The sequence below is a fragment of the Gemmiger gallinarum genome, assembly GCF_014982805.1.
GTDB classification, from domain to species: domain Bacteria; phylum Bacillota; class Clostridia; order Oscillospirales; family Ruminococcaceae; genus Gemmiger; species Gemmiger gallinarum.
On sequence record NZ_JADCKC010000004.1, the window covers coordinates 115,065 to 172,735 of the forward strand.

Below are 57,671 nucleotides of genomic sequence, written 5' to 3' on the forward strand. Positions count from 1 at the left end.
ATGGCGCACATCTCCAAGCTGCGGGAAAAGATCGAGGACGATCCCAAGAACCCGCGGTGCATCATCACCATACGTGGACTGGGGTATAAAATTGAAGGCTGAACCACACCGGGACAGCGGCCTCTTCGGCCTGCTGGTCCGAAACTATCTCTTCTTCACCCTCACCCTGCTGCTCATTGCGGCGGGGATCTATCTGCTGTGGGATGCCCAGCTCAACCGGCTCTTCGACCCCTTTGACTGGGACAGCCTCCTCACCGACGACCGGCTGGCCGCGGGGGACTACGACGCCCTGGCCCGCCGCCTGAAAGGGGCGGACAACGCCTTCTCGGTGCTGGATACGGAGGGGGCGGTGCTCTACCAGTCCGACCCGGAGGTCTGCGTCACCCTGACCCCCGCCGAGCTGGCCTGCGTCTGTCCCTACGACGGCAGCTATTACATCGAGGCCTTTCCCGAGCGGGACGCCGACGGCAACACCCGCTACCGGGTGCTTCGCTATACTCTCGAGGACGGCATGACCGACATCGACGCCGAGCTCTTGCTGGATGAACACTTCCGGGTGCTGGCCGGCAGCCTGGTGCCGGGGCAGACCGCCTACACCGCCCGGCAGTACGCCATCCTCAGCGGGGCCTACCCCGACCACGCCACCCTCTACCGCTATGACTTCACCGCCGACGACGGCAGCGGGCGCATCCTGCTCTTGCAGGTGGCCCTGCCCGACGAGCAGGCCATCTACCAGGCCTCCCAGGATTCCTGGCGGGTGTGGCTGCTGGCCATTCCCCTGTATGTGGCCGCGGCGGGCTTTTTCATCCATCAGATCAGCCGGCGCATCCGCAAGCCTCTTGACCGGCTGCACGCGGCGGTGGTGGCCCAGGCCCAGGGCAAGCAGGTGCGGGTGGGAGACTGCGGCGGCGTGCGGGAGCTGGCCCGCATCGGGGAGAGCTTCGACCGCCTGTCCGACCGTCTGGCCGAGAGCGAGCGGGAACGGGAGCAGCTGGACCGGGAACGCCAGCAGATGATCGCCAACATCTCCCACGACCTCAAGACGCCGGTGACGGTGATCTCAGGCTATGTGGACGCCCTGGCCGACGGCAAGGTCCCCCCGGAGCAGCAGGCCCGGTATCTGGCGGCCATCCGCAGCCGCACCGCTGCCCTGACCCAGCTCATCAACGCCTTTCACGAGTACAGCAAGGTGGAGCACCCCCGCTTTGTGCTCCAGCGGCGGCAGGCGGACCTGTGCGAGTATCTGCGGGAGTATCTGGCCGCCAAGTACGACGAGATCGAGCTGGCGGGCTTCACCCTGCAGGTGGACATTCCCGAAACGCCCTGCCCCTGTTCCCTCGACCCCTTTGAGCTGGGCCGGGCGCTGGACAACCTCATCGGCAACTCCCTGCGCCACAACCGGCTGGGCACCGTGCTGTCGGTGTCTTTGGCTGTGGAGGCAGGCTGGGCCGTGGTGACGGTGGCGGACAACGGCCACGGCATCCCCGCCCACCGGCTGGAGACCATCTTTGAGCCCTTTGTGGTGGGCAGCGACGCCCGCAACCAGGGGGGCAGCGGACTGGGCCTGTCCATCACCCGGCGCATTGTGGAGCTCCACGGGGGGCGCATCGCCGTGACCTCCGCCCCCAGCACCGGCACCGCCTTCACCATCCGGCTGCCCCTGCCCGGCCCCGGCGAAGAAACATCCCCCCAATCCTGAATAGTTTCCCTGCGTTTGAACGGCCGGGGAGAAGGAAAGCGTCCTGTTTTCCTTCTCTCCGGCCTTTTTTCTGCAAACCTTGCGAAATCTTAAGGTTGCCTTGAGGATGGTCAAAGGTTGGGGGTGTAGTCTATCCTTGTCAAACCAAGGAGGTGACCCCCCAGTGCAGGAACAATACCCCCGGACCCGCCCCCTCATTGAGGTGCGGGGCATCCGCAAGGAATACCCTCTGGGCGACGAGACCGTCGTCGCCCTCAAGGGAATCAATCTGAACATCATGCGCGGCGAGATCTGCTGTATCTTCGGCACATCGGGCTCGGGCAAGAGTACCTTTCTCAACCAGCTGGCGGGCATGGAAAAGCCCACCCGGGGCGTCGTCCGCATCGGCGGGGTGCCCGTCTCCCAGCTGGACGAAAACAAACTGGCCGCCTTCCGGCAGCGGCATGTGGGCTTTGTCTTTCAGTCCTACAACCTGCTGCCCCACCTCACCGCCACCGAGAACGTGGCCCTGCCCCTGATGTTTCGGGGGGTGCCCCGCAAGGAGCGGGAGGAAGCCGCCCGCAAAATGCTCTGCCGGGTGGGGCTGCCCCACCGGCTGGACCACTTTCCCCGGCAGATGTCCGGCGGCCAGCAGCAGCGTGTGGGCATTGCCCGGGCCTTCATCGCCCGGCCGGATGTGGTTTTTGCCGACGAGCCCACCGGCAACCTGGACTCCAGGACCACGGTGGAGATCATGGAGATGATCTGCGCCTTTTCCCGCAAGTATCACCAGACCATCATCCTCGTCACCCACGACCCCGAAATGGCCGCCTACGCCGACCGCATCGTCCGCCTCATCGACGGCGAGATCGTCAGCGACGAGGCCCGCCGTTCCTGAAAGGAGAATCCACCATGATCACCCTGTCTGTTTTCTGCAAGCGGGCCGCCGCCCTGGCGCTGGCCCTGCTGCTCACCGGCGCCATCCTGCGCACCGCCGTCTCGGCGGAAGAACCCGACCTTTCCGCTGCCCCGGCGGCGGAAACCATCGCCCCGGAAGCTCTGACCGCCGCCCCGGAGGCTGTTCCCGAAGCCGATCCGGCGCCTCTCAACTTTTTTGCCACCAGCTACACCGTCAGCGCCCCGGGCGGTCAGAACGGCCTGGGCACCCTGCGCCGGGGGGACAAGGCGGACATCGCCGTAGTGCTCAAGGACACCGCCCTCACCACCGACGCCTTCTCCCTGGAGGACTACGATTTCAGCAAGCTCATTGACAGCTTTTCCGCCTGCACCCCCAAGGCGGAGCTGATCTCCTCGGGCAGTGAGCCGGTGAGCGTCAAGGTCACCTGCCCCGGCATCGAGTACAGCGGCACCGGCCAGAGCCTCAAGCTCAGCGCCGCCCGCAAGGGCAGCACCGACGCCCCCCAGACGGTGGAGGTCACCGTCTCCCAGGCGGAGATCTATGTAAAGCCGGACCCCACGCCCACCCCGGCCCCCAAGGAAGTCCCCGCGCCCATGGTGCTCATCACCCGGTCGGCCCAGCCCAAGCCCCTGGCCGCCAATGAGACCGCCGACATTGTGGTCACCTTCCAGAACACCGGCAAGACCATGGTCCAGACCCCCGTGGTCAGCTTTTCCGCCTCGGAAGCCCTGACCATCCTCAACGAGAACTCCACCTTCCTGCTCCCCGACATCGAGCCGGGCAAGAGCGCCTCAGTGACGGTGCGGGTGCAGGCCGCAAAAGAGATCCAGTCCGCCGGGCAGTCGCTGCAGGCCGACCTCAAGTTCAGCTACGACAATGCCGGCACCCTGACCCAGGCCTCCACCTCCGAAAAGCTCAACCTCTCCGCCAGCACCACCGGCGACGGCCAGAAAACCGACGCCGCCACCCCCAACGTGGTCATTCAGGACTTCAGCTACGGGGAGCAGGCCATCTCGGCGGGGGGACACTTCAAGCTGGACTTCCGCTTCCAGAACATGGGACGCCTCAAGATTGAAAATGTGGTGGTCACCGTGGACGGAGGCGAAAACTTCGCCCTGGACGGCGGCACCAGCACCTTCTACTACGACAGCCTGGCCTCCCGGGGGGACCAGCGCCAGAGCGTCCCCCTCATGGCCCTGCCCACCGCCAAGAGCGGCGCCCAGCCGGTGACGGTTTCCTTCAAATACGAGTATGTGGACGGGGGCAAGCGGTCCGCCTCCTCCAGCGAGATCAAGCTGTCGGTGCCGGTGGTGCAGCAGGACCGCTTCCAGATCAGCGCCCCCACCCTGCCCGAGTCCGTCACCGCCGGGGAGGAAGTGGTCCTGACCCTCAACTACGTCAACCGGGGCAAGTCCGATGTCTCCAACGTGGAGGCGGTCATAGAAGGCAGCGGCTTTGACTCCCCCGCCAAAAACCAGTATGTGGGCAACATCACGGCGGGCACCAGCGGGTCGGTGGGCTTTGCCCTCACCCCCAGCGACGCGGGCAAACTGAAAGTGGTGCTCAAGGTCACCTACGAGGACCCCAACCTGGAACAGCAGACCAAGGAGTTCCCGGTGGAGCTCACCGTCGCCGAGATGGCCGAGCCCGACTTTGACCCTGAGCTGGACGGCATGGCGGAGACGGGCGGCACGCCCTCCTTCCCATGGCCGGTGCTGGGCGTCATCCCCGCCGCCGCCATTCTCATCGTACTTGTGGTGGTCCGCAAAAAGCGGGCTGCCAAGGCTGACCCCGCCCCCCAGGCCGACAACGCCGACTGGGACAACTGGGACAATGTATTTTCCGACGACGGCGACGACACGGAGGTGTGAGCCATGAACCATCAGGACCTGCTGCGGGTGTGCATCCAGAACCTGCTGCGGCGCAAGTCCCGCACCTTTCTCACTGTGCTGGGGGTGCTCATCGGATGCTGTTCCATCGTCATCATGGTCTCCCTGGGCATTGGCATGAAGGAATCCCAGGACAAGCTTCTGGCCGAGCTGGGAGATCTCACCATCATCACCGTCACCGCCCCCCAGAAGGGCAAGGGCAAGAAAAAGCTGGACGACGCCCTGGTCAGGCAGATCCGGGGCATGGAGGGGGTGGAGGCCGTCTCCCCCAAGCTGTCCATGGACAACTACACCTTCCGCATCCTTGCGGGGCAGACCAGGCGCTATGTGGCGGACTGGGTCTCCCTGGTGGGGCTGGACACCGCCCAGCTGGAACGCCTGGGCTACAAGCTGGACAAGGGCAGCTATCCCTCGTCGGGGGAGGTAGCACTGGGCCAGTACTTTGCCTACAACTTCCGCGACACCCTGCGCCCCGAAGGCTCCAACACCATCAACCGGTGGGATGCCGGCTTTGACGAGTCCGGCCGCCTGCTCCCTCCGCCCGACGCCTACTTTGACCCCCTCCATGAGCCCCTGACCCTGGAGGTGGAGACCGACAACGGCGCCAAGGTGACCTTTTCCCTCAAGGCCTCCGGGTCGGTCAAAGAGGACAACGCCAAGGGCTACGAGACCTCCGAGGGCATCCTTATGAGCATTGCCGACCTGCGGGCCATCCAGCAGAAGCTGAACGGCAGCACCGGCAAGCCCGCCCCCTATGATTCCCTGGTGGTCAAGGTGACGGATATTTCCCGGGTAGAGCCGGTGGAAAACGCCATCAAGGGCCTGGGCTACACCACCGAATCCATGGAGAGCATCCGCAAGCCCATGGAAAAAGAAGCCCGCCAGAAGCAGATGATGCTGGGCGGGCTGGGGGCCATCTCTCTGTTCGTTGCTGCGCTGGGCATCACCAATACCATGATCATGTCCATTTCGGAGCGCACCAAAGAGATCGGCGTGATGAAATCTCTGGGCTGTTTTGTCTACGATATCCGGGTCATGTTTCTGACCGAGGCCGGAGCCATCGGGCTGGTGGGGGGACTCATCGGCTGCGTCATCAGCTTCTTTATCTCGGTCATGGTCAACCTGGTTGCCATGGGAGAGTTTTCTCCCCTCAACATCCTTCCCGCCATCTTCGGAAGCGAGACGGTCAACCGCGTGTCGGTGATCCCGCCGTGGCTGTACCTTTTCGCCGTCGCCTTCTCGGTGCTCATCGGCCTGGGGTCGGGGTATTACCCGGCCAACAAGGCGGTGCAGATTCCCGCCCTGGAGGCGATCAAGAGCGAGTGACCAGGGGCCCATCCTCACCCCGGTCGTCTCGCCGCTCCCCTTTCTTCCGCCCCGGCATCTTCCCATCCGGATGCCGGGGCGGTTTTGTATTTCCCGGGATGGGCTCCATACAAAAAACACCGCTCTTCTGCCCGGCAGTGCTGCCGGGCGGAGGGCGGTGGACTTTTTATAAGGGTTCAGGCCGGGCGGGTTACAGAATGTCGATGTGCTCGCCGCTGAGGGCCTTGTTCATGCTGCGCACGGCGCAGAACTTGCCGCACATGGAGCAGGTGTCGTCGTGCTCGGGGGAACGGTCGGCCCGGATGGCCTTGGCGGTCTCGGGGTCGAGGGCGCAGGCCCACTGGGCTTCCCAGTCCAGGGCGCGGCGGGCGTCGCCCATTTTATCGTCGATTTCCCGGGCGCCCCGGACACCCTTGGCGATGTCGGCGGCGTGGGCGGCGATCTTGCTGGCGATGATGCCCTGTTTCACGTCATCCAGGTTGGGCAGGGCCAGATGTTCCGCCGGGGTGACATAGCAGAGGAAGGCCGCGCCGTTCATGGCGGCAATGGCACCGCCGATGGCCGCGGTGATGTGGTCGTAGCCGGGGGCGATGTCGGTGACCAGGGGTCCCAGCACATAGAAGGGCGCGCCCTGGCAGATGGTCTGCTGGACCTTCATGTTGGCGGCGATCTGATCCATGGGCACATGGCCGGGGCCTTCCACCATGACCTGAACGTCCTTTTCCCAGGCGCGCTTGGTCAGTTCGCCCAGGCAGACCAGCTCTTCGATCTGGCAGACATCGGTGGCGTCGGCCAGACAGCCGGGACGGCAGGCATCTCCCAGAGAGATGGTCACGTCGTACTCCCGGCAGATGTCCAGGATCTCGTCAAAGTACTCGTAGAAGGGGTTTTCCTGGCCGGTCATGCACATCCAGGCAAAGACCAGGGAACCGCCCCGGGAGACGATGTTCATCTTGCGCTTATGCTTGCGGATCTGATCGATGGTCTTGCGGGTGATGCCGCAGTGCAGCGTCACAAAGTCCACGCCATCCTGGGCGTGCAGACGCACCACATCGATAAAGTCCCTGGCGCTCAGGGTGTCCAGATCCCGCTGGTAGTGGATGACGCTGTCATACACCGGCACCGTGCCGATCATGGCCGGGCATTCCCGGGTGAGCTTCTGGCGGAAAGGCTGGGTGTTGCCGTGGCTGGACAGGTCCATGATGGCCTCGCCGCCCATTTTGACGGCAGCCATGACCTTCTGCATCTCCACGTCGTAGTCCTTGCAGTCCCGGGAGACGCCCAGGTTCACGTTGATCTTGGTGCGCAGCATGGAGCCCACGCCCTCGGGGTCCAGGCAGGTGTGCAGCTTGTTGGCCGGGATGACCACCTTGCCCGAGGCTACCAGGGGCAGCAGCTCCTCCACCGTCATCCGTTCCTTTTTGGCAACGGTCTCCATCTGGGGGGTCGCAATGCCCTTGCGCGCCGCCTCCATCTGGGTGGCATAGTTGCGTTCACTCATGGTTTTGCTCTCCTTTATGTTTGAATTCAGTCTGATTCCCTGGCAAACTCGCCCTGCAGGTCCCAGGCATGGTTCATGGGGCCGCTGCCCTTGCCCAGGTCCAGCATGGCGGACAACGCCCCGGTCAGGTACTCCTTGGCCCGCCCCACCGCCACGGCCAGGGGGTAGCCCTTGGCCAGGTTGGCGGCAATGGCGCTGGACAGGGTGCACCCGGTGCCGTGGGTGTTGGGGTTGTCGATGCGCTTGCCCTCAAACCACTGAAGCCCCGCGTCCCAGCAAAGCAGATCGTTGGCGTCGTTGACCCGGTGGCCGCCTTTCAGCAGCACAGCGCAGCCGTAGCGGTCACGGATGACCTGGGCGGCCGCTTCCATGGCGGCGGGGCTGTCGATGGTGCAGCCGGCCAGCAGCTCGGCTTCCGGGATGTTGGGGGTGGCGACGATGGCCAGGGGCAGAAGCTCCCGGGTCAAGGTCTCCACCGCCTCCGGCCGGATGAGCCGGGCGCCGCTGGTGGCCACCATGACGGGGTCGACGACGATGTTCTCTGCGCCGTAAAAGCGCAGCCTGTCGGCAATGACCGAGATGAGCTCGGGGGAGGAGACCATGCCGATCTTGACGGCATCGGGCCGGATATCGGTAAAGACCGAATCCAGCTGCTGCCGCAGGAAATCGGGGGTGGCCTCCTGGATTGCCTGGACGCCGGTGGTGTTCTGGGCCGTCAGGGCGGTGATGGCGGTCATGGCAAAGACGCCGTTCATCGTCATGGTTTTGAGATCGGCCTGAATCCCGGCGCCTCCGCTGGAATCGCTCCCGGCGATGGATAATGCTGTTTTCATGGAAAAGCCTTCCTTTCCGCGCGGTTCCATCAGAAAACAAAGCCGCAAAATTCTAACTGCAAGACGGCATCTGCCGCGTTATCGGGCTTTGCGTTCTACCAAGGAGCGCTTCAGCCCTCTGCCTTGCAGCGATTTTGCGATGCTTTGCAGTTTTTATAAAACCTTTGTTTTCTTATGTCACTCGCGCCTTCCGCATTGATCTTTTCTATCGCGACAGAGAGTGGTGCCCCCGGTCTGCCGCGCCGAAGTTTTCCACAAGGATGTGGAAAACCTGTCGGTCTGTTATTTCTCCGTGCCGGTCATTCGGTCGGAGAGAGCGCGCAGTTCCCGGCAGGCGGCGGTGATATCCGGTGCCGAGAAGATGGCGGACACGACGGCCACGCCGTCCACCCCGCTGCCGCGCAGCAGCGGGATGTTCTTTGCCCCGATGCCGCCGATGGCGACCACCGGGATATCCACCGCCCTGCAGATGTCCCGCAGGGTGTCAAAGGAGAGCGGTGTCACGTTGTTTTTGGTGCTGGTACCGAAGACGGCCCCCGCCCCCAGATAGTCCGCCCCGCCCGCCTGGGCGCGGAGGGCTTCCTCTACGTTATGGGCCGAGACGCCGACGATCATGGCGTCCCCCACCCGGCGGCGGACTTCCTCCACCGGCATGTCGTCCTGGCCCACATGGACGCCGTCCGCCCCGCAGGCAACGGCAATGTCCAGGTTGTCGTTGATGATGAAAGGCACCCCGTACCGGCGGCAGAGGTCCCGGATGTCCCGGGCCTCAGCCAGAAAGGCGTCGGCATCCAGCTGCTTTTCCCGCAGCTGCACGCAGGTCACGCCCCCCTGCAGGGCGGCCTCCACCTGCTCATACAGCGTCTGCCGGCCCACCCAGGCACGGTCGGTCACGGCGTAGAGCCGCATGGTCTGTTTATCGCACTTCATATCGGGTGCCTTCCTCCAGCTGTTCGGGTGTGAGATGATACACCGCATCGATGATGTAGTTCCGGTAGCTTGCATTGCCGTCCAACGGGCCCAGCCGCCGGTGGGCAAGCTCCCCGCAAAGGCCCATGGCGCAGACCGCCGCGGCTGCCGCCTCCCGCAGATGGCCGGGGTTGGCCGCCGCAAAGGCCGCGGTCAGGCAGGTGAGCTGGCAGCCCGTCCCCGTGACCCGGCCCATCATGGGGTGGCCGTTATAAATGCAATAAGCGGTGCTGCCGTCGGCCACAATGTCGATGTTCCCCGTCACCGCCACCACCGCCCCGGTCCTGGCGGCAAAGGCCTTGACAAAAGCCACCGCGGCAGGGAGCGTCTCCCCGGTGACGGCGTCGCCGGGGTCGGCGTCCACCCCGTGGGTGGCCCCGCTGCCCAGAGCCAGGGTCTTGATCTCCGAGAGATTGCCCCGTATCACGTCAAAGCGGACTTCCCGCAGCAGCTGCAGGGCGGTGACGGTGCGCAGCTTCGACGCCCCCGCCCCCACCGGGTCCAGCACCGCCGGGATGCCCTTGGCATTGGCGGCCCGGCCCGAGGCGATCATGGCGGGGACAGTGTGCTGGTGGAGGGTGCCGATGTTGACGGCCAGTCCCTGACACAGGGCGGTGATCTCGGCGGACTCGCCGGGGTCGTCGGCCATGATGGGGGAAGCCCCGCAGGCCAGCAGCATGTTGGCGCAGTCGTTGGCGGTGACATAGTTGGAGATGGCGTGGATCATCGGCTTTTTCCGGTGAAGGGCCTCAAGACAGGGTGCAAACATACAAAGTTTCCTTTTGTGTATTGGTTATCTTGCCAGTTTTTTCTGCATGGAGCTCAGGGCGCCGGTGCCCTTGAGGGCGTAGACCAGAATGCCCGACAGCACAGCGCCGGTGGCGGTGGAAACGAGGAAGGGCACAATGTAGGCGTAAAACGCAATGTCCGCGGTGCTCTGCCCCATGAGGAAAATGGCCACGGGATAAGCGGACAGGCCGCCCAGCACGGCGGTGCCGAAGACCTCACCCACCAGCGTCAGGGGCAGGTTGCGGGTAAAGCGGTAGGCCAGGCCGCAGAGCAGCGCCCCCACCATACTGCCGGGGAAAGCCATCAGGGTGCCCAGGCCGGTGAGGTTGCGGATCAGGCTGGCGGCAAAGGCCACGCCCACGCCGTAGCCGGGGCCCAGCAAAACGGCGCAGAGGATATTGACCATGTGCTGGATGGGGGCGCACTTGCTGCCGAACATGGGGAAGGAGAACATGCTGCCCACCACGGCGACAGCGCAGAGCAGACCGGCAAGAGCGAGTTTCTGAACATGGGTACGTTTCATTTTAGTTACTTCCTTTCGGTTGGATGTGGCGGGAAAGCGGTGGATGCAGCGCACTTTCCCAAAAAGTTTCGGGTCCCCGGGGCGGCGGACAAGGGCCTGCCGCCCCGGGGGGTACAAAAGTTCGGTCGAGGCTTGCTGGCCTCCTCTCACGCCGGAACACGGCTTCCCATCGCTGCAAACTGCATACAAGACACAGGGCGCTCCCCCTCTGCCCGCCGCGGCACTGCCGCGGAAGTTCCGCTTTCCTCCTCCTTTCCAAAAAGGCACAAAAAACGGGAGGCACCACAAGCGGTGCCTCCCGGAAAAAGCTGATGATTCCACGACTTCCTACGGCGGCATTATCCGCATCAGGTGTAAGGGTCGAAGGTGGTTCCTTCCTCTCAGCCCGTCATCACGAGCTCCCCCGGTTTTCTGTTGTGAACCCATTATAGCCCCTCGTCCCCGCCCCGTCAATCGGTTTTGGGGAACGGAGTCGAAAAATCAGTCCTGGCCGGGGACTTTGGGCAGGCGGGCAAAGCTTTCCGCCAGTTCCTCGTCGGTGGGGATGGTGTCGGTCATCTTGCCGTCGTGGAACTTTTCGTAGGCCACCATGTCGAAGTAGCCGGTGCCCGTCAGGCCGAAGAGGATGGTCTTTTCCTCCCCCGTCTCCTTGCAGCGCAGAGCCTCGTCCATAGCCACCCGGATGGCGTGGCTGCTCTCGGGAGCGGGCAGGATGCCCTCCACCCGGGCGAACTCTTCCGCCGCCTCAAAGACCTTGGTCTGCTCCACGGCCACCGCTTCCATCAGCCCATCGTGGTAGAGCTGGGACAGCACCGAGCTCATGCCGTGGTAGCGCAGGCCGCCCGCATGGTTGGCCGAGGGGATGAAGTTGCTGCCCAGGGTGTACATCTTGGCCAGGGGACAGACCATGCCGGTGTCGCAGAAATCGTAGGCGAACTTTCCCCGGGTGAAGCTGGGGCAGGAGGCAGGCTCCACCGCGATGAAGCGGTAGTCCGCCTCGCCCCGGAGCTTCTGGCCCATGAAGGGGGAGATCAGACCGCCCAGGTTGCTGCCGCCCCCCGCGCAGCCGATGATGATGTCGGGCTTGACGCCGTATTTGTCCAGAGCGGTCTTGGCCTCGAGGCCGATGACGCTCTGGTGCAGCAAGACCTGATTCAGGACGCTGCCCAGCACGTAGCGGTAGCCGGGGGTCCGGGTGGCCTTTTCCACCGCCTCGCTGATGGCGCAGCCCAAAGAACCGGTGGTGCCGGGATGTTCGGCCAGAATGCGGCGGCCCACCTCGGTCTCGGTGGAGGGGGAGGGCGTCACCGACGCGCCGTAGACCCGCATGACCTCCCGGCGGAAGGGCTTCTGCTCATAGGAGCACTTGACCATATAGACCTTGCAGTCCAGACCCAGATAGGCGCAGGCCATGGACAGGGCGGTGCCCCACTGGCCGGCCCCCGTCTCGGTGGTTACGCCCTTGAGGCCCTGCTGCTTGGCGTAGTAGGCCTGGGCGATGGCGCTGTTGAGCTTGTGGCTGCCGGAGGTGTTGTTGCCCTCAAATTTATAGTAGATTCTGGCGGGGGTCTGGAGTTTTTTCTCCAGGCAGTAGGCCCGCACCAGCGGGGAGGGGCGGTACATCTTGTAGAAGTCCCGGATCTCGTCGGGGATGGGAATTTCCCGGGTGGTGTCGTCCAGCTCCTGGCGGATGAGCTCATCACAGAACACGGGGCGCAGATCCTCGTACCCCATGGGCTGGCCGGTGGCCGGGTTGAGCAGCGGGGCAGGCTTGTGTTTCATGTCCGCGCGGACGTTGTACCAGGTGCGGGGCATTTCCTCTTCGGACAGGTAGATCTTGTAAGGGATGTTTGCTGCTGCCATGATTGCGGCTCCTTTCTGTGCGCCGTGCGGGACCAAAACAAAAAGGCCTTTGTCCCACAGGGCATGTGTGAAAAATACCCTTTGGGACAAAAGCCTTGCGACTTCTGCGGTGCCACCCAAATTGACGAGGGGATGCCTCGCCCGCTCTATCGATGTGCCAACACACACCGTTCCCGCTAACGGGGGAAACCCGTCGGGTCCTACTGGGGAAGTCCCGTTCGGCCCGCCCTCGGCAGTCCATTCGGCAGGGTGCTTTCCGCCGCGCTCTCACCTGTCCGCGGCTCTCTTGGGGGAAACGACTCCTGCGTACTCCTCTGCGTCATCGGTTTGTACTTCAACGCTTTATCTCGTTGAATTGCTCTGAGTGTACCGGACTTCACAACTGTTGTCAAGGCCTTCTTTATTTTTCGGCGTTGTGCCCGGTCCGGCGGGGCCTTTTTTGGTGCATCTCACAAAGTTTCCCCGGTTTTGCCGGGCATGCAGCGGCGGATGTTATCCCACGCAGTTGCCCCGCCGGGCCTGCGGTGCTATGATGAAAACAGAAACTTCTTGCAGAAATTTCCTTCGGCGGAAAGGAGTGCACCTGTATGGCATACCCCGACGACCACACCCTGCAGCTCTGGCTGGACGCCCTGCGCGGGCTGAATGTCCGCATCAAAAAGATGTTCGGCTGTTACTGCCTTTACTGCGACGATCAGCCGGTGGGCTGGCTCAGCGGCAGTACCCTTTTTTTGCGGGAGGTGGGACTGACCGATCTGCCCGCCGTCCCGGAGGATAAAATCCAGGAGATCCCCATCCCGCTGGAAGCCTGCGGCCAAAGCTGGCTGCCCCGGGCCGTGCAGGAGACCGCCCGTCGGCGCAAAGCCGGGGGCCGCTGATTTTCCGCCGGGACGTTGCCCGGGGATTTCATCCATGACAGAGAAACGCCGCCCGCCTTTCCCGGACCGGGGCAAAGGCGGACAAGGAGGGTGATCCATCATGTCCTTTCCGGAATTGTTGAACGAAACCTATGAGATCCAGCGCATCATCGGCAAGGGGGGCATGTCGGTGGTGTATCTGGCACGGCACCGGCGGCTGAACTCGCTGTGGGCGGTGAAGGAAGTCCGGCGCATCCAGAACTCCCGCTTCGACTTTCTGGCCGAGGCCAACCTGCTCAAACAGCTCAGCCATCCCATGCTGCCCCGCATTGCGGATATCTTCGACACGCCGGAGGCCGTCTATCTGGTGGAGGAATACGTGGAAGGCCAGGACCTGCGGATGATGGTCCGGGCCAACGGTCCCTTCCCCGAGCCGGTGGTGCGGAACTGGATGCTCCGCCTGTGCGATGTGCTGGACTATCTCCACAACCAGACCCCCGCCATCATTTACCGGGATATGAAGCCGGCCAACATTATGCTGCTGCCCGACGGCTCCCTCAAGCTCATCGACTTCGGCATTGCCCGCACCTACAAAGCCACTTCCCTCTCGGACACCACCATGGCCGGAACCCGGGGCTTTGCCGCGCCGGAACAGTTCAGCGGCCGCCAGACCGACGCCCGCACCGATATCTATTCCCTGGGCGTCACCATCTATTACCTGCTCACCGGCAAAAGCCCTTCCGACCCGCCCTATGAGCTGCTGCCCCTGCGGCAGGTCAATCCTTCCCTGTCGGCGGGGATGGAAGCCATTCTCACCAAATGCACCCAGCCCGAGCCGGAGGACCGCTATCAGGATGTCCGGCGTCTGCGGTTTGCCCTGCAGCAGCCGGCGGCTGCTGCCGCCCCGTCGGCATCTGCCAAAAAGCCGCGCTGGCTCAGGAGGGTGCTGTGCACTGCCGCCGCGCTGCTTCTGGTCGCCGGGGCCGCCGCGGGCGGGGTCTTTCTCTACCGGTATTCCGTTCAGAAACAGAACGATGCCCTTTACAGCGACGGCATGGCCGCCCTCAATGCCGGGGCATATGACACCGCCGTCTCCGATTTTGAGGAACTGTTGGACCGGGACCCCCAGCGGAACGATGCCCTGCTGGGGCTGGGGGATACCTGCCTGGCCCGGGCGGAGGCCGCCGGGGAGGATGCCGACGCCGGCCAGGTCCGCGGCTGGTACGATCAGGCCCGCACCGCCTACGAGACCGCCGGGCAGCAGGGCAGCGCCGAGGCCCAGGCCCGTCTGGATACCTGTGCCGCCTCTCTGGCCGCCTTTGAAAAACACTGCCGCCAGATGGAGCTCATCGCCGCGGCCTATGAGGTGTTTGCCACCGGGGACGGCGACGCCATGGACGCGCTGCTGAGCCAGGAAGACTACCAGACCCTGTTCGACGCCGACGACGAGGACCCCATCGTCTACGGCGACGACCCGGGGTACACCCTGGTGGTCTATCCCTACCACCGGGCCGGCGGCGCCTCCTGCCCGGGTTTTTACTACTACGGGGACTGGCAGAACAATCAGCGGTCCGGCCTGGGCATCTGGTACTATATCGACTCCGGCTCCACCTACCGGTATGTGGGCAGCTGGGCCAACGACCTGCCCAACGGGGAGGGCGTTGTCTATGCGGCAACGCTCAGCGCCCCTGAACAGACTCCCTATGACCCGGTGTACACCCTGTGGGAGCGGAGCACCGGCACCTTTACCGACGGCTATTTTGACGGCGATATTGTGGTGGAAGGGGAAAAGAGCGACGGCTCCACCTATCAGGAGACCACCAAACACGATATGGGCTATCATGTGCGCATCCCCTACGACGAGCTGCCCGCCTACTGCACCGCGCTGTTCAGCCGGGAGGAGATCGAAGCCATTGAGGAGCAGGGGCAGTATGTCTCCTCCACCTATCGGACCGGCGATGGTCAGGTGGTCATTCTTCTGAGCACGCCGGACAAGCGCTGTTCGGTGCTGTTTGCCACCAAAGACCCGCAATGATTTTCTTTTGACAGGCTGAATTTATGGAACTTCTCAATCAAACCTACCGCATCCTGCAGGTTCTGGGGACGGGCGGCATGTCCACCGTCTATCTGGCGGAGCACATCCGCCTGCACACTCTGGTGGCCGTCAAACAGATGGCCCGGCCGCAGCAGCCGGGAGATTCCGGCAGCGAGTACCGCCTGCTCAGCAAGCTGCACCACCCCATGCTGCCCTGCGTCATGGATGCCTTTGCCCAGGGCGGATACCAGTATCTGGTGGAGGAATATGTCCGGGGCCGCACCCTGCAGCAGGTTTTGCAGCAGGAGGGCAAAATTCCGGAATCCTCCGCCCGGACCTGGATGGCCATGCTGTGCGATGTGCTCCAGTATCTGCACAGCCAGACGCCGCCCATTCTCTACCGGGACCTCAAGCCTTCCAACATCATGCTCTGCCCTGACGGCAGCCTCAAGCTGCTGGATTTCGGCATTGCCCGGGAAGCCCGTGAGGAAACTTCCGGCAGCAGTTCCCATGCCGGTTCCTATGGGTACTGCGCCCCCGAGCAGTTCGGCCACGGGGCGGCGGATGCCCGCACCGACATCTACTCGCTGGGCATGACCTTTCACCATCTGCTCACCGGCAAAAGTCCTTTTGACCCGCCCTACCGGACCTGTCCGGTGCGCAGGCTGGACCCCTCCCTGTCGGTGGGCATCGAGTACATCCTGAACAAATGCACCCAGCTCAACCCCGCCAGGCGCTATGCCGACACGGCGGCTCTGCGGTATGATCTGGAGCACATCTATCTGTTTGAAGGCCGTTACCGGGCATACCGGCTGCGCCTTGCGGCCCGCAGACTGCTGGTCTGTGCCCTGCTGGCGGGATCTTTCGCCCTGATGGGCACCGGTCTGCGGCAGATCGTCACCGCCGCCCGCACCCCGCAGGCGGATTTTTATGCCGACGGCCTGGCCCTGATGCAGCAGGAGCAGTACGAGACTGCCATTGAGACCTTTTCCCAGGCGCTGGATGACCCGGGAGAGCACACCGCCGGGGAGATCTATCTGGCCCGTGGGGATGCCTACCGGCAGGCTGCCCTGCAGGAGCCCGACCGTGAAACGGCCCGCACCCTCTTTGAGCAGGCGGAGGCGGACTATGCCAGTGCCGAGGAGCTTTCCCAGGGGCAGGCTGCCGACCGCCGTGCCGCCGTGGAGGAACAGCTCGATGCCTTTGCCGCTGAGGACGAGAGCCTTGCAATCCTGCAGCAGTTCTATGACCTGCTTGAGGCCGGCGATGTGGATACCGTCTTTTCCCTTCTGTCAAAAGACATCTTTTATCGCTGCCTGCAGAACATGCAGGGAGATACCCTGGTGTACTGCCCCGATGATGCGGAAAACGGCATTGCGGTCTACCGCAATGTCTCCCTGCTCTACTACGGCGCCCTGGTGGATGGACAGCGGGAAGGCCACGGCATTTTGCTGGGACTGCTGAAATCGGGCAACGACCTTTACTACCGCTTTGACGGGGAATGGAAGGGCGGCTTTCCCAACGGCTCCGGTACCGTGTGGCTGAAAAACACCACCCGGGATTCCGGTCAGTACGTGGATTCCTTTCAATACTCCGGCAATTTCTCCGACGGCCTGCTGGACGGGCAGATCGACTTTTCCCTGACCTGGGTGGACCGCGACCCCGCCCTGTATTACAGAACCGAAACTACCTATCACTCCACCCCCATCACTGCCGTGGACGGCCTGCTGCAGCCGGTCGCCGACGCCGACCTTCCGGCGTGGTATTCCCCGCCCGCAGACGGTACGGAGGTCCTGGTCGGGTACGACGAGGACCATCACGAGCCCTTCACCTTCGACCCTGCAGTGATGCAGGAAACATTTGGAGTCTATCCCTTTGCAAACGTGCTGGCGCTGGTCTGAACCGCCCCACGGGAAAGGCAAATCAGATGAAAACAGGAATTTTGCTCTTCGGGCTGGGCGTTGCCCTGCTCATCGCCGCCCTCTGTCTGGCGGTGTACTTCCGGCGCCATCCCCTGCCCGACCGCTTTGAGGAGGCGGCCGCGTCTTCCCCCGGCCGGGGAGACGATCGCCCCGCCGCACCGTCCGCCGGTCCCGTCCCGCCCGGCGAGAGAACCGAACTCCTGCCGGAGGAGCCCGCCCCCTGACCCGGCAGGCTTCTCCCCGCATTCCCCTGCGCCGCGGCCTGTTTTTCCCTTTTCCGGCACTTTCCAGCCCGCCTGACGGCGGGCTTTTTGTCTGTCCCGCCCCCTGCTGCCGGGATACTTTTTGGATACAACCTCCTGTTATCATGCTTTCAGCCCGGCCGGCCAGAGCGTTTTTCCTTGCCATCTTTCAGGAGGTGTATCTTGATGAAACTGTATTCCAAATATCCGGCAGCCCTCACCGGAGTGCTCCTGAGTTTTGCCTGTCTGCTCAGCGCCTGCAGTGCTCCCGCCGGGGATTCCGGCGCTTCCGATGCCGGGGCGGTCTCGTCCGGCGGCACCACGTCCCGGGAGGAGTCCGCCTCCCCCGAAAGCGGGGCGGAGCCGGTGGCCGCGGGGTTTGTCACCCTGACCCGGGACCAGTACTCCACCCTGGGGTGCGGCAACGAGCAGGGCTATTATGAGGTCCTTTACGGCGAATCCGGCGGCGCAAACATTTGCTATATCGACTACGCCACCCAGCAGGAGGTCTACCTCTGTGCCGCCCCCAACTGCAGCCACGACCGGGAAGGCTGCACCGCCTGGATCGATCCGGAGGAGGGGAGCTATATCCCGCTGGTGAGCGGGGACCACCTGCTGCTGGTGCACATCACCTACGGCGCGGAAGCCCCCGAACGGGCCATTCCCCACATCGACGAGGCCAACCTGGACGGCAGCGACCGCCGCACGCTGGTGAGCTTTGCCCCCAACGAACGGCTGAAAAGCGTCTTTGCCGCCAACGGCAGCCAGCTGGTCTGCGCCCTGGATGCGGTCAATCCCGACGATCTGGAGGACACCAACGCCACCCTCAAGCTGGTCCTCATCGACCTGGAGACGGGGGAACGGCGGGATTTCTATGAACAGGCGGTACAGATCGGCGGCACCGAGCCCACATTCCTGGGCGTCACCGAGAACGGCTACTGCCTTCTGCGGGAGCAGTTCACCGCCAAGTCGGAAGAGGACTTTCCCGGTCAGGAATGGTCGGACATCCAGCAGGAGATCCAGCGCTCCAACCAGTATACCTGCACCATGATCCCGGTGGGCGGGTCCGGGCCGGCGGGGACTTTCTCCTACAGCGGCCGGGTCTACGATCTCTTGTGCAGCGACGGGCTTTACTATTTTGACTGCGACAGCCGCAAGGTGATGCGGGTCTCGGTGCCCGACGGCAGTACGGAGGAACTGGCCGCCCTGCCCGACGTGGGCGCGGAATCCGCCTATCTGGACGGCAAGCTGGGGGACTGGTTTCTGCTGTCCCAGCGGTATTACGAGACCCGGGAGGATGTCTCCTACCCCGTCGCCAACGACTGCTGCTATGCCCTCAACGTCCAGACGGGGGAGGTGCGGGAGCTGACCATCCGCCAGGAGGTGGGAGCCGACCGCCGCATGGCCACCATGCTGGGGCAGACCGCCCACGACGTGCTGCTCATCACCGACAGCGACGTGCCGGAGACGGCCTATCACTACGGATGCCGCTACGCCCTCATCTCCCGGGAAGATTACCTCAATTCCAACGCCGATGCCCTGCGCCCCATTGCCTTTCTGTTCTGACCGGCAGCGGACGGGGCATCCAGAAAGCGCCCTGCCTGCGGCAGGGCGCTTTGCGTTTGGGCCGGACGCTCTCCTCACCCCGGCCGGGCTGCACCTGTTTTGGGGACAACAGAACGCCAGACATGCCGCAGTATCCTCCGCTGCGGCACTTTTTGTTTTGTCCCTCTCCTCCGCAAAGAGGGGCCGGCTGCCGGCTGGGACAAAAACAGTGCGGGCAGGCACGAAAGGACTTCGTGCCTGCCCGCACGGCAAAGCATTTCAGGCTATGGTTTATTTGGAATAGTCGTAGTCCACCATGGGATCCCAGTCGGGGAACTCGAACTTGGAGGCATCCACGCCGGCCTCGCTCATGGCGCGGTCCCACTCGGTCTGGGTGTTGGCGGAGAAGCTGTCCAGCGCCTCGGCGGTATCGGTGATGGAGCCCGCCATGACGCCCTGCACGATCTGGCCCAGGTTGGGGGTGACTTCGGTGACCTTGCTGTACACTTCGGCAGTCTCGGGGTTGAGAGCCAGAGGATCGGGGCTGAGCTTGCCGGTCTCCATGGCCAGGTTGTAGTACTTGAGCATCATGGGATCGGTCATGGCGCTCTCGTTGACGCCCTCGATGCAGGAGACGAAGCCGCCGTCAGAGACGATCTTGCTCTGGTAGTCGGTGCCGTAGAGCTCGGTCAGGTAGAGAGCCGCAGCTTCGGGATGCTCACAGGTGGCGGAAATGCCCATCCAGGGCTGCGCGCCGGTGTAGGGGTTGCCGCCCTTGGCGCCGTCGTCGGGCACGGGCAGAGCCATGACGTCAAAGTTGAAGTCGGGGTTCTCGGCGCGCCAGGTGGGGATGCACCAGGAGCCCTGGATCAGGAAGCCGGCCTGGCCCTGGGCGAACATAGCACGGGCAGAGGGAGCATCCAGGTTGATGGAGTCGGGATGGATGGAACCGTCGGCAGCCAGCTGGGCGTAAATGTCCAGAGCAGACTTCATGGCATCGCTGGCGAAGGGATTCTTGCCGTCCACCACGCTCATGACGCCGTAGTAGTTGCACTTGGCGCCGGCAATGTTGGCAAAGCTGCGCAGCTCGATCTCCAGACGCTGGGCAGCGCCGCCGCTTTCAATGATGCCGTAGTACTTGCCGTTGCCCTTCTCGGTGATGGTCTTGCAGGCGGCAATGAACTCGGACCAGGTCTGGGGCGGGTTGTCCGGGTCCAGGCCGCACTCCTCAAAGATGTCGCGGTTGTAGTAGACCAGGGAGTTGACGATGTTGGCAGACTCGGGCAGGACGTAGATCTCGCCGTCCAGGGTGGTGACGCCCTCGTTCAGGGAGCCGGGCGTGAAGGAATCGATGAATTCCTGGCTCAGGTAGGAGGTCATGGGCTGGTACCAGCCTTCCGACACGGCGGTGCTCAGCTTGACGCCGCCGGGCAGGCAGAACAGGTCGGGAGCATCGCCGTTCTTGATGGCGGTGGTCAGGGTCTGGGTCAGCTGATCGCCGGACAGCATGGTGTATTCCACCTTGATGTCGGGATGGCGCTCCATGAACTCCTCATTAAAGACCTTGCGGCGTTCCTGGGTGCTGTCGCTGGAGTCCATGATGCGCAGGGTGATGGTCCCGTCGCTGCTGCCGGAAGAACTGTTCTCTCCGGTGGCGGCGGAGCTGCTGCCGTCCGACGTTCCGCAGGCAGCAAGGCCGGCAGCCATAGCGACTGCAAGGCCAAGGCTCAAAAGTTTTTTCATTGTGTTGCCTCCTCTTTGGCATTGGTTATTTTTTTGTATTGCTCAGCTCTTTACAGCACCGGCAATACCGTTTACAAAGTGTTTCTGCATGGCGATAAAGACCAGGATGACGGGCAGCACCGAAATGGTGGCGCCTGCGGCAATACCGGTCCAGTCCACCACATGCTCGCCCTGCAGGGCGTACAGCCCGACGGCCAGGGTGCGCAGACTGGGCTGGCTCAGAGTCAGGACCAGAGGCATCAGGAAGCTGTTCCAGGTCCAGATGAACTGCATGATGACCACGGTAACGATGATGGGTTTGGCCAGAGGGAACATGATGCGGACGTAGGTCTGGAAGAATCCGCAGCCGTCCACGATGGCTGCCTCCTCCATCTCCTTGGGAATGCCCGAGTAGAAGCTGGAGAACAGCATGAGGAACAGGATGTGGCTGCCGCCGCACTCGGCGACGATCAGGCCCAGCAGGTTGTTGGTCAGGTGCATGGCGTTGAGCAGTTCATACACCGGAATGATGGTGAAGGTCAGGGGAATGGTGATGCTGGCCATAAAGACGCCCAGCAGGACTTTTTTGCCCGGGAAGGCGTAGCGGCCCAGGGCATAGCCGGCCGCAGAGGTGCACATCAGCACGATGATGACCGCACACACCGTCACGATGATGGTGTTGAGGAAGTACTGGCTGAAATTGGCGTTGTTCCAGGAGCGGATAAAGTTGTCGAAGGTGGGATGCTGGGGAAGAATGTTGAGGCCGCTGCCCCAGAACTCATCCTGGGTCTTGAAGGAGGCGGTGATCATCCAGATGAAAGGATACATCCAGACGAAGGCGGCAACGATCAGAACAATGTACAGGATTCCTTTGCCCAGCCAGCGGCGGATTTTCATTGGCATAGTTTAATTCCTTCCTTCCGATCAGTCGACGCGATGCTTGGAGATGACGTTCTTGAGAGCGTTTAGGACGACGCCGATGACGATGATGGTGATGCCGAACAGCATGGCGGCGGCGCTGGCGTAACCCAGGCGGGGCATGCCCACCGAGCTCTCATAAGCGGTGCGGTAGACGAAGGTGCCCATAACGTCGGTGGCAAAGTAGGGGCCGCCGCCGGTCATGGTCTGAACAATGTCGAAAACCTTGAGGGAGTTGATGACGGCCAGCAGGGTGATGACCGCGCCGATGGGCAGGATGATGGGCAGCGTGATGAAGCGGAAGACCTGCCGCTTGTTGGCGCCGTCGATCTCGGCCGCCTCGACCACATCCTGGGGCACGCTCTGGAGGGCAGCCAGCCAGTAGATCATGTAGATGCCCACGTCCTTCCAGACGCCGATGAAGGCGACGGTGGGCAGGGCGGTGGCCGCCTGGCCCAGGAAGTTGACCGCCCGGGTGTTGCCCAGCAGGTCGAGCAGCGCATTGATGGCGCCGGTGGGGCTCCAGATGAACTGCATGATGATGCCGACGATGGAGGCGGTAGTGATGACCGGCAGGAAGAACAGGGTACGGAAGGCGCCGCGGAACCGCAGGGTCTTTTCATTGACGATCAGGGCCAGCAGCAGCGAGATGATGATCAGCGGCGGAACCGAAAACACCATGTATTTGAAGCTGTTGGCAAAGGCGTTCCAGAACCACTGGTCCTTAAACAGCTCCGCAAAATTGGCAAGTCCCACAAAGTTCTTTTTGGAACTGATGCCCGACCAGTCCAGTGTGGAATAGTAGATGCTGGACAAAATGGGCCAGGCCTGGAACGCCGCATAAAACAGGGTAGTTGGCAGCACAAACAGCCAGCACCAGAAGAATTGTTTTCTCCTCCGCTTCGCGTACACCGCTGAGCACCTCCATTAATTTGCTTTTGTGAATTAAATGGTTTCAGGCATCTTTTGCCTTTCGTTATGGCAATTATACAGCTACTTGTCCTGTTTGTCCATAATATTTCACAAAAATAAACAAATACGGCGCTTTGGACAAAGAAAAAGTATCGTTTCTGTGCATTTCGTATCCTTTACAGCCTTGTCCAGCCGCGTTATAATGTTTCTGCAGAGTGAACTAATATCAGTTTATTTTCAATAATATATTTCTTTTTATGAATTTATGTGACTGCTGCAGCGGCGCCAGATCATTTCCCGTCCCGCAGCAGTTCCGCATACATATAATAATGTGTAAGGAGAGTTCGCTGTGGTACAGCTACATTTTTCCTGCCCCGGCGGGGACGGTACCCTGGGCTATGCCCGGGATCAGCTTGCCGCCTACCTGACCCGGATGCTGCCCGACACCGATGCCGCCATCCGGGCAGAGCTCACGGTGGCAGCACCCATGCCCCTGCCCCGCGGCCGCTGGGACGCCTTTCTGGACGACTGGTACCGCATCCAGGCCGACCCCGGCAGCATCCGCATCCAGGGCAGCAATCCCCGGGCCGTGCTGCTGGGCGTCTATCGCCTGCTCCATGTTCTGGGCTGCCGCTTTCTCATGCCCGGGACCGATCACGAGACAGTCCCCGTCATTTCCCCGGAGGATCTGTGTGCGGACCTGACCGAGAGCGCTTCCTGCCGTCATCGGGGCGTCTGCATCGAGGGTGCCGACAGCGTGGAAAATGTGCTGGATTTTATCGACTGGCTGCCCAAGATCGGCTGCAACAGCTTTTTTGTTCAACACCTGGAGCCGGAAGCCTTCCTGAAAAACTGGTACGACCACAAATACAATCCCCTGCTCGCCCCCCAGGCTCTGTCCGGGGAGGATTATGCGCGAATGTACCGGGAAATTGACCAAGCCATCGCCCTGCGGGGGCTGCTCCACCATCGGGTGGGCCACGGCTGGACCTGCAAGGCCATCGGCTTTGAGCACGTCTGCGCCCATCTGCCCGCCCCCACCGACGAACAGCGCCCCCTGCTGGCCGAGGTAAACGGCCGCCGGGAATTCTGGCAGGGGGTCCCCTCCAACACCAACCTCTGCTATTCCAATGCCACTGCCGCCGATGCTTTTGTCCGGTCGGTGGTGGAATACGCCGCCCGCCATCCCGAGGTGGATTTCCTCCATGTCTGGCTGGCCGACGAGTACAATAATATCTGTGAGTGCGATACCTGCCGCAAGACCACCCTGTCCGACCAGTACGTGGACCTGCTCAACCGCATCGACGCCCAGCTGACCGGGCGCGGCCTGCGCACCCGCATCGTGTTTCTTCTGTATCAGGAGCTGCTGTGGCCGCCCACGACGGCCCGCCTGAACCATCCCGAGCGGTTCACCCTCATGTTCGCCCCCATCTCCCGTACCTTTGAGAAGTCCTACGCCGACCGCGGTCCCATTCCCGCCATGCCGCCTTTCCGGCGCAACCATATCACCCTGCCCGCCACTGTGGAGGAGAACATCGCCTTTCTGGAAGCCTGGCAGAAGCAGTGCGGCGTGGATGCCTTCGTCTACGACTACCCTCTGGGCCGCGCCCACTACGGTGACCTGGGCTACTGCGCCATTGCCAGAATCATTGCCCGGGACATCCCCGAGCTGCCCGCCCTGAACCTGGACGGCTACATCAGCTGCCAGGAACTGCGGGCTGCCCTGCCCAACGCCCTGCCCGGCTATGTCATGGGCCGGATGCTGTGGGACAACACCCTGACCTATGATGCGCTGCAGGAGGAATATTTCTCCGCCCTGTACGGTTCTCACTGGCAGGAGGCGCGGGACTGCCTGGAGCAGCTTTCCGCCCTGTCCTCCCCCGATTACTTCAACGGCATCGGTCCCCGTGTGGACGCCCGGCTGGCCCGCAGGCTGCACAAAGCCGTGGACGCTGCCCATGCCCTCCATGAAACAGCCGTCCGCCGGGCTGCCGAAACCCGCGGTCTGGCGCAAAATGCCTGGCATTTACTTGACTATCACGCCGGATATTGTAGACTTATATCAGAAGCCCTTGCCGCCCAGGCGGACGGCAGGCAAGCGGAGGCACAGCAGCAATGGCTGACCGTCATGCAATATATCCGGGAACACGAACTCCAATACCAGCCGTATCTGGACGTTTACCGCGTGCTGGAGGTCGCCACCAAATACACCGGATTTGCGCTGGATGTGCCGCGATAGAAAGGATCTGGCATTCATGCGCATGAAGTCATGGGAAACCGAGAAGCAGCTTTCCAACCACGCCCGGGTGCTGCGGTATATCTTCCGCAACCAGCCGGTCTCCCGGTCGGAGATCGGCGAGGACCTGAGCCTGCCCCGGTCCATGGTCACGGGTATTACCACCACCCTGGTGGATCAGGGCATCGTGCGGGAGCTGGGCAAGGCCGAGACCGCCGAGGACGGGGCTCTGGGCCGCCGCCGGCTGCTCATCGGCATTTGTCCCGAGGCCCGGTACGCGGTGGGAGTAGAGATCGCTCTGCGGCATTTCCGCTTCTGCCTGACCGATCTGGCCGGCAATGTCATTGACAGACTGTGCTACGCCCCCGACGCCGAACAGATCGCTCAGGTCAACCGCGCCATCTGTGACGGCGTACACCAGCTGCTGGCCCGCAATCCCGGCCCGGCGGAACAGGTGATCGGCGTGGGCGTCGCCCTGCCCGGGCACCTCAACCTCCAAAGCGGCGGAATGGTTTCTCACTCCACCCTGTGGTCGGGCTTCAATGCCCATGCTCTGGCCCAGGCGCTGGACTGCCGCGTCACCGCCGAGAACAACGTCCGTTCCATGGCCTATGAACGCTATCTTTTTGATATTGAATCCTGTCCCGAAAACTTTGCTTTCCTGCATGTCGGCCCGGGCATCGTCTGCGCCGACTTCAAGGGCGGCGTGCTGAACAGCGGCGGATACATTTCCGGCGAGATCGGCCATACCATCTCCAACCCCGACGGCCAGCGCTGCGAGTGCGGCAAGACCGGCTGCCTGCAGACCTATGCCAGCGAGAGCTGGATCCTGAAAAAAGCCCGGCTCATCCATGCCTCGGCCCCCCGGTCGGCGTTGCGCAGCCTGGCTGCCGACCCCGGCGACATCACCCTGGATACTGTCCTTACCGCCTACAAACTGGGAGATGAGCTGGTCATCCGGGAGATTCGGGACGCCGTGCGGTATCTGGCCATCGCCGCCGCCAACCTTGCCATTATCATGGGTACCGAAAAGCTGTACCTGCACAGCCGCATGTTCCAGAACAGCATCCTGAAAGACGAGCTGAAAGCCAGCATCGAGTCCCAGCTCACCTTTGTGGACAAAAAGGGCTCAGAAAACGTCGAGATCCTGGAATTTCAGCCCGAACGTGCCGCCATCGGCGCCGCCGCCCTGGCCATCGACCGGCTGTTCATCGGCAAATAAGCCTGCTCCGAACCATCTTTCCGCTCCGTCTGGAGGCTCTGTGTTTTCCACCAGTATGGTGTTTCTTCCTTTTGCCGTTTCCAACGCAAACACCCCCGCGGGCTTCTGTCCTGCGGGGGTGTTTGTGTTCGGCAGCTGCCCGGCCCGGCTTTTGGGGGCCGGGCAGCCGGCGGAAATGATCTCTTGCCTGAACGCGCAGAGGGGACCGGCCTTCCGGCCGGTCCCCTCTGTGTGTTATATGGAAGAAGAAGATATCTTTGTAACTGGCGCCCGATTATTCTGTATCCGGCTTTTGCCTGCGGCTGCGCACCAGCATGACGACGCTGCCCGCGGTCAATACCGCCATCACGCCGGTAATGACATACAGAGTCATCTGCCACCAGGGCGTGATGGGCCGCACCGTTGCATTGCCGATATTCATGGCCTGGCTGTGGGTGACGGAATAGGCAATATTCTTGACGGCACGCTGCACGGCATTGACAATGGCCGGGTCATTTTCCAGCCCGTCCAGGGTCGCCATGCCCATGCTGTAGCCATCCCACAGATCCTGTCCGGCCAGAACGCCCAGCCGGTAATCCATGAAGCTGGCCATGACCGAGCAGTCCGTAATGGCTGCGCCGTCCATTCCCCATTCATCCCGCAGAATTCCGGTCATCAGGCCGTGGTGGGCGCCGCTCCAGACAACGCCGATCCGGTTGAAGGAGCTCATGACCCCCATGCCGCCGCCCTTGGCGACGCTTCCCTCAAAGCCTTCCAGGTACAGTTCCCGGATCGCCTGCTCGTTGGACCAGGTGGAGATGCCGTACCGGCCTTCCTCCTGATCGTTCAGGGCGAAGTGCTTGGTAAAGACATAGACGCCGCGGTCCTGAATCGCTGCAACCTCCACAGCGGCGATCTGCCCGGAAAGCCAGCCGTCCTCGGAATAATATTCAAAGTTTCGGCCGCAGTAGGGGGTACGGTGAATGTTGGCGCCGGGGCCGTAGATGCCCGCATAGACGGTGCCGGTATCGGAGGGTGCATGCAGGAAATCCTCACCGATGCACTTGCCGATGTTCTCAATAATCTCCAGGTTGAAGGTGGCGGCCATGACATCTTCGGACGTGTAGGCCATGGCGCTGGACCCGCCCATCAGGCTCTTGGTAAAGCCCTGGGGTCCGTTTTCGTCCAGGGTGCCGGGCAAACCGATGGAGGGCACCGGCTGGGTCAGATGGAAGCCGTTATAGATGACATTGGTCATCTCACTGTAAGGGATCTGTTTGATCAGGTCGGACCATGCGGGGTCATCCGCGTCAGCCTCGGCGAAATCGTTGGCGGACAGATCTCCGGCCACTCCCATTTCCGGCATAGTGGCGTCGGGATAGTACATTTCCTTGTACCGCTCCACCAGAGCGGCGCGGTCCGCCTCGTCATGGGACAGACCGTCCGCCCACATCTGCTCCGTAATGCGCAGTGAAACGGGGCCGGCGGGGAAGGTGCCCTGCCAGTCGCTGCGGGACAGATAGGTGATCTGCTGATCCTCGGCCCCTTCATACTTGTTCAGGTCGGCATTGTCAAACAGATTGGTGATTGCGTTGCCGGTAACGCCGGACACCGCGTAGGTGGTCTTGTCAAAGGTGGGGTTGTTCCACTTGACGGCCAGGCTGGCGTCGCCGGTGCCGCTCATGCGGGCAGCATCGGCGCCCTTGGCAGCCAGAATGTTGTTGACGGCGTTGTGGGCGTCGGTACCCACGGTAAAGTAGTAGTCGCCGTCCTCCAGAATGTAGGTCTTGGCGTTGTTGGCGTCGTAGGAGGTCAGGTCTTCCTTGTCCACCGTGATGGTGTAATGCTCGGTGGCGCCTGCCGCGATCATCTTTTTGTCAAAGCCGCACAGTTCCACGGCGGCTTTTTCCACGCCGTTCTCCATGTCGTACTGGGTATAGGGACTCTGGAAGTAGATCTGCACCGTGTGTTTGCCGTCCACCGAGCCGGTGTTGGTCACATCCACGCCCACTTCAAAGGTATCGCCCCGATCCTCCACCGTAAAGTTGGAGTAGGCAAACGTGGTATAGCTGAGGCCGTAGCCAAAGGGGAAGGCCACATCGGCGGCATAGTCGTAGTCGCCGGCATTGCCGCGGTTGAGCACATAATCCTCGTAGCGGGTCTCGTAGTAGCGATAGCCCACATAAATGCCTTCCTGATAAACAACGTAATCCTCATTGCACTTGACAACGCCGGGATCTGTGTTGTTCTGGGCCGTAGCCACCTCATAATCGGCGCCGTTGGTGTAGTTGAAAGCGCCGAAATTCTGCATGGCGGGGGAGGAATGGTTATCCTTGAGGAAGGTATCCACAATGCGGCCGGAGGGGTTGACGTTGCCGGCCAGAATATCCGCCACACCGTTGATGCCGGTCATGCCCACGTCGCCGATCCACAGCACCGCGTCCACACCATAGCTGTCCAAAAAGTCCAGCTGCAGTGCATTGGAAGAGTTGAGCAGCACCACGATCTTTTTGAAAACGCCCTGTTCTTTCAGCTGCTGCAGGTTGGTGAACATGTCGATTTCTTCCCGGCAAAGACGCAGGTAGTCGCCGTCGGTCATGTAGTCTTCCAGTTCCGGCAGACCGCTGGGCAGGTCGGCGCCCTCGCCGCCGGAGCGGGCCAGCACCACCAGAGCCACGTCGCCGTACTCCGGCCAGGTGTTCTGCAGTTCCTCGGTATATTCAGACCAGGGTACTTCATTGATCCGGTACTGGGACTGGCTGCCGCCGGTGGTGTCGGCGTTGACGCGGGTGTACCCGCAGTTTGCGTAAAAATCCCACTGCTGGGGATTGACGCTGCCCTCGCCGAAGGCTTCCTCCAGGGCGTCTTTCAGGGTGACGGCATCCTCGGCGGAAACCTGACCGGAACCCGTGCCGCCGTACAGCAGGTTATAGCTGGACTGGGAAAAGGTGGTAAACCTGGTGCCCTGTGCCAGCGGCAGGGTGCTGTCATTGTTCACAAGCAGGGTCGCGCCCTCCGCCTCAATGCTCTCGCACAGTTCTTTTTCAAAGGCCACAAGTTCCTCTTCGCTGTCGTAGTTGCTGGTAAAATGCACCGTGGCTTCCGGATCAGGGATGACTTCCTGCGTTTTTGCATTCAGGGCCACGCTGATGACGGAGGAAAACTGACTGGTAATGGGAATTGCCGCAATGCATACCGCCAGCACAACCGCCGTAATCGCTGTAAGCGCGATCCAGGGCTTGCTCGCTTTCTTTTTCATGTGGAATGCTCCTTTCTCTTTTTCACGGCTGCCTGCCGGCGGGGCGGCCGTGCTCTTGCCTTCATTATGGCGGCCTTCCCGTTGTTTTTACAATAGATGGCGCACAACCTTGGCTGTGGACAGCACAACCTTAAATGCACAGCATTTTTCCTCTTCCTTGGCTTGTTTTGTGGATATCACTATATTTTTAAGATAGAAAACGCGGAGGAGGGACATCATGCTCGGGATCGCTATTGTGGAGGATGACCGTGACCATGCTGTGCTGCTGGAATCTTTCATCCGGCAATACGCCGCCGAACGCTGCATCCCGGTATCGGTGCGGCTGTTCCATGACGCGGTGACGTTTTTGGATCAGTATGCGGCAGAATATCAGATCGTGTTTATGGACATCATGATGCCCATGATGGACGGCATGCAGGCGGCCCGTCTGTTGCGGCAGAAGGACGACCTGGTGGTGCTGGTGTTTGTAACCACCATGCGTCAGTATGCCGTCCAGGGGTATGAGGTGGACGCCTGTGATTTTCTGGTCAAGCCGGTCACCTACCCGGAATTTGCTCTGAAATTCACCCGCATTTTGAGCAAGGTTCCCACTCAGGTTCCCGGCAGCGAGGTTTTTCTGAAGACGGAAAACAGCTTTGTCCGCCTGCCCAGCCGGGACATCCTGTATGTGGAAGTCAAGGGCCACCACTGCATCTACCATACCGTCGGCGGAGATTACCGCCGCTATCAGACCATGAAAAGCGCCGAAGCCGCCTTGCCCGCCGACAGCTTTGCCCGCTGCAACAACTATCTGCTGGTCAATCTGGCACACGTGTCCCGCATGGATGGCATGGAGGTATGGGTAGGCACCGTGACTCTGCCGGTAAGCTATCCCCGGCGCAAGGCGTTTGCCGATGCGGTGGCCAGATACATGGAGCGTCAGAACCAATGATCGAGAATATCTATCTGTGGCTGGGTGTCTACACGTTCCAGGCCTACAACCTTATACTGACCTATCTGCAGTGCTTTGTCTGTCTGGCCTTTTTTGCCCGGCGGATGGAGCGCCGCAGTCATTTTGTACTGCGGACGGCAGGCGCTTTGGCGGCAGGCGTTCTGCTTTGTGTCCCCCTGATCGTTCTGTACACCCATCTGAACACTCTGCCGGCACGGGTATTCTGTTATCTGACGGTCAGCCTGCTGAATTTTCTGGCACTGGCTTTCTGCTGGAAGGACAATGTGGAGGAGCTTCTGCTCACCTTCTGTTCCGGCACCGCCGCCTACCAGCTGACAAACAAGCTCTATCCTCTGCTGCAGCTGCTGCGGGGATTTAATGATCTGGAGACCATCTCACTGTTTCACGCCGGTTTTATCCAGTGGTGGGACTGGGCACTCTATTTTGCCTTTTACCTTGCCTGTTACTGGGCCCTGTCACAGATTTTCCGTCCCAGGACCAGGCTGTACCGCAGCCGGCGCACGGCCCGGAGCGTGGGCGTGCTTTCCTGCTTCACCATCCTGGTGGTGAACGTACTGATCTGCATTTCCCGTACCTATGAGGCGGAAAGCCTTGCCCTCAATCTGATCGTGAAAATTTTCTGCATCCTGTTCGGCATTGAGACGCTGTTCGCCTGCACCCACATTTTTTCTCTCAATGAGCGGGATCATCAGATCGATGTGCTGCACCAGCTGTGGCGGCAGGACAAGGCGCAGTTTGAGTCTGTCAAGGCCAACATGGACGTGATCAATATGAAGTGCCATGACCTGAAGCACATCCTGGGCAAAATCGCGGGCAAGCTCACCACCGAGGAAACCGATTCTCTGCGCACGGCCATTGAATTTTACGATTCCAACATCAAGACCGGAAACGAGGTGCTGGACGTGGTCCTGTGTGAAAAGGCCATGGCCTGCCAGCGGGACAGCATCCGTTTTTCCTGCATGGCAGACGGCACCCGGCTGGATTTCCTCACGCCGGTGCAGACGTATACCCTGTTCGGCAATATCATCGACAACGCCATAGAAGCGGTGCGCCGCCTGCCCGACCCGGAACTGCGGGTCATTTCCCTGATATGCCGGGCAGAGGGGACCCGTCTGATGATCGAGGAATCCAACTACTTTACCGGTGACCTGAATTTGAACGGAGATCTGCCGGCAACCGCAAAGGACGATATCTCCCGCCACGGCTACGGTACCCGCAGCATCCAGTACATTGCCCGGCAGTACGGCGGCGATATGCACATTGAGCTGAGCGGCAACATGTTCTTTTTGAAAGTCTGGTTTCCGCTTTCTGCAGCGGTCTCCGCGTCAGGCGGGCAAGCATGCGTTTTTCGCCAGGTCAAAGACGTTCCTTCTTTCCCGGGCCGCATCTGACCTTTCCCCCTCACGGCGACCTCTCCCTGCCCGGGCGCTCCTGACCCTGCTTTCCAGAAGAAACCATCCAAACAAAAAATACCGCAACAGCCGTTGCGGTATTTTTTGTGCAGGCGGAAAAGGCGCCCGGCCTTTCCCCTCTCTTTTATTGGACGTTTTGGTACAGAATCCTTGCTTCCCAGGGCTGCAGAGCGCCGGGGACGGCAGGGCAGTTTTCAATGAGGACCTCCGCGCCGCGCCAGTCCTCAGGCAGTGTCCAGGGCGTGAGCGCCCCGCCAAAGTTGCACACCACCAGCAGCCGCTGTCCCTCCATGGCCCGCTCATAGACAAAGAGGCGGGGATGGTCGGGTTCCAACAGGGTGAAGTCCCCTTCCACAAAAACCGGGTACTGCTTGCGCAGGGCGATGAGCTTCCGGTAGCAGGCAAAGACCGAATTCAGGTCTGCCAGCTCTGCTTCGGCATTGATGACAGTGTGATTGGCGTTGACGGGCAGCCAGGGAGTCCCTGTAGTAAAGCCGGCGTTCTTCCCCGCCGTCCACTGCATGGGAGTCCGGGCATTGTCCCGGCCCTTGGCATAGATGGAGGCCATGATCTCCGTTTCGGGGCAGCCTTCAGCCATACGCTTGCGGTAGAAATTCCGGATCTCCACATCCTGATATTTTTCCATCGGCAGGCGAATATTGGTCATGCCCAGCTCTTCGCCCTGGTAGATGTAGGGCGTGCCCTGCATGCCGTGAAGCATGATGGCCAGCAGCTTGGCGGAGCGTTCCCGGTACGCCCCGTCGTCCCCCCAGCGGGAAACGATGCGGGGCAGGTCGTGGTTGTCCAGAAAGAGGCTGTTCCAGCCGCGGCCGTGGAGCTCCTGCTGCCAGCGGGCAAAGCTTTTTTTCATTTTCACAAAGGGCAGGGGCGCCAGGTCCCATTTTTCCTTGCCGGGCTGCTGGTCCAGACACATCTGCTCGAACTGGAACACCATGGACAGTTCGCTGCCGTCGGGGGCGCTGTACAGCCGGGCCCGGGGGATGTCCGCGCCCCAGGCCTCGCCCACCGTGACCAGACAGCCTTTCTGGAAGGTCTCGGCGCTCAGTTCCCGCAGGAATTCATGAAGCCGCGGGCCGTTGCCGGTGATTTTCCTGTCCGGGTCTTTGGCGATCTGGTCAATGACATCCAGACGGAAGCCTTCCACCCCCTGGTCCATCCACCACAGGATCATGTCGTAAATTTCCCGGCGCAGGGCAGGGTTGTCCCAGTTCAGGTCCGGCTGCTGGGGGGCAAACTGATGGAAGTAATACTGCTCCACCTCCGGCACCCACTCCCAGGCAGGACCGCCGAAGGCCGCCTGCATATCATTGGGCAGTTCCCCGGGGCGGCGGTTCTCAGTTCCAGTATATCCTGTAAAGGCAGAATCGTCCATACCGCCGTGGAAGTCAGAGTACAGTCCATCCGTTTTTTCACCGCTGAGCCCGTGCCAAAGCCCTGCTTTTTCAGCCAGCGGCGCAACTTGCGGCGGGCGGCGGGGATCTTTCAGTAAGTGTCAAAGGCACGGAAATGGTCGATTCGAATGATTTCCAACAGCTTCTGGTTATAGCCGATGCGCTTCACCCAGAACTCAAAGTTCCGGCTCTGCAGCCGGTCCCAGTCATAGATAGGGTTGCCCCACCGCTGACCGGTGGCTCTGAAATCGTCCGGGGGCGCCCCGGCGATGAAGGCAGGGCGGCCGTTCTTGTCCAGCAGGAAGTTGTCCCTGCCGGCCCACACGTCCACCAAGTCCCCCGCACAGGAGGAATAGAGCTGGTAGGGGTGTAGCCCGTGGGGGTCAGGGGCAGAATCTGCCAGATGGTCACCCCGTTTTGGTGCAGCACCAGCGGGCGCGTGAAAAGAATGCTCCCTGCGGAGCATTTTTAGCGCCCCGTCCCCGTGAGGCAAACGCGAGCGCTTGCGTGGCGCATGAGCACGCCCCGAAGGGGATGGTGTATAAAAAATACCGCAACATTCGTTGCGGTATTTTTTATGCACCATTCCCATCCAAAAACGAACTAAGTACTTCTTCCAGAGATACCGGGCGTCCGCCCTCCTGGTAGTTGAAATTCACCACGATGCGGTCATCGAACAGATAGATGGAGTTGACAAAGCAATCGATGACCTTTTCCTGAAAGGCAATATCCGCCGGGTCGCCGTGGCGGAACTGATCGAACCAGAACAGAATCTGTTCCCGTGTGATGGGCGGCTTCTCGATCTGCTCCTGCAGGATGCTGGTTTCCAGCGCTTCACGCTGCTGTTCCAGTTCCTCCATCCGTACCTTGGTGGAGGGTGTCAGGATGCCCCGGGCGTTCAGCGATTCGATGATGCTGCGGATGCTCTCCCCCGCCGCATACCGCCGGAAGGCCTCCTGCACCACCGGTGCGGTGGCCGGGTCGATCTGGTAGTGATGCTCGCTGTCGATACGGTAGCCCAGCGGCACCGGGCCGCCGTTGAACTTGGCCTTGAGTGCATTTTCCTTGTGACCACGGCTGACCTTCTCGGCCAGCTCTGCAGAATAGTATTCGGCCATACCTTCCAAAAGACTTTCCAGCATGATGCCCTCCGGCGTGTTGGAGATGGGTTCTGTCACCGACACCACATGTACCCGGTTGTTTTTGAGGATGCGCTTATAATGGGCCGAGTCGTACCGGTTGCGGGAAAAGCGGTCCAGCTTCCACACCAGCACCGCCTCAAAGGTGTGGGTGGCGCTGTCGTGGATCATCTGCTGGAACTGCGGGCGGCTGTCAGTCTTGGCGGACAGTGCCCTATCGATGTAGGTCCGCACCACGGTGATGCCGTTCTGGTCGGCATATTCCTTGCATTCCCGCAGCTGTCCCTCGATGGATTCTTCCCGCTGGTTGTCGCTGCTGTAGCGGGCATAGATCACGGCATTCATGGCGTGCACCTCCTTACTTGTGCTTCTCCTCTTCTCCCATATTGAGAATCATCTGTTTCAGCCGCCGGTTCAGCTCGCTGCCCGGCGTGAAGCAGGCTTCCACGAACTCGCTCCAATCCGGTTTGCGCTGCACCACCCCCTGTGCTCCCTCCGGCGTAACGCAGACATACCGCCCGCGAGGGTCCTCGCACAGACCGAAGATATAGTCGAGCGATACATTAAAATAGGTGGCATACCAGACCAGGATACGGTAAGGTGCTGCCGCCCGGTCGGTTTCGTACCGGTTGATGGCGGCCTGGTTGGTGCCGGCCAGCGCCGCCAGCTGGGCCTGGGTCAGCCCCGCGTCCTTGCGCAGCACGCGCAGACGGGTGCCTACGGATACATCCATGGAAAGACCTCCTGCAAGATTCGTTAATTCAAGTATAATCGAATTAGCAGTTTTCTTCAGGTCTTTCTTCTGGTCCTTTCACAGTTCACCTGTCAGAAAAAATGTCATGAGAGATGTCTGTCTCCCATGACATTTTGCATATTGACGGCTCTTTACCGTTTTCGTTTCCGGCACCACGCCATTACAGCAAACGGCAGGCAAATGAATCCTACCAGAAACGGGATCACCAGCAAAGGTCCGGGCGACCAGATCCGGAAACCAAACCAGTGATACAGGTTCTGCCGGAAGATATCCTCCGCCCCTCCCACAAAGGGCAACAGCCGCAGGTATTGCTGCACCGACCAGGGCAGATACTGATTGAGGATCTGCGGTCCCCAGGTGATCAGCAACGCGACGATCAGTGCTGCCGTGGTTCCCGGCAACAGCGCCGACATCAGCAAGGCAATCCCGGCAAAGCCCAACACAGAGCAGAACAGGTACGCCAGTTCATAGCATTCCGCCTGGAGCATATTCATCGGTGCAGTGGTCAGCATCTTGATCAGCTGAATGGGCAGATCCCAGCCCTCAAATCCCAGCCAGACAGCCTGAACCGCCACCATAACCGCTGCAAACACCGCAAAGATTTCCACCGCAAACGCCAGACCAGACAGGAGCTTTGCCCCGGCCAGTCCAGCTTTTCCATGCAGGGATGTCACCTGCAGCGTATCCATGCCCCGCCGCCTTTCCCCGGCGAACACAGATGTCAGGGCCAGAGCCAGAACCACGGGCAAGACCATCTGCCCAAAGCCCCCGATTCCGTTGCCCAAAATGGCAGACCAGCCTGCAGCCCAGCCGTATGCCATGGGCTTGTCCACCTGGCTGTCCATATCCAGGAAGAATTGCCGATCCGCCGGGTCTGAAAACTGGTTTTCCAGGTAATATTCCAGTTTTTCCTCCCGACGCTCATACAGACCGGTCAAGCGGGCCGGGTCCACATAGTAGATGGTAAGTGTGGGATAGGGTTGGGTCTGATCCTCCACCTCCGGCCACAGAAACGACACCAATGTTCCCTGCAGAAAGCTGAAATCCGCCAAAGCACCGTCAAACTCCGGGTTTTCCGCCAGGATTTGCTGATAGGTACGCACCATATCCTGTGCTGCTTCATCGGTGAGAGTTTGCCACTGGGCGGCATATTGCTGACTCTTGCGAATGTTCGCATACCCATCGATCTGGTGACTTCCATCTGCCCGCATGGTGCCGAAATTGATGCACTGCATGGCCCATACCTGCAGCCCCAGCGTCAGCAGCAGCATTCCACAGACTGCCAGTCTGGTCAGCCCGGAGCGCCACAGTTTCTTATGTTCCTGCCAGAACAGGCTCATGGATTGTCGCCTCCTTCCTCCTCCGGGAAGTACAACAGATACAGATCTTCCAACGTGGGGATACAGGGCCTTGCCGCCGGGGCAGGCTTTGCATCCGCCAGAATCCGCAGCGTCACGCTGTTCCCGTCATAGCGCAGATTTGCCACTGTCATCCGTGCCTGCCAGGTCTCAGACTCCCGGGATGGCACAGTCAGTTCCCACACGCGTCCGTTTGCCTGCTGCAGCAGCTCCGAAACTGTCCCCTGGGTTTGAAAGCATCCGTCTTTCATCAGGAACACCTTGTGCGCAATCGCTTCCAGGTCAGAAACAATGTGGGTGGAAAGCAGCACAATTTTTTGCTGCGCATACCCTTCCAGAATGTTGCGGAAGTGGACTCGCTCCTTGGGGTCCAACCCTGCGGTGGGCTCGTCCAGGATCAGAATATCCGGGTCATTGAGCAATGCCTGAGCGATGCCCAACCGGCGGCGCATTCCGCCGGAAAAGGTCCGGATCTTTTTATTCCCAGCCTCCTGCAGACGAACCATATGCAGCAGTTCCTGAATCTTGGGCATGGCCTGGGAGCGGGTCATCCCTTTCAGCACAGCCATATACAGAAGGAAATCACGGGCACTGTACTGCGGATATCCGACAAAATCCTGGGGTAGATAACCCAGTTTATCCCGGTATACCGCCCCCAGTGCGTCAATGGGAATTCCATCCAGGCGTACCTGTCCGGCAGTGGGCTTCAAGACGCCGCAGATCATCCGCAAAAGGGTTGTTTTTCCCGCCCCGTTGGCGCCCAACAGACCATAAATACCGGGTTCCAACACAGCCGTGACCCCTGCCACCGCCGTGTTTCCTCCGAACTCCTTGCACAGATTTTCAAGCAGCAATTCCACCGATGATGCCCTCCTTTCGTTGTTGGAACAGAGAAATCAGTTCTCTGACAAAAAATCCGCCGAATACCAGGAATGCAAGAATCCAGCCGCCCAACGCAGACGTTTCATACAGTTGGGGCGCCGCAAGATGAATCATCAGCAGTCCCGCCGCCGTGACGGAACATACCGCGATACAGATCGTCCCATTGCTCCGCGGACAGCGTCGAAGTACGGTCAAGGCAACCATCGCACAAAACAAAAAAGGAACCAGCAGATAGAAAAATAACGGCAGCAAGGCTTTTCCCGTCTGTGACCTTCCCAACACCAGTGCCGACGTCAGAATCACAAGGTCTGCGGCCGCGGCCAGAATCAGCTTGGCAAGTGCCAGTTCCGCACGGGACACACAGGTGGATGCTTCCAGTTCATCCATGTCGTAGCACTGACCAGCAAACAGGACCGGCAGACACACTGCCACCAGAAGCGGCCCCAGCAGCGGCAGCCAGGACAAAAGGTCTTTTTGTCCGGCCGCTGCCAGGAAAAACAGCACAGAAGCGGCCCCCTGTGCCGCCCACATGGGCACCCCGGTAAAGCGCCATACCTGTGAGAGGAAGGTCCAGAACCCAGTACGCTGCCGCACCGGATTCTCCTGTAAGAGCGCGGCACACTTTTGTTTGGTTTCTGCCATACGAGAGGGCTGGGGCCCCTGGCACAGCAGGCGATGCAACTCAGAAGAATTCACAGTTTTCCCTCCCTTAAAGTTTTCAATGCTTTCCGTACACGGCTCTGCACGGTGCGCAATGGCTGGCCCGTCACGGCTGCGATCTCGCGGTATTTCAGTCCCTCCCCATACCGGAGCAATACCGCTTCCCGCTGTTCCGGGGGCAGATTTGCCAACAGCCGCTTTGCCATATCACGGGTTTCGACATCTTCGAAAGGCATCGATGTATCAGCCATGTCCTCCGGCAACGGTTCCGTTTTTCTTTGTCTGGCAGCATCCACACACAGACAATAGGCGATGCGATACAGATAGGCACGGAACTGCCCTTGTTCCCGGTAGCTTCCTATGGTGCGGAATAGGTGCAAAAAGACTTCCTGGGTCAGGTCCTCCGCCGTCTGTGTACAAGGGGTATGGCGGGCGCAATATCGCAGAATTGCCGTATAATATTGCTCAATCAAGGTATCCGCCGCCGTGCGGTCTCCGGCCTGAATGCGCTGTATCAACTGCGCGTCCCGCATACGCATCCCCCCTGTCCTTGTAAAATGTGCTTCATTTATGATAACGAGGAATCTCCCCAAAATGATTAGGCTATCCCCCCGCCTTGGCGGGGGCTTTTTCTTGCCCCCGGGGACGGGGTTCGCCATACAAAAAGCAGCAGCCTCACGCACCGGAAGCGTGAGGCTGCTGTTTTATGCCGCTACGGGATGTAAGGGAGAATGCAATGTCAGGCGATCATCAGTCGTCCCAATCGTCGTCATCGTCGTCATCGTCGTCATCGTCATCATTGTCGTCGTGGTCATCATCATCGTCGAAATCATCGTCGTAATCGTCGTAAATGTCGTCATCGTAGAGATCGTCGTGGCCGTCGTCGTAGAGATCATCGTCATAAATGTCATCGTCGTAGAGGTCGTCGTGGTCGTCATCATAGATGTCATCGTCATAGATGTCATCGTCGTAGAGGTCGTCGTGGTCGTCATCATAGATGTCATCGTCATAGACGTCATCGTCGTAGAGGTCATCATGATCCACGCCGTCCACGTCCATCTCGGTGACCTTGCCAGTCACGGCGTCCACCTCATACTCGTACTCCACGCCGTCCAGCATGAACGCCACTTCATAGTCGCCGTCGTCCAGGTCGTATTCCCGCTCCACAAACTGCAGGTCGTCCCGGCCCAGCTGCGCGGCCAGCAGGTCCTCGGCTGCCTGGGCGTTGATGTAATCCTTGCCCGGGTGGGTGTCGTCCAGATCGTCCTCATCCAGCGCCACGGTGCGGCTGCCGATCTGTTCCGCTTCCACGGTGGCGCGGGCGGCGTCGGCCAGGTTGTTCATGAACTCCTCATCAGGGATGGAAGACCCGTGTTCCAGGCGCAGGACGATGTTCTTTTCCTGGCCCGCGATGGTCTTCTCAAAATATCCGTCCTGGTTGATGCGGCTGACCAGCTCGCTCACCACGCCGGTGCAAGGCTTGCCTTCGTAGCCGGTATACCCTTCCAGCACGGCGCTGCCGTCCCCGTTCAGGGCGTTCAGGGCCAGCACCTGTCCGGCATCGTCATATTCCATCTCGATCTCGGGGTTCACGCTCAGCAGCACCGTACCGGCCGGGGTCCCGGCGGCTGCCGCCTGGGGCGCGGCGGAACCGGCGGACACAGTGGACGCAGCAGGTGCGGTGGACGCGGCGGTGTTTCCGCAGGCAGTCAGGGAGAAAACAGCGGTCAGGGCCAGAGAGGTCAGGGCAAGCATCGTGGTCTTTTTCATTTGGGTCATCTCCTTGTTTTGTTTTTGTATCTCTGTGGGAAGGATACGGAACCGGATGCGTAAAACCGGGGTCTTCCGGATTTTTTTCTTTTTCTGCTGTTCAGGTCCGTTTCCTTATCGCTTACACCTGAAGATTACGCAGTCCCGATCCTGAAAACGGGGTCCGCTCCAAATTTTTTTCAAAAAATTTTTCTGCGCCCCTTTTCCCTGCCGCCGGGATCAGTCATCGTCCCCGCCGTCGTCATCATCGTCGTCCCAATCGTCATCCCCATCATCGTCGTCGTCCCAATCGTCGTCCCAGTCGTCATCGTCATCCCAGTCATCCTGCGGGACTGGGGTGGGCACCGGGGTGGGTGCAGGCGTCGGGCTGGGTGTGGGAACGGGCGTGGGGGTGGGTGTCGGGGTCGGCGTAGGAGTCGGCGTGGGCGTCGGCGTCGGCGTGGGCGCGGGTTCCGGGTCCGGTTCACCCAGATGGATCACAATGGTCTGGGCATACTTGCTTTCCAGGGTGTCTTTCACGCTGTTTTCAGTGTCTGTTTTCCAGGTGTCATCTCCGCCCTCAACGGACAGGGATACCTCCCCGCCTTCCTCCAGAAATCCCAGGTCGAAAGCCCGGTCCACCAGGTCTTCGGCCACTTCGCTGCCCTTTCGGCCGGCAAAATCATATCCCTCGATCAGGTCGGCGCCATCGCTGTTCAGGCCTTCCAGCGCCAGTACCCGGTCGGTGCGGCTCAGGGTCATTTCCACCTGGGGGTTAATGGCCATCTGCAAGGTGCCGTAGGCGGTATAGTTGGGCTGGTAATAGCCGAAGAACACCAGGCAGGCGCAGGCTGCTGCCCCGGCCAGGCCGCCGATAGCGGCGAAGTTTACCGGCAGAATGCGGAGACTGCGCAGCAAAACGGGCTGTTCCACCTGCTGGCCCACGGAATACCCAAGGTTGGCCGCCTTGAGAAACCGCCCTTGCTCGTCCAGCAGGACGGCATAGGCAGGATGAAGTTCCATAACCAGATATTTCATACCTTGTCCCCTCCTTTCTCCGGGGATTTGCGGGGCGCCATCTGGCACAGATGCCCCCGGATGATCTCATAACCGTTGGTAAAGGCCAGAAGGATCGCCACCAGATACCGGCGGTGACGCTCGATGGTCTTTTTGTCCACACCGCTGCCGGCTGTCAGTTCTGCCACCGGCAGGCGGCGAGTCTGCACCAGGCGTTCCAGCAGGTCCGGCGCCGTGCGGGCATAGGCCAGGACCCGGCGGCAGGCATCCAGGGTGCGGTCCTGCTTGGGGCAGTTGTCCGCCACGTCGGAAAAAGAAATGCCGAATTCCGCCAGCTGGGCGCCGAACTCCTCGATTTCCCGGCGGCTGGCCAGCCGAAGTTCACTAGCTTCCACCGGATTCTCCTTTTCGGGCAGAGTCTGCTCCAGATCCCGGTCGTCCGTGCCGGAAGGCGCCTGCAAGGACACATGGCCCCGGTGACGGCGTTCCGCCCGGTACTGGTCGATCAGCCGGTTGCGGATGGCACGGGCCGCATAGGGCACAAAGGCGCCGCGGCTCCGCTCATAGCTCAGGATGGCTTCGTAAAATGCCAGCAAGGCCACGCTCAGGGCATCTTCGTGGCCTGCTTCAATGGCAGCGTGGGTAAATTTGACCGTTTCGCTGCGCACAAAGGGCAGATATTGCTGCACAAGGGCATCGGCAGCCGCCGGGTCGGTCTTGGCAGCATAGACCAATTGCACGATATCATGTTCGGTGCGTACCATGATGATTCCTCTCTCCCCCTTTACAGCAGAATACGCAGCAGACCGCGTCAAAACGGGGGCATTTTAAAAATAATTCATCTTATTTTATCAGTGCGGCGGCGGGCCTATCTACCATCGCATCATCAAATCTATGTAAAATCCATGCAAAATTTCTGCACTGGGACAGAGGAGCCTCTCGCTTTCGCCGCCAGCCTCCCACGTTTTGAAACAAATAAGCAAATACTATGCGAGGTGAACGCAAACGTTTGCGCAACGCATGCGGCTTCCCCGAAGGGGGTGATGTAGCCCCTCTTTCCGGCTAATCAGGCACCACAGGGACCCGCGCTCTATCTTGTGCCCGCCGGAGCAGGCGGCGGGCACGAGCTGTTCTCGTCCCCGTCTGCACCGGGAAAGTCGTAGCGTCCCGGGATGTTGCAACAAAAAAACAGCCCTACACACTGTGTAAGGCTGTTTCTGGTGCACCATCAGCGGGAGCGTTAAGAAAACGTTCCAGTGGAACGTTTTTAGCGACCGGTCCCCGCGAGGCGAATGCAAGCGCTTGCGCGACGCATGAGCCCGCCCCGAAGGGGATGGTGCATAAAAAAATACCGCAACACTCGTTGCGGTATTTTTGGTGCACCATCCCCATCCAAAAACGAACTAAGTACTTCTTCCAGAGATACCGGGCGTCCGCCCTCCTGATAGTTGAAATTCACCACAATGCGGTCATCGAACAGATAGATGGAGTTGACAAAACAGTCGATGACCTTTTCCTGAAAGGCGATATCCGCCGGGTCGCCGTGGCGGAACTGATCGAACCAGAAAAGAATCTACTCCCGGGTGATGGGCGGCTTCTCGATCTGCTCCTGCAGGATACTGGTTTCCAGCGCTTCACGTTGCTGTTCCAGTTCCTCCATCCGCGCCTTGGTGGAGGGCGTCAGGATGCCCTGCTCGATGGCCGCCACCAGATTGTCGATCCGGCGCTTCACTTCTTTCAGCTCCGCCTGCAAAACCGGCAGACGGGTGTTTTCCTTGCTCTGGTATTCCAGCAGCTTGTCCGCCAACAGGTCAATGACCCGGTCGTTCAGCACCTTTTCCAGCGCCGTCTGCACCACAAATTGCTCCAGTGGTTCCTTGCGCACCGGCTTCAGGCTGCAAGCCTCCTTGCCGCTGCGTTTGCGGGTACCACATTTATAGTAACAGTGGACCGTGCCCGTGTGGCTTCTGCCGCTCTCCCCTGCCATCATGGTACCGCACTTGCCGCAGAACAGCTTGGTGGTGAGCAAATAATGGACGTCCGCCTTGTTGTGGGCTGGTGCCTGGCGGTGAATCTCGCACCGCCGCTGCACCGCATCGAAGCAATCCGGGTCGATGATGGCTGGGATGGCGTCCGGGATGACGGTATCCTTATAGCGGTATTCACCCAGATACCGGCGGTTCTTGAGCAGCGTCTGGAAGCTGTTCTTAGTGAACGGGTTGCCCCGGCTGTTGCGTATGCCGCGAGCGTTCAGCGATTCGATGATGCTGCGGATGCTCTCCCCCGCCGCATACCGTTGGAACGCTTCCCGAACCACCGGCGCGGTGGCCGGGTCGATCTGGTAGTGATGCTCGCTGTCGATACGGTACCCCAGCGGTACCGGGCTGCCGTTGAACTTGGCCTTTAGGGCGTTCTCCTTGTGGCCGCGGCTGACCTTCTCAGCCAGCTCCGCCGAATAGTACTCGGCCATGCCTTCCAGCAAGCTTTCCAGCATGATGCCTTCCGGCGTGTTGGAGATGGGTTCCGTCACCGACACCACATGGACCCGGTTGTTTTTGAGGATGCGCTTATAGTGGGCCGAGTCGTACCGGTTGCGGGAAAAGCGGTCCAGCTTCCACACCAGAACCGCTTCAAAGGTGTGGGTGGCGCTGTCGTGGATCATCTGCTGGAACTGCGGGCGGCTGTCGGTCTTGGCGGACAGTGCCCTATCGATGTAGGTCCGCACCACAGTGATGCCGTTTTGGTCGGCATACTCCTTGCATTCCCGCAGCTGACCTTCAATGGATTCCTCCCGCTGGTTGTCGCTGCTGTAACGGGCATAGATCACGGCATTCATGGCGTGCACCTCCTCACTTGTGCTTCTCCTCTTCTCCCATGTTGAGGATCATCTGTTTCAGCCGCCGGTTCAGCTCACTGCCAGGCGTGAAGCAGGCTTCCACAAACTCGCTCCAGTCCGGTTTGCGCTGTACCACCTCCTGTGCCCCCTCCGGCGTGACACAGACATACCGTCCGCGGGGGTCCTCGCACAGACCGAAGATATAGTCCAGCGATACATTAAAATAGGTGGCGTACCAGACCAGAATGCGGTAAGGTGCCGCCGCCCGGTCGGTTTCGTACCGGTTGATGGCAGCCTGGTTGGTTCCGGCCAGCGCCGCCAGCTGGGCCTGGGTCAGCCCCGCATCCTTGCGCAGCACGCGCAGGCGGGTGCCTACGGATACATCCATGGAAAGACCTCCTGCAAAATTTGTCAATTCAAGTATAATCGAATTTTAGATTTATTGCAAGAAGTATTGTCCACTTAGGATTCCGAAAGCACCCGATACAGCGACTTTACTGCAAAGCGTCCCTTTTGCTCAACCGATAAATCAGTATACCGGATATCATACCGCACAACGCCAGCGAAATCACACTGAGCAGGATTTCCGTCGGGGTGGATTCGTAATACCCGGAAAGCGTGAACGCAGCCACCAGCGGATACAGTTTGGATATGGTTCCCAGGTTTCCCACGAAGATCGTGATAAAGGAGTAAACTTCCGCTGCTAGAAGGCTGAGCCAGTAATCCAGCTTCTTTTCGGTAATGAAGCAGATAATGGGCAGCACTGCAAAGAAAACGCAAATTCCATCCACCAGATAGATTTTGAGATAGAGCCAAAAAATTGCTGCCGTAAGGACCTGGGCGTGAAAAGCCATTTCTACAGCAAAGGCCGCCAGAAACAGCACAAGATAGGTTCCCACGCTGAAAACCAGAATCACCATGACCTTGGCCACTACCATCTTGCCCATATTGACCGGAATGAGCAAAAGTGACTTCAGCACATCTTCCTGGCTCTCCCGGCAAATGATATAACTGCCGAACAGCGCGATGATGCCCGGCAGCGCATACATCGTTCCCAGGGACTGTACCCCGGTCAGGTACCATTCCGGTTCCATGCCATACGCTTCATTTCCTCCGGCGAAAAAGCCCTGGGCTGTCACAATGACCAGTACCATGCAGAGTCCAAACAGTGCCACAAGCAGCATACGGGAACGGCGAAGTTTTTTCAATTCTGTCCAAATCATAACCTGCATTGTGTTTTCCTCACTTTTCCGAAAGTCCATGATAGGCGTAGATTCCAGACGCCACCGCCCATCCTCCAAAACAGAGTACAGCAAAAAACGGCTGATAGGCACAAGGCATTATAATATCGGGCAGATCTCTTGAAATACAAAGGATGGCACAGGCAGAGGGAATCAGGTACGGGTTCGTCTGGGCCACGATAAAGCCCAGAAAAGCATAGATAATCGCTGCGCAGCAAGGCAGGAGATAACCCTTGTGTGATACCGCCAGTGCCAGAATCGGGATAACTGCCACTGCTTCCAAAACTGCGGCTTCGATTCCCTTATACAGAATGAATGCCATCATTTCTCCGTTCCAGGAAAGGAACCCGAAGGCCAGCCCGAATGCAAAGGTAAAGCCCACCGCCAGCATCATAAAAGCAAGGGAAACCGTCAGAGCGACCACCCACTTGGCAAAGAGATAGCCTCCCTTGCTCATAGGGATGATCCACAGTTGTTTCAAGACATCACAGCGCTGCTCATTATATACCAGCATAGATGCCAAAACGCCCAGGATGGCAGGCAGAATCAGAAAAATATTAAAGGAAAACAGCGCCTGCTTGTATAAACCCATATCCGTCAGATAATCGGGATGGGTGGCAAAGTAGGAGAAGGTAATCGCCGGCAGCACCAGAGAGAGCAACGGCAAGACCCGTAAAAGTTTCCAGCGCCGCAGTTTGGAAAACTCGACGCGCACCACATTAAGCAATGCCTTCGCCTCCCGTGATTTTCTTGAAATAGTCTTCCAGCGTATCGTCTTTTTCTGCCAGTCCCGAAAGCCCCACGCCCTGCAACGTGAGTTCCCGCACAAGTGCCTCCCGGTCGATGGTGGTTTTAAAAATTTTGACGCTGGTTGTATCCTGAATGGAATATTCCCCTACCTGCAGAGCCATCCGCTGTTCCAGAATGCGGGCCGTTGCCGCTGTATCGGACACCTGCAGCAGAATATATTTCTGGTTTTTCTTTTTCAGTTCTTCCATCGTTTCCTCTTCCAGCAAAACACCGTGGTCCAGAATGCCGATGTCATCGGCCAACATGGAAATTTCCGAAAGGATATGGCTGGAGACAAGAATGGTCTTTCCCTCTTTTTCGCTGAGGGAGCGGATAAAGGCCCGTACCTCCGCAATCCCGATGGGGTCCAGGCCATTGGTAGGCTCATCCAGGATCAGCAGTTCCGGGTCATGCATAATGGCGTTGGCAATCCCCAACCGCTGTTTCATGCCCAGCGAATACTCCCCAAAGAGCTTTTTGTCCTTATAGGGTAACCCCACCACCTGCAAGGCGTGCTCCACTGCGTCAGGGCGGATCGTTCCCCGCAGCTTGGCGAAGATTTCCAGATTTTCGGTTCCCGTCAGATTGGGATAGAAACCAGGTGTTTCGATGATGGCACCAATACGCTGAAAGACACTGCGCTCTCTGCGCTTCACCGGCTCTCCGAACAGCAGCGTTTCGCCAGAGGTAGCTGGCATCAGCTGTAAAATCATCTTCATAATGCTGGTTTTCCCGGCGCCATTCCGCCCCAGCAGGCCATAAATGTGGCCTTTGGGGACGTGCAGGCAAACATCGTTGACGGCGACCTGTTCCCCGTATCTTTTGGTCAGGTGCCGGGTTTCAATGGCATAGGATTCTTTCATGGTAAACCTCTTTTCCTTGTTCTGGTGAGGGAGATTTCTTGGAACTTGTGTTCAGTATACGCTCAAAATCTTACTTTCGCCTTATCAGAATCTTAACGAAATCTTGTTTTTTCCTCAAAACAGAGAAAAGGCTGATTCCGAAATTTTCTCAAAGCCCGGAACGTGATACAATACATACAGCAGCCGCTTGTTGCTGTATCTACGAACTTCCAGACTGAGGACGGACCCATGAAATATATTCTAACAATTGACGATGACGAAGCACTGTGCAAACTGGTCAAAAAGTGTATCGAAACGGCGCAAGTTCCCGTATATACTTTTCTGCGCGGAGAGGATGCGCTTTCCTTCTTCTATCAGAATCAAAACGACTGTGTTCTGGTCATTCTGGACATCATGCTTCCCGGCATGGATGGATACAGCGTCCTGGAAAAGGTTCGGGCTGTGAGCAACGTGCCGGTTCTGATGCTTACCGCCAAAGATCAGGAAGAAGATAAGGTTACCGGGCTGCAGAACGGTGCAGATGACTATCTGACCAAGCCCTTCGGCCTGGCAGAATTGACGGCCCGCGTGAACTCTCTGGTGCGCCGGTATACGAAGTTCAATCCCCGCCATGAAGAGAATCAGCGCCTTCTGTTTCAAGATATGACCATCGACCCGTCGGCGCATTCGGTGGAAGTACAAGGAAAGCTGGTATCTCTGACCGCCAGAGAATTTGACATTCTCCTCTTTCTGGCCCAGCACAAGGGGCGCATCTTTACCAAACAGCAAATCTATCAGAATATCTGGAAAGAGCCTTATTACCAGGATGACGGCAATATTATGTCGATCATCAGCAAGCTGCGCAAAAAGATTGAGCCAGACTCTGAGCACCCCTTTTATGTACTGACGGTGTATGGCGTGGGCTATCGCTTCAATGAAAAGGCATAAGGGAGAAGATCTATGCTGTCCGTGATTTGTATATTGTGTGCGGCGCTGGCCCTTTGGCTTGCTGCAACGCTTTTTCTCTGGCACCGGGAGCTTCTGGAAATCCAGAAAGCCCTGGAAGATATCGGAGCCGGAAACCTGAACCGCAGGATTGTAACCCGCGGTCCGCAAGCGATTCGATCCATTGGCTACGGTATCAACAAGATCGTACAGCAAAGCCAGCAGAGCGCCATCCAACAGAAGCACCACGAACAGGCCTATAAACAGCTGATCACCAATCTTTCCCATGACATCAAGACACCGCTTGCCTCCCTGACAGGCTATCTGGAAGCTGTAGAAAACGGACTTGTGGTAGGCCAGGAGAAGGAAGAATATCTGCAGACCGCCTATGAACGGGCCGGTGCCCTGCGTTCCTTTGTGGAAAAGCTCTTTGAATGGGTCAAACTGGATGCAGGCGAGCAAAAGCTTCAAATCGAACCGCTGGATCTTTGTGAGATTTCACGGCAATATGTTGCCGAATGGATCGGCCCGCTGGAAAGCAGCGGTTTTTCCTATACGATTGAGATCCCGGAAGAAGCCTGGCTGGCAGATCTGGATAAAAATGCCTACAAGCGTATCGTAAATAACCTTTGCGAGAATGTGCTCCGGCACAGTCATGGCACACGGTTTCGTTTCTGTCTGATCCCTGACGCCCGACAGGCAACGATCCGTGTCTCCGACAATGGCACAGGCATTTCTGCCGACGATCTTCCTCATGTTTTTGACCGGTTATATCAATGCGATCCTTCCCGCACAACCCCCGGAAACGGTCTTGGCCTTTCCATAACCAAGGAACTGGTTGTTGCTATGGGCGGCACCATTCAGGTACAAAGTTTTCCGGGCCACGAAACAACATTCACCATCTGTTTTCCGAAAGCAAAAGCGTTGCCATAAGGCAGCGCTTTTTTGCCGTCGAGCCTTTCTTTTACCGGCGATTTTTCTTCCACTCCTCAAACAGCCGTTGTCCCTCTTCCGACTGGTAAAATGCCTGGATCTTGGGCAGCAGGAACCGGGCAAACCGTTCCAGCTCCTGCTGGGGCACGCCGTCCTCCCGGTTCTTAGCGGACGCCGCTGCCTGTGCCGTTCTCTTCTCCTGCCGATCTTCCGTAGCGGCTCCTTTCTGCAGGGCTGCCCCCTGCTGCCTTATGATGCGTTCTGTCATCGGTCCTGACCCTTGGCCCGCTGGCGGCGCTGCTGACGGTTCAGCCGCTTTTTCTCCTGCTGGCGGCGGCAGATGCCCAGCACAAATGCCTGCACCTGCTCCGGTGCCACCCGCATGGCTTCCCGGTAGGGCCGGGTCTCGGTGAGTACTGCATCCAGCTGTTCCTCACAGCGGCGGAGGCGCTTGCGCGATTCCTGTTCCCTCACCGCACTTTGCTGCAGCTGCATCCGCAGGCTGCGATTCTCTGCCTGCAGCTTGCCGGTAGCCTTTGCCATCTCGCACAGGGTCTGGAAGTCCTGCGGCATCAGTTCCACTCGCTTTTCCAGCACGCCTTTGGTTTTGGCCCGCTGCTCGATGTCCGCCACATCGCGGATTGAGCCGGAAATGTTCTTCACCTGGGAGATAAGCTCCTTCCGTTGGCTTTGCAGCTGTTTGGTCTGGTCAGACAGTTCTGCCACTGTCTGGCGGTCTTTCTGGACCTTATACTCCAGAACCTCCAGGTGTTCGGCATCGCTGCCCTGTATGCCGCGCTCGAAGTCGGTGAATCCCGCCTGCCGCATATGCTCGAAGAATTGCGTTTGCAGCAGGCTGTAGGAACTCACCAGCCGGGGCTTGCCGTTCTTTTTCAGCACAGGCTGACCCTGTTCGTCGGTCATGGGGACCATCGGCCACTTTTTGCTGTGACTCACCTGCATGATCGTTTCCCGCACGGTGCCCCGCAGCGCCGGGTCCTTGCACCGCTTAGACCAGCGGATCTGCTTTTCCACCACCGGCAGATAGACAACATGAAGGTGATAGTGGAACACATCCCTTCCCAGCCGGTCACTGGCTTCCCGGTTGCGCTCGTCGGCGTGCATGACCGCCGAGATGATGTACTGCTCCCCACCAGCAATTTCCTTGGCCAGCTCGTACACCTCGGCATAGAACTGCTTGGCGTACTCATAGCCGCCATGGGTCTCGAAATAGTCAGTGTTCACATCAAACACCAGCTCGTCAAAGACGTAGGCATCTGGTTTCAGACCTCGGGTGGAAACAATGCCTTCTTCCACCATCCGATCAAATTGCTGGGCGTAAGTAGTTGCCTCGCAGGCTTTGAAGATTACGTTGTTGTAGCTGTATTCCAGCAGCACATCCGGGTTGGAGTACACTTCGTTCTTGCGTTCATTGTGCCGCTCCCGCACCGAGATGGCATTTTTACGGTAGCGCTCATTGCGCACCACGGTCCGATGGATTTTGCTGATAGGCGGCTCCTTTCTTGGGTACGGTTCTGCTGCGGATGGTGTACGCAGATGCTTTGGAAAGCATCTGACCCACTATGACACTTTCCGGCATTGCCGGCAAAGTGCCAGTGGGCCCGCTGCGGCGGGAGGGATCGGGATACGGCTGCCAACCAAAGCCGCTGTGCCAGCGTTCCGGTTGAGCCGCCATCGTAGCGGTTGCCATGTCTGTGGGTGCCTCTGGGAGCCTGGCACCACAGCCCATGTCCACCTTTTGCAAAACGCGGGGTGTGGAATTCTTTCTCTATTTTTCTTTTGGATAGATATATCATTCTATCTTTATTGTGTCGGTTTTTCCGACGGGTCGGTGTCGGCAAATCCGTCAACTGCCTGTCCATTTTTCCGACAGGTCGGGGCGGAAATTCCGACGGGTGGTTACAGCTCGTTGGGTTCCTTGGGCCGGGGCAGATTGAGGTAATACCGCCGTGCCTTTCCGTTTGGCTGTCCCGGCACCGGTTCCAGCAAACCGCAGCGTTCCAGGGCGGCGAACAATCCGGCGGCTTTCTCCCGCTGGCAGTGCAGCAATCGCCCCGCACTGGCCCGCGAGAGGCTCACACAGGGCCTGCCGTTGGCTTTCCAGCGCCCGGTGGTATCCTGGGCCGACAGCCGCAACAGCCCCAGCAAATGGCCGTACAGCAGCTTACTTTCGCCGGGAAGTTCCCGGTAAGGTTCTTCCGAGAGAAGGCTGGACGGGATCATCAGGAACCCGTCGATGCGGTTCAGGTTTTCCTCTGCGGGAACGAGTTCATGGTTCAGATGGCACCTCCTTGGGTTATGGGTTGGTTGCGTACTTTGGCTTCTGGCATCCCTCTTTTTCGGTTGGTTTTGTCCTCGAAAGATGTTTGATTATTTTATCATAGATTCTTCCGACACATACAGCATACAACGTCTTGCGATCCTTTTCAAGATGTGTTAGACTGTTTTCATGTTGGATGATTCACACACTTTTCTCGGCTGTTTCTGAAACACAGAAAAACACAGAGTCATTTTCCGCCCACTATGCTCCAACACAGGATGGTGACGAATTTTGAACTACCAGACGTACCTTTTCTTTGAAGGCCGCACCGAATATATCCAGGGCTACGACACGCCCCAGCATACATATCCGCTGGGGTCCCTGGTGTTCGGCGTCCTGGACCTGGATGCCGCCCCCTATCTGGAACGAGGCCGCGCATTGCTGGAGAAATTCCGGGGTGTAAACTTCCCGGAAGATCAGACCATGCAGCAGAGCCTGGCTTCCCCTGACACCTGTGTGTATTACCAGGTGGCGTCCTTTTACCATGATTTTGCCGCCGCTGTGCGGCAGGTTTCACCGGCCCTGTTTGATCTGGTGGAAGGCCACACGCTGGCCAACTTCCGTCGCAATGAACGAGAACTGAAAGCTATCCAACATAGCGTGTTGCAATTTATACATACTGGAAAAAATGACAGTTCGTATACATTTGATGAATTGCGCGCCAGAATGTCCCACCTTGGCGAGTTGGCCATAACCAGCGACATCATGGAAGGGTTCTGCCGGAACTTTCCGGAGTACACAGACCAGATGAAGGTCTTTATCCAGCGTGATACCGGTGACGCCTCTCTGTGCCGGACGGCGCTGTCGGTATTGGAATCCTTTGTGACGCTGCTGCAACAGTTGGTGGACGGAAAAACGGATCTGCGCCAGCTGATCGAGGCTACACTGGTGGAAGAGGACGGACGCCCCAGAACGGAGCATGGCCAGCGCCCTTCGGAGTTGCTGGTGGAACTGGCCGAAAATGGCGATTCGATCTACCAGAAATACCACAAGCTGGAGGACGACATCCATATCCAGACCCGGTACAAACGGCCTGCAGACAACAAAAAAGGCGGCATTTCTGCCGCCACGTTCTACGCGAGCGATACGCTGCCCGCGTTACTCTTTTTGGAATTTGTACAGATGTGTGCCCAGGACCTGCCGGTTGCCGTCTGTGAAAGCTGCCACCGGCTGTTTGTTCCCTTCTCCAGCCGCGCCAAGTATTGTGAGCGGGTGCTGGACCCGGAAACCGGCGCCACCTGCAAGGACATTGCCGCCAAACTAGCCTATGCCGAGGAACTGAAGGCCAACAAAGCCAAGGAACTCTACAATAAGATGCGCAACCGCTACCAGATGCGCTGCTCCCGTGCGCCCGGTAACCAGAAAATGAGGGATGCCTACAACGCCTGGCGTAAGCAGGCACAGATGGCGCTGAGTAAGTATCAGTTGGGGGAGATAGGTTGGGAGGAGTTCCAAATAAAACTGAAGCTCCGTATTTAATTTTATATTCTTAACACTTCGTTTTATACCATGGGGGGTATTTCTATGAAATATTTTTTTCGTTTTTTTGTTGCCTCTTTGCAAGTAATATCAACCATTTGGGGACTTATTGGTATTAGTTTGTTATGGCTTTTCCAACATACGCCATTTTTTGGTTTAACTCTTGCCATTCTAATTTTGGGTTACTTTTTTTTATTTTGCTATTTTTTCTTTCGTAATAGACATGTTAAAATGCCTAAAACACTCGATGGCATTGCAATCAACACATACCCTCTTTTACAAAGCAATTGCAAGCTAAATTCCCATTTAGCAATATCAGAAATCAATGTAAAAGTCAAGTTGGATGAATCCGACTTGAGTATAGAATATATCTATGAAGGTACTGTACACTCATTCCTACCCGTAGAAGGGCTTTATGTCACATTTGCTTCCGAAGCAAATATGGAAAACAAACGAATTTATAAAGCATTTAATGAGTATGACAATGAATTAACTGTTCGTAATATTTCTCCGAAAGGAATGTCACAATGCTTATTTATTTCTTTTTCAAATGCAAAGCGTAACAAAGATAAATTTTATGTCAAAATTACTGGGCATACATCCAATGCCGCCCCTTTAAGCGGAACAACTTATTATTTTATCAAGCCCTCCTTTTTTAAGATTAATTTCTTTCAAACGGTAAAGTATTCCTTCCTTCTATGTTCCTCAAAAAAGCTAAAGCAAGTAAAATGCTATCAAATCACGCCGCAAACAGTGAATCTTATTCGCTCATGTCAAATTTTTCAAACTCTAACCGATTATATCGCATATGACGCAACCGATGATTTGGGATTTAATAATATACGGATTTACATTTTCGAAAGATGACGGTGATTTTTATGGATCCTGTAAAAATAATTGATTTTCTAAAACATTATTTTGGAAAAGAAAACATTCCTACAAAAACATTCTCACAGCAAACTTGGCTCGATTTGAATATCGATAGTTTAGCCCTAACGTTTATGATTTGCTCGATAGAAAAAGAATTCAATATAACCGTTGATATGAAAACAGCTTTAGAATGTCCCAACATAGGAGCATTTGTCTTTTGCATTATCAATAGTAAAAAAACTTATCCTAATATCACCGATACCTTATCTTCTACTATTGATACATATCCATTAACTCCGCAACAAATTGCTATCTATGTCGCATCTATCAAAAGTAAAAATCCGTGTTTATATAATATTCCATTAAGAATTGCTCTTCCTCAAAATATAAATTATCAAAAGTTACGTGACGGTTTGTCTTCTCTTATCGCACATCATCCAGAGTTATGTGTAAAAGTAGATACCAGCCACATCGTTCAACCCCAAATGATTTCATACGACTTTCCTATTGCTGTTCAAGAATTAGGCGATACAGAAATTTCTTCTTTCTTCCATCCATTTAACCTGTCTCAAGGGCCTCTTGCACGTTTTGGATTAACAAATAATTATCTTCTAATAGATATCCATCACATTTTGGTAGATGGGCGTTCTATTTATCTTCTGATGAAAGAATTAAATGCTTTTTTATTAGGCACTCCTTATTCATTCTCTCAGATATCATATTCCAACTATGCAAAGAAGTTATATGATGATCGTTCTAATAATAATTTTCAAGAAGCCAATTCTTATTTTCAGACAGTTTTAGCTCATGGAAACTCTGTTAGACTTTTAGACTTTAATAACAAGCAACATCTACCAGGACTTTCATTATTCTTTAACCATGTTATAAATAAATCTCTTCTCCAAACAATTAAATCCTCTTTTGAACTTAGTAACACAATGCTTTATTTCTTGGTATTTTGTATTGTTCTAATACGTTATTCCCATCAAGATCATTTGTTATCAAGTATAACTCTAATGAATCGAAGCGGTATTTTCATGAATACTATTGGTATGTTTGTAAATACTCTTCCGATTTGTATTCCAAGCACAGACAATTTATTACAATTTATTCAAGAAATCAAATCAAGTATTCTAAATCTTTTTAAATATCAAAACACTCCATTATATGATGCTCTTCACAATTCTAATATTACTTCAAACCAGATAAATACCTCATTTATTTATCAAGGTTCTGGATATTACACTTTTGAAATAAACGGCTCTTTTTGTAAGAACGAATGGGTAGAATTAAATTCATCAAAATTTGATTTAACATTTGAAATAACAGAAACAAACACAGGATATCTTTTAAGAATTGAATATTCTCCAGACTTAGTATCTTTTGAAACCATAAATTTGATGCAAAAAAGCTATCGAAGAATTTTTAATCAGCTTTTGACTTGTAAAAAGGTTTCTGAAATAGAAATTTTCCCTACCACACCAAAGCAAGTATATTGTAGCGTTCCTACTCAAATCCATTCCCTCAAATGTGTACATCAACTCTATAGTGAGTTTGCACGTGGGAATCATAAAACAGCTCTTATCTTTCGGAATATGACATTTTCTTATGACCAGTTGGAGCAATACTCAAACTCCTTGGCTGCGTTTCTTCAAAATCAATATTCTGTAAAATCGGGAGATATTGTTCCGATAATCACTAATCGCTGTTGGGAGATAATTCCTGCTATTCTTGCTGCCATGAAAATAGGCGCAGCCTATTTATTAATTGATTATACCTGTCCTCTCCTGAGGAAAAAGCAAATTTTAGACGACATAAATGTCAAAATAATTCTGATGAAGGATGCCTCTATTCCCACAGAGTATAATTATCTTAATTTATCTGATACCTCGATATGGTCTTACAATAAGGCTCCTATCATTGCGACTAATCCTGACTTTTTATGTTACGTTGTATATACTTCTGGCACTACCGGCAAACCTAAAGGGATTAAAATCTCACATCGAAATCTTTCAAACTATTGTTCCTCAAAAACTGGTAGTATCTTTTCTAAGTGTTTTTCGAATTCAATCAAAAGTATTGTTTCTGTCACGAATTATGCATTCGACATTTTTATTACCGAAAGTGTTTTTGCGCTCCTTCACCAAATCGTTATTTATATGACAAGTGATGAAGAGGTAAACAACCCAATAGCACTTTCAAATTTAGTAAAACAGCATCATATCGAGTCTATACAAACCACACCTTCCAAAATGTTACTGTATTGCGGAAATCATGAAAACCTAAGTTTTCTCAGCTGTTTCAAAGCAATTATTCTTGGTGGAGAGCCTTTTAACACTTCTTTATTAAAATTAATTCGTTCACATAGTGAGGCAAAGGTATTCAATGTTTATGGTCCTGCCGAAACAACAGTTTGGGTCACTTGTAAAGAGTTGTCTAATCATGAAGATATTTCGAAGATTTCAATTGGAAAGCCACTATATGGGACAGATATTTTTATTGTCTCTCCAGAAAATGAAATATGTCCTTTTGGTATCCCAGGAGAAATTTGTATTGAAGGTGCAAATGTAGGAGAGGGTTACATTGGCACTAATTTCGACTCAAAAAGTTCCTTCGAAATACTTTCTACAGTTCCTAAGAGAACTATCTATCATACTGGCGACATAGGATACATTGATACATCCGGAGATATCTTTTTCCTTGGTAGAAATGACTCTCAAATCAAATTGAATGGCCAACGTGTTGAACTTAAAGAAATAGAACAATGTCTATGCTCAATTTCTCCTATAACAAACGCTGTAGTTATTGTAAAAGAGCATTTAGGAAAACAAATTCTTATTGCCTATTATGTATCTCAAACTGTTTTAAATAGTAATTTTCTAAAACGCACACTACAAAAAAAGCTTATGAATTATATGCTTCCCTCATATTATATTCATTTAGATTCTCTTCCTCTTTCTGCAAACGGAAAACTCGATATCAACTCTTTACCCGATTGTTTATCTTTAAGTTCAAATAATTCAAGGTCAATTGCACGATCGGAGATCGTCCATGATCTTCACTCTATTGTGTATCAAATAGTATGTAATTGTATAAAAGCCAATGAACTTAACACAGACGAAAATATTTTCGATAAAGGCGCCGACAGTTTAAGTCTTTTTGATTTAGTTGCATCTCTAAGCTCTGTTGGTTTATTTATTGACATTCAAAGTATTCTTGACCATCCAAGTGTTAATGGGATTATTAGCACATTACAAAACAAATTTTCAAAACCCATTTTCACTGCTACTCCAAACAAAAAATATGACTTTCTTTTAAAAAATCAAGTCGGTGGAACGGTTAGCATTCCAATAAAGAGCATATTAATAACAGGAGTAACTGGATTTCTTGGTGCACATATTTTGTACGAACTCATCCATTCTAGTGTTCAGAGAATTTTCTGCATTGTCCGACCTCTCGAAAACATATGTGCCGAGATTCGGCTTTTAAATATCTTACAATACTATTTTCCTCATTCCAATTTTACAGCAATACCTGAAAAAATCACTATTCTAACTGGTGATATTACCAATTATAATTTAATTAATATACTTCCTTCTCATGTTGATTTTGTTATCCACTGTGCAGCTACAGTAAATCATTTTGGCTCATTTGGTAGCTACCAATCAATCAATATTGACTCAACAAAAAGACTTTTACATTATGCGAAACAGGTAGATGCAGTTTTTGTTTATATTTCTTCAATTAGTATATCCGGTAATAGTTCCCTTCGTTTCTCCAATAGCGATTTACCGCCATTTGATGAAACCTGTTTTGCGAATGGGCAAATGTTAGACAATAACTATGTGCTTAGTAAGTACTATTGTGAAAAGGCCATTTTAGATAGCATACAGGACGGATGCAAGGTCAAAATTATACGTATTGGAAATTTAACTAATCGATATAATGATTTATGCTTCCAACCAAATTACCAAACAAATGCTTTTTTATGTAGACTACGCGCCATGACCGAACTTCATTATATACCTGAATCTTGGTTGAATAAAACGATCGATTTTTCCCCTGTTGATGAAGTTTCTAAAGCAATTGTCAAAATATGCTTTCACTATGAACCTGACTTTTATATTTATCACGTGTTTCCCAATCCATCAATAACTTATAATCAATTAATTGACGTTCTATCCTCTTTTTCGATATCCGTTATTCCTGTTCCAATGAATACCTTTAAGGAAAAGCTGTTTAATGCTTTTTCCAACAGAAAAGGTAAGTTAATAAAATACTTTGTTGGAATTATGGACTCCGATGGTAATTTTCAAATTTCTAACGCTATCACCGTGTCGAATAAGCGAACTTTGCAGTTCCTGAAAAAGATTCAGTATAAGTGGTCCCTATTAGATGAGCAATACCTAGCCGATTATATTTCATATTTTAAAAAACTCAACTTATTTTAATCGGGTATAATCACATCAATAAGAACAAGGAAGGTAGGGTAGAATAAGTTTCGCAAAAACAAAAAGAGACATGGTTTGCAGATCTCTGGTAGAATGAAGTTGCGACACAAACATTCGAAAGGAGATAGCAAACCATGCCTGAAAAGATTGTACAGCTAAACGAGGAAGTTATCAAGGGGCAGCTCAAGGAACTCGTACGAGGCAGCGTAGAGGAAACACTCAACGAGCTGCTAGAGGCAGAGGCTAACAAGCTGACCCAAGCTGCCCGGTATGAGCGCAATGAGCAGCGCCAAGGCTACCGCAGCGGCCACTACAACCGTAATCTCACCACCACCTCCGGAAACGTCACACTCAAGGTGCCCAAGCTCAAGGGCATCTCTTTTGAAACCGCCATCATTGAGCGGTATCGCCGCCGCGAAAGCAGCGTAGAAGAAGCACTCATCGAGATGTACCTGGCAGGCGTATCCGTC

At 57.1% G+C, this 57,671-nt stretch carries 49 protein-coding genes, 1 riboswitch and 1 other annotated feature (2 of these 51 cut by a window edge); of the genes, 20 read left to right on the forward strand and 29 right to left on the reverse strand.

The window, feature by feature from the left end; genetic code table 11:
- The 5 genes from INF35_RS13120 to INF35_RS13140 form a co-directional block, all read left to right on the forward strand.
- A protein-coding gene (locus tag INF35_RS13120; RefSeq protein WP_193503306.1) for a response regulator transcription factor crosses the window boundary here: on the forward strand, positions 1 to 102 show its final stretch. 573 nt of this gene lie to the left of the window's left edge; the window shows 102 of its 675 coding nt (coding positions 574–675); its start codon lies off the left edge, out of view; its stop codon occupies positions 100 to 102.
- Complete coding sequence (locus tag INF35_RS13125; protein WP_193503214.1) at positions 92 to 1,699, forward strand: sensor histidine kinase; 1,608 nt, start codon at positions 92 to 94, stop codon at positions 1,697 to 1,699. The genes INF35_RS13120 and INF35_RS13125 overlap by 11 nt, the downstream gene beginning before the upstream one ends.
- 163 nt (positions 1,700 to 1,862) lie before the next feature.
- The gene (locus tag INF35_RS13130) at positions 1,863 to 2,576 is read left to right on the forward strand and encodes an ABC transporter ATP-binding protein (RefSeq protein ID WP_328740941.1); all 714 of its coding nucleotides are present in this window, start codon (positions 1,863 to 1,865) and stop codon (positions 2,574 to 2,576) included.
- A 14-nt stretch (positions 2,577 to 2,590) separates the two neighbouring features.
- Positions 2,591 to 4,468 carry a COG1361 S-layer family protein gene (locus tag INF35_RS13135; protein WP_193503218.1) on the forward strand — a complete coding sequence of 626 codons (1,878 nt, stop codon included), beginning with the start codon at positions 2,591 to 2,593 and terminating at the stop codon, positions 4,466 to 4,468.
- 3 nt (positions 4,469 to 4,471) lie between these two features.
- Positions 4,472 to 5,812, forward strand: a complete 1,341-nt coding sequence (locus INF35_RS13140) for an ABC transporter permease (protein ID WP_193503220.1) — start codon at positions 4,472 to 4,474, stop codon at positions 5,810 to 5,812.
- Positions 5,813 to 6,002: 190 nt separating this feature from the next.
- On the opposite strand, the gene thiC is transcribed toward INF35_RS13140, so the two are convergent.
- From thiC to INF35_RS13170, 6 genes are all read right to left on the reverse strand, one after another.
- A complete protein-coding gene (gene thiC, locus INF35_RS13145; RefSeq protein ID WP_193503222.1) occupies positions 6,003 to 7,313 on the reverse strand; it encodes a phosphomethylpyrimidine synthase ThiC in 1,311 nt (436 codons plus the stop codon).
- Positions 7,314 to 7,339: 26 nt separating this feature from the next.
- Positions 7,340 to 8,146, reverse strand: coding sequence for a bifunctional hydroxymethylpyrimidine kinase/phosphomethylpyrimidine kinase (gene thiD, locus INF35_RS13150; protein WP_193503224.1), 807 nt, complete (start codon positions 8,144 to 8,146; stop codon positions 7,340 to 7,342).
- Positions 8,147 to 8,428: 282 nt separating this feature from the next.
- A complete protein-coding gene (gene thiE, locus INF35_RS13155; protein WP_193503226.1) occupies positions 8,429 to 9,076 on the reverse strand; it encodes a thiamine phosphate synthase in 648 nt (215 codons plus the stop codon).
- Positions 9,063 to 9,884, reverse strand: coding sequence for a hydroxyethylthiazole kinase (thiM, locus tag INF35_RS13160; protein ID WP_193503228.1), 822 nt, complete (start codon positions 9,882 to 9,884; stop codon positions 9,063 to 9,065). Before thiM ends, thiE begins: the two co-directional genes overlap by 14 nt.
- 24 nt (positions 9,885 to 9,908) lie before the next feature.
- Positions 9,909 to 10,427, reverse strand: a complete 519-nt coding sequence (gene thiW, locus INF35_RS13165; protein WP_193503230.1) for an energy coupling factor transporter S component ThiW — start codon at positions 10,425 to 10,427, stop codon at positions 9,909 to 9,911.
- Between the two features lie 307 nt (positions 10,428 to 10,734).
- Positions 10,735 to 10,842, reverse strand: a riboswitch (TPP riboswitch).
- A 65-nt stretch (positions 10,843 to 10,907) separates the two neighbouring features.
- On the reverse strand, positions 10,908 to 12,290 hold the full coding sequence (locus INF35_RS13170) for a TrpB-like pyridoxal phosphate-dependent enzyme (RefSeq protein WP_193503232.1): 1,383 nt from the start codon (positions 12,288 to 12,290) through the stop codon (positions 10,908 to 10,910).
- A 79-nt stretch (positions 12,291 to 12,369) separates the two neighbouring features.
- Positions 12,370 to 12,622, reverse strand: a binding site (T-box leader).
- A 255-nt stretch (positions 12,623 to 12,877) separates the two neighbouring features.
- Here INF35_RS13170 and INF35_RS13175 point away from each other — a divergent pair.
- The 5 genes from INF35_RS13175 (at position 12,878) to INF35_RS13195 (ending at position 18,912) form a co-directional block, all read left to right on the forward strand.
- The gene (locus INF35_RS13175) at positions 12,878 to 13,168 is read left to right on the forward strand and encodes a hypothetical protein (protein ID WP_193503234.1); all 291 of its coding nucleotides are present in this window, start codon (positions 12,878 to 12,880) and stop codon (positions 13,166 to 13,168) included.
- Positions 13,169 to 13,268: 100 nt separating this feature from the next.
- Complete coding sequence (locus INF35_RS13180; protein ID WP_193503236.1) at positions 13,269 to 15,182, forward strand: serine/threonine-protein kinase; 1,914 nt, start codon at positions 13,269 to 13,271, stop codon at positions 15,180 to 15,182.
- Positions 15,183 to 15,205: 23 nt separating this feature from the next.
- The gene (locus INF35_RS13185) at positions 15,206 to 17,083 is read left to right on the forward strand and encodes a protein kinase domain-containing protein (RefSeq protein ID WP_193503238.1); all 1,878 of its coding nucleotides are present in this window, start codon (positions 15,206 to 15,208) and stop codon (positions 17,081 to 17,083) included.
- A 26-nt stretch (positions 17,084 to 17,109) separates the two neighbouring features.
- The gene (locus INF35_RS13190; protein ID WP_193503240.1) at positions 17,110 to 17,328 is read left to right on the forward strand and encodes a hypothetical protein; all 219 of its coding nucleotides are present in this window, start codon (positions 17,110 to 17,112) and stop codon (positions 17,326 to 17,328) included.
- Positions 17,329 to 17,532: 204 nt separating this feature from the next.
- Positions 17,533 to 18,912 (forward strand): hypothetical protein, encoded by a 1,380-nt coding sequence (locus INF35_RS13195; RefSeq protein ID WP_193503242.1) that lies wholly within the window; start codon positions 17,533 to 17,535, stop codon positions 18,910 to 18,912.
- Positions 18,913 to 19,182: 270 nt separating this feature from the next.
- On the opposite strand, the gene INF35_RS13200 is transcribed toward INF35_RS13195, so the two are convergent.
- Genes INF35_RS13200 through INF35_RS13210 form a run of 3 tightly spaced genes read right to left on the reverse strand, consistent with a single transcriptional unit; the run spans position 19,183 to position 22,443 of the window.
- Positions 19,183 to 20,634, reverse strand: a complete 1,452-nt coding sequence (locus INF35_RS13200) for an ABC transporter substrate-binding protein (RefSeq protein ID WP_193503244.1) — start codon at positions 20,632 to 20,634, stop codon at positions 19,183 to 19,185.
- 42 nt (positions 20,635 to 20,676) lie between these two features.
- Positions 20,677 to 21,516 (reverse strand): carbohydrate ABC transporter permease, encoded by an 840-nt coding sequence (locus INF35_RS13205; protein ID WP_407925648.1) that lies wholly within the window; start codon positions 21,514 to 21,516, stop codon positions 20,677 to 20,679.
- Positions 21,517 to 21,537: 21 nt separating this feature from the next.
- Positions 21,538 to 22,443: a carbohydrate ABC transporter permease gene (locus tag INF35_RS13210; RefSeq protein ID WP_193503246.1), complete on the reverse strand. Its 906-nt coding sequence runs from the start codon at positions 22,441 to 22,443 to the stop codon at positions 21,538 to 21,540.
- A gap of 349 nt (positions 22,444 to 22,792) precedes the next feature.
- Here INF35_RS13210 and INF35_RS13215 point away from each other — a divergent pair, with 349 nt between their 5' ends.
- On the forward strand, positions 22,793 to 24,682 hold the full coding sequence (locus tag INF35_RS13215) for a DUF4838 domain-containing protein (RefSeq protein ID WP_193503248.1): 1,890 nt from the start codon (positions 22,793 to 22,795) through the stop codon (positions 24,680 to 24,682).
- 16 nt (positions 24,683 to 24,698) lie between these two features.
- Positions 24,699 to 25,901 (forward strand): ROK family transcriptional regulator, encoded by a 1,203-nt coding sequence (locus INF35_RS13220; RefSeq protein WP_193503250.1) that lies wholly within the window; start codon positions 24,699 to 24,701, stop codon positions 25,899 to 25,901.
- Positions 25,902 to 26,175: 274 nt separating this feature from the next.
- On the opposite strand, the gene INF35_RS13225 is transcribed toward INF35_RS13220, so the two are convergent.
- On the reverse strand, positions 26,176 to 29,139 hold the full coding sequence (locus tag INF35_RS13225; protein WP_193503251.1) for a beta-glucosidase: 2,964 nt from the start codon (positions 29,137 to 29,139) through the stop codon (positions 26,176 to 26,178).
- A 217-nt stretch (positions 29,140 to 29,356) separates the two neighbouring features.
- On the opposite strand from INF35_RS13225, the gene INF35_RS13230 reads away from it, so the two are divergent.
- Complete coding sequence (locus INF35_RS13230; protein ID WP_193503252.1) at positions 29,357 to 30,070, forward strand: LytR/AlgR family response regulator transcription factor; 714 nt, start codon at positions 29,357 to 29,359, stop codon at positions 30,068 to 30,070.
- Positions 30,067 to 31,482 (forward strand): ATP-binding protein, encoded by a 1,416-nt coding sequence (locus tag INF35_RS13235; protein ID WP_193503253.1) that lies wholly within the window; start codon positions 30,067 to 30,069, stop codon positions 31,480 to 31,482. The genes INF35_RS13230 and INF35_RS13235 overlap by 4 nt, the downstream gene beginning before the upstream one ends.
- Before the next feature lie 145 nt (positions 31,483 to 31,627).
- Here the strand turns inward: INF35_RS13235 and INF35_RS13240 are convergent, their stop codons facing one another.
- The 16 genes from INF35_RS13240 to INF35_RS13315 all read right to left on the reverse strand — a co-directional run bounded on the left by INF35_RS13240 (position 31,628) and on the right by INF35_RS13315 (position 46,203).
- The gene (locus INF35_RS13240) at positions 31,628 to 32,896 is read right to left on the reverse strand and encodes an alpha-amylase family glycosyl hydrolase (RefSeq protein ID WP_193503254.1); all 1,269 of its coding nucleotides are present in this window, start codon (positions 32,894 to 32,896) and stop codon (positions 31,628 to 31,630) included.
- Positions 32,897 to 33,006: 110 nt separating this feature from the next.
- Positions 33,007 to 33,381 carry a 4-alpha-glucanotransferase gene (locus tag INF35_RS14145; protein ID WP_407925649.1) on the reverse strand — a complete coding sequence of 125 codons (375 nt, stop codon included), beginning with the start codon at positions 33,379 to 33,381 and terminating at the stop codon, positions 33,007 to 33,009.
- 109 nt (positions 33,382 to 33,490) lie between these two features.
- Positions 33,491 to 34,399, reverse strand: a complete 909-nt coding sequence (locus INF35_RS13250; RefSeq protein WP_193503256.1) for a recombinase family protein — start codon at positions 34,397 to 34,399, stop codon at positions 33,491 to 33,493.
- Between the two features lie 13 nt (positions 34,400 to 34,412).
- Positions 34,413 to 34,787 carry a helix-turn-helix domain-containing protein gene (locus INF35_RS13255; protein ID WP_193503257.1) on the reverse strand — a complete coding sequence of 125 codons (375 nt, stop codon included), beginning with the start codon at positions 34,785 to 34,787 and terminating at the stop codon, positions 34,413 to 34,415.
- 152 nt (positions 34,788 to 34,939) lie between these two features.
- Positions 34,940 to 36,148, reverse strand: a complete 1,209-nt coding sequence (locus INF35_RS13260) for an ABC transporter permease (protein ID WP_193503259.1) — start codon at positions 36,146 to 36,148, stop codon at positions 34,940 to 34,942.
- Positions 36,145 to 37,026: an ATP-binding cassette domain-containing protein gene (locus tag INF35_RS13265; protein ID WP_193503261.1), complete on the reverse strand. Its 882-nt coding sequence runs from the start codon at positions 37,024 to 37,026 to the stop codon at positions 36,145 to 36,147. The genes INF35_RS13260 and INF35_RS13265 overlap by 4 nt, the downstream gene beginning before the upstream one ends.
- Positions 37,010 to 37,744 (reverse strand): hypothetical protein, encoded by a 735-nt coding sequence (locus tag INF35_RS13270; RefSeq protein WP_193503263.1) that lies wholly within the window; start codon positions 37,742 to 37,744, stop codon positions 37,010 to 37,012. Before INF35_RS13270 ends, INF35_RS13265 begins: the two co-directional genes overlap by 17 nt.
- The gene (locus INF35_RS13275) at positions 37,741 to 38,241 is read right to left on the reverse strand and encodes an RNA polymerase sigma factor (RefSeq protein ID WP_193503265.1); all 501 of its coding nucleotides are present in this window, start codon (positions 38,239 to 38,241) and stop codon (positions 37,741 to 37,743) included. The genes INF35_RS13270 and INF35_RS13275 overlap by 4 nt, the downstream gene beginning before the upstream one ends.
- Before the next feature lie 217 nt (positions 38,242 to 38,458).
- Positions 38,459 to 39,478: a PepSY domain-containing protein gene (locus INF35_RS13280; RefSeq protein WP_193503267.1), complete on the reverse strand. Its 1,020-nt coding sequence runs from the start codon at positions 39,476 to 39,478 to the stop codon at positions 38,459 to 38,461.
- 219 nt (positions 39,479 to 39,697) lie between these two features.
- Positions 39,698 to 40,495 carry an anti-sigma-I factor RsgI family protein gene (locus tag INF35_RS13285; protein ID WP_193503270.1) on the reverse strand — a complete coding sequence of 266 codons (798 nt, stop codon included), beginning with the start codon at positions 40,493 to 40,495 and terminating at the stop codon, positions 39,698 to 39,700.
- Positions 40,492 to 41,238, reverse strand: a complete 747-nt coding sequence (locus INF35_RS13290) for a sigma-70 family RNA polymerase sigma factor (RefSeq protein WP_193503272.1) — start codon at positions 41,236 to 41,238, stop codon at positions 40,492 to 40,494. Before INF35_RS13290 ends, INF35_RS13285 begins: the two co-directional genes overlap by 4 nt.
- 809 nt (positions 41,239 to 42,047) lie before the next feature.
- Complete coding sequence (locus INF35_RS13295; protein WP_328740954.1) at positions 42,048 to 43,310, reverse strand: recombinase family protein; 1,263 nt, start codon at positions 43,308 to 43,310, stop codon at positions 42,048 to 42,050.
- A gap of 13 nt (positions 43,311 to 43,323) precedes the next feature.
- Complete coding sequence (locus tag INF35_RS13300) at positions 43,324 to 43,698, reverse strand: helix-turn-helix domain-containing protein (RefSeq protein WP_193503274.1); 375 nt, start codon at positions 43,696 to 43,698, stop codon at positions 43,324 to 43,326.
- 106 nt (positions 43,699 to 43,804) lie between these two features.
- Positions 43,805 to 44,572, reverse strand: coding sequence for an ABC transporter permease (locus tag INF35_RS13305; RefSeq protein ID WP_328740957.1), 768 nt, complete (start codon positions 44,570 to 44,572; stop codon positions 43,805 to 43,807).
- Positions 44,553 to 45,269 (reverse strand): ABC transporter permease, encoded by a 717-nt coding sequence (locus INF35_RS13310; protein WP_328740970.1) that lies wholly within the window; start codon positions 45,267 to 45,269, stop codon positions 44,553 to 44,555. The genes INF35_RS13305 and INF35_RS13310 overlap by 20 nt, the downstream gene beginning before the upstream one ends.
- Position 45,270: 1 nt before the next feature.
- Positions 45,271 to 46,203, reverse strand: a complete 933-nt coding sequence (locus INF35_RS13315; RefSeq protein WP_193503280.1) for an ABC transporter ATP-binding protein — start codon at positions 46,201 to 46,203, stop codon at positions 45,271 to 45,273.
- Between the two features lie 228 nt (positions 46,204 to 46,431).
- Here INF35_RS13315 and INF35_RS13320 point away from each other — a divergent pair, with 228 nt between their 5' ends.
- Together INF35_RS13320 and INF35_RS13325 are read left to right on the forward strand one after the other, a co-directional pair.
- A complete protein-coding gene (locus INF35_RS13320) occupies positions 46,432 to 47,130 on the forward strand; it encodes a response regulator transcription factor (protein ID WP_193503282.1) in 699 nt (232 codons plus the stop codon).
- 12 nt (positions 47,131 to 47,142) lie between these two features.
- On the forward strand, positions 47,143 to 48,060 hold the full coding sequence (locus INF35_RS13325; RefSeq protein ID WP_193503284.1) for a sensor histidine kinase: 918 nt from the start codon (positions 47,143 to 47,145) through the stop codon (positions 48,058 to 48,060).
- A 31-nt stretch (positions 48,061 to 48,091) separates the two neighbouring features.
- Here INF35_RS13325 and INF35_RS13330 read toward each other — a convergent pair whose 3' ends face one another.
- The 3 genes from INF35_RS13330 to INF35_RS13340 form a co-directional block, all read right to left on the reverse strand.
- Complete coding sequence (locus INF35_RS13330) at positions 48,092 to 48,328, reverse strand: hypothetical protein (protein ID WP_193503309.1); 237 nt, start codon at positions 48,326 to 48,328, stop codon at positions 48,092 to 48,094.
- Positions 48,325 to 49,548: a plasmid recombination protein gene (locus INF35_RS13335; protein ID WP_328740962.1), complete on the reverse strand. Its 1,224-nt coding sequence runs from the start codon at positions 49,546 to 49,548 to the stop codon at positions 48,325 to 48,327. The genes INF35_RS13330 and INF35_RS13335 overlap by 4 nt, the downstream gene beginning before the upstream one ends.
- A gap of 432 nt (positions 49,549 to 49,980) precedes the next feature.
- Positions 49,981 to 50,304 carry a hypothetical protein gene (locus INF35_RS13340; protein ID WP_193503286.1) on the reverse strand — a complete coding sequence of 108 codons (324 nt, stop codon included), beginning with the start codon at positions 50,302 to 50,304 and terminating at the stop codon, positions 49,981 to 49,983.
- Positions 50,305 to 50,632: 328 nt separating this feature from the next.
- Between INF35_RS13340 and INF35_RS13345 the strand changes: the two genes are divergently transcribed.
- The 4 genes from INF35_RS13345 to INF35_RS13360 all read left to right on the forward strand — a co-directional run.
- Positions 50,633 to 51,880, forward strand: coding sequence for a DUF6076 domain-containing protein (locus tag INF35_RS13345; RefSeq protein WP_193503288.1), 1,248 nt, complete (start codon positions 50,633 to 50,635; stop codon positions 51,878 to 51,880).
- 45 nt (positions 51,881 to 51,925) lie between these two features.
- Positions 51,926 to 52,747 carry a hypothetical protein gene (locus INF35_RS13350; RefSeq protein WP_193503290.1) on the forward strand — a complete coding sequence of 274 codons (822 nt, stop codon included), beginning with the start codon at positions 51,926 to 51,928 and terminating at the stop codon, positions 52,745 to 52,747.
- 11 nt (positions 52,748 to 52,758) lie between these two features.
- A complete protein-coding gene (locus INF35_RS13355; RefSeq protein WP_193503292.1) occupies positions 52,759 to 57,201 on the forward strand; it encodes an AMP-binding protein in 4,443 nt (1,480 codons plus the stop codon).
- Positions 57,202 to 57,335: 134 nt separating this feature from the next.
- On the forward strand, positions 57,336 to 57,671 hold the 5' portion of the coding sequence (locus INF35_RS13360; protein ID WP_193503294.1) for an IS256 family transposase. The gene runs 855 nt beyond the window's last position; only the first 336 of its 1,191 coding nucleotides appear in the window; it begins with the start codon at positions 57,336 to 57,338; the stop codon falls past the right edge of the window.

Bases quoted from the DNA above. Each gene is read 5' to 3' on its own strand.
- INF35_RS13135 (WP_193503218.1), top strand. From the start codon at position 2,591: ATGATCACCCTGTCTGTTTTCTGCAAGCGGGCCGCCGCCCTGGCGCTG.
- INF35_RS13140 (WP_193503220.1), top strand. From the start codon at position 4,472: ATGAACCATCAGGACCTGCTGCGGGTGTGCATCCAGAACCTGCTGCGG.
- thiC (WP_193503222.1), bottom strand. From the start codon at position 7,313: ATGAGTGAACGCAACTATGCCACCCAGATGGAGGCGGCGCGCAAGGGC.
- thiD (WP_193503224.1), bottom strand. From the start codon at position 8,146: ATGAAAACAGCATTATCCATCGCCGGGAGCGATTCCAGCGGAGGCGCC.
- thiE (WP_193503226.1), bottom strand. From the start codon at position 9,076: ATGAAGTGCGATAAACAGACCATGCGGCTCTACGCCGTGACCGACCGT.
- thiM (WP_193503228.1), bottom strand. From the start codon at position 9,884: ATGTTTGCACCCTGTCTTGAGGCCCTTCACCGGAAAAAGCCGATGATC.
- thiW (WP_193503230.1), bottom strand. From the start codon at position 10,427: ATGAAACGTACCCATGTTCAGAAACTCGCTCTTGCCGGTCTGCTCTGC.
- INF35_RS13170 (WP_193503232.1), bottom strand. From the start codon at position 12,290: ATGGCAGCAGCAAACATCCCTTACAAGATCTACCTGTCCGAAGAGGAA.
- INF35_RS13175 (WP_193503234.1), top strand. From the start codon at position 12,878: ATGGCATACCCCGACGACCACACCCTGCAGCTCTGGCTGGACGCCCTG.
- INF35_RS13180 (WP_193503236.1), top strand. From the start codon at position 13,269: ATGTCCTTTCCGGAATTGTTGAACGAAACCTATGAGATCCAGCGCATC.
- INF35_RS13185 (WP_193503238.1), top strand. From the start codon at position 15,206: ATGGAACTTCTCAATCAAACCTACCGCATCCTGCAGGTTCTGGGGACG.
- INF35_RS13190 (WP_193503240.1), top strand. From the start codon at position 17,110: ATGAAAACAGGAATTTTGCTCTTCGGGCTGGGCGTTGCCCTGCTCATC.
- INF35_RS13195 (WP_193503242.1), top strand. From the start codon at position 17,533: ATGAAACTGTATTCCAAATATCCGGCAGCCCTCACCGGAGTGCTCCTG.
- INF35_RS13200 (WP_193503244.1), bottom strand. From the start codon at position 20,634: ATGAAAAAACTTTTGAGCCTTGGCCTTGCAGTCGCTATGGCTGCCGGC.
- INF35_RS13205 (WP_407925648.1), bottom strand. From the start codon at position 21,516: ATGCCAATGAAAATCCGCCGCTGGCTGGGCAAAGGAATCCTGTACATT.
- INF35_RS13220 (WP_193503250.1), top strand. From the start codon at position 24,699: ATGCGCATGAAGTCATGGGAAACCGAGAAGCAGCTTTCCAACCACGCC.
- INF35_RS13225 (WP_193503251.1), bottom strand. From the start codon at position 29,139: ATGAAAAAGAAAGCGAGCAAGCCCTGGATCGCGCTTACAGCGATTACG.
- INF35_RS13230 (WP_193503252.1), top strand. From the start codon at position 29,357: ATGCTCGGGATCGCTATTGTGGAGGATGACCGTGACCATGCTGTGCTG.
- INF35_RS13235 (WP_193503253.1), top strand. From the start codon at position 30,067: ATGATCGAGAATATCTATCTGTGGCTGGGTGTCTACACGTTCCAGGCC.
- INF35_RS13240 (WP_193503254.1), bottom strand. From the start codon at position 32,896: ATGGACGATTCTGCCTTTACAGGATATACTGGAACTGAGAACCGCCGC.
- INF35_RS14145 (WP_407925649.1), bottom strand. From the start codon at position 33,381: ATGCTCCGCAGGGAGCATTCTTTTCACGCGCCCGCTGGTGCTGCACCA.
- INF35_RS13250 (WP_193503256.1), bottom strand. From the start codon at position 34,399: ATGAATGCCGTGATCTATGCCCGCTACAGCAGCGACAACCAGCGGGAA.
- INF35_RS13255 (WP_193503257.1), bottom strand. From the start codon at position 34,787: ATGGATGTATCCGTAGGCACCCGTCTGCGCGTGCTGCGCAAGGACGCG.
- INF35_RS13260 (WP_193503259.1), bottom strand. From the start codon at position 36,148: ATGAGCCTGTTCTGGCAGGAACATAAGAAACTGTGGCGCTCCGGGCTG.
- INF35_RS13275 (WP_193503265.1), bottom strand. From the start codon at position 38,241: ATGCGGGACGCGCAGTTGATACAGCGCATTCAGGCCGGAGACCGCACG.
- INF35_RS13280 (WP_193503267.1), bottom strand. From the start codon at position 39,478: ATGAAAAAGACCACGATGCTTGCCCTGACCTCTCTGGCCCTGACCGCT.
- INF35_RS13285 (WP_193503270.1), bottom strand. From the start codon at position 40,495: ATGAAATATCTGGTTATGGAACTTCATCCTGCCTATGCCGTCCTGCTG.
- INF35_RS13290 (WP_193503272.1), bottom strand. From the start codon at position 41,238: ATGGTACGCACCGAACATGATATCGTGCAATTGGTCTATGCTGCCAAG.
- INF35_RS13295 (WP_328740954.1), bottom strand. From the start codon at position 43,310: ATGAATGCCGTGATCTATGCCCGTTACAGCAGCGACAACCAGCGGGAG.
- INF35_RS13300 (WP_193503274.1), bottom strand. From the start codon at position 43,698: ATGGATGTATCCGTAGGCACCCGCCTGCGCGTGCTGCGCAAGGATGCG.
- INF35_RS13305 (WP_328740957.1), bottom strand. From the start codon at position 44,572: ATGGACTTTCGGAAAAGTGAGGAAAACACAATGCAGGTTATGATTTGG.
- INF35_RS13315 (WP_193503280.1), bottom strand. From the start codon at position 46,203: ATGAAAGAATCCTATGCCATTGAAACCCGGCACCTGACCAAAAGATAC.
- INF35_RS13320 (WP_193503282.1), top strand. From the start codon at position 46,432: ATGAAATATATTCTAACAATTGACGATGACGAAGCACTGTGCAAACTG.
- INF35_RS13325 (WP_193503284.1), top strand. From the start codon at position 47,143: ATGCTGTCCGTGATTTGTATATTGTGTGCGGCGCTGGCCCTTTGGCTT.
- INF35_RS13330 (WP_193503309.1), bottom strand. From the start codon at position 48,328: ATGACAGAACGCATCATAAGGCAGCAGGGGGCAGCCCTGCAGAAAGGA.
- INF35_RS13340 (WP_193503286.1), bottom strand. From the start codon at position 50,304: ATGATCCCGTCCAGCCTTCTCTCGGAAGAACCTTACCGGGAACTTCCC.
- INF35_RS13350 (WP_193503290.1), top strand. From the start codon at position 51,926: ATGAAATATTTTTTTCGTTTTTTTGTTGCCTCTTTGCAAGTAATATCA.
- INF35_RS13355 (WP_193503292.1), top strand. From the start codon at position 52,759: ATGGATCCTGTAAAAATAATTGATTTTCTAAAACATTATTTTGGAAAA.